This is a genomic window from Sphingomonas sp. GW821-FHT12D09 (assembly GCF_058807215.1).
Genome location: NZ_JBXAQL010000001.1, coordinates 379,005 through 432,868 on the forward strand (window position 1 = coordinate 379,005; position 53,864 = coordinate 432,868).

Sequence of the window (53,864 nt, forward strand, 5' to 3'; positions counted from 1 at the left end):
TCGGTCGACCACCCCGCCAAGCCCTGCGCCTTTGCGCTTGGGGCAGGTGGGCGCTTCGTCGCCCGCGGGATCGACGTCCACAAGAATCTGCCCTCGGTGCTCAAGGCGGCCCATGCCCATCAGGGCGCCGCGTTCGTCGAGATCTTCCAGAACTGCATCGTCTATAACGACGACGTCTTCGAGCCCTTCACCGCCAAGCCCAATGCCGCCCAGGGCCAGCTCTGGGTCGAGCACGGCCAGCCCTTGCTCTTCGCGGGCGGTACCAAGGGGCTGACGCTCGACATCGACACGCTCACCCTCAAGGTCGTCGATGTCACCGAGGGCGACTGGCAGGGGGCAGGGGTGATCGTCCACAACGTCACCAACCGCGCCATCGCCCATATGCTCGTCGAGATGCCCTTCGGACCGTTCCCGATGGCGCTGGGGGTGCTCTACGACGATCCCGCGCCGACCTTCGAAAGCGCAGTGGTCGCGCAGAACCGGGCCGCGAGCGAAGGCAAGGCCGCCGATCTGCAGAAGCTCGTCGCCAAGGGCCAAACCTGGATGGTCGACAAGGAACCGCACAAGATCTGAGGCCCGTCGCTAACGGCTTGCATTGGCGGCGGACTTGCCTATCGCGCCGTTCATGTTGATCCGCGCCAGTAACGGTTTCGATACGCGTGAACTTGCGCCGCCGCGAAGCGTCTATCCGCAATGACCGCGGGCGCTGACCAATCCAACACCTTCCGCGCACCCGAAGCGCGCGCCCGGCGGCACGATCTCGATGCGCTGCGTGCAGTGTTCCTGCTGTTCGGCATCCCGTACCACGCTTCGCTCACCGTCCGGCCGGGGCCGTGGATCTCCAATTTCCGCGATCGGTCGACCGACTTCATCCAGCTCGCCGACTATCTCCATCTCTTCCGCATGCCGGGCTTCTACATGATCGCCGGCTATTTCGCCGCGATGCTGCTCCAGCGCCGCCCGGTGGCGAGCTATCTGCCCTCGCGCCTCCACCGGCTGGTGCCGCCCTTCCTGGCAGGCACCTTGCTGCTCGTGCCGGCGATGCATTTCCTGCTGCTGCTCGAGACCGGTCATCCGGACCCGCTGGGCCGCTGGTGGGAGATCATGACCTGGGCGGAGCGCAACCCGTTCGAGCATCTCTGGTTCGTCCAGGTGTTGCTCTACTACACCGCCGGCCTCGCCGGCCTGGTCTGGCTCTTCCCCGGCCTCGCCCGCGCCGAGCTGGGCGGCGAGCAGCGCACGCTGGTCCGCTGGTTCATCCCACTAACGATCGTCACTGGCCTGGTCCTCGGACTGTGTGGCCTGGGCTCGCTCCAGCTCGAGCGCTATCGCTATCTCGACAATTTCGCGGTCAACTTCCTCTCGGCCCGTTACGCGCTCGATTACCTACCCTGGTTCCTCCTCGGCGCCGTCCTCCAGCGCATCCCTGCGCTCGACAGTCGCTTCGCACGCTTCTCCTGGATCCTGTTCCTGATCGGCCTGGCCGCCAGCATCGCGGTGGTGTTCTACACCCGCTCAGTGCCGTTCCTCTGGCGCCCGGTGCTCACCGGCGTCGCGGCGATCTGCCTCACCCAGGCCTCGCTCGGCGCGCTGGCGCACTTCATCCATGGCGAGCGCCGCTGGGTGAAGGCGCTCGTCTCCGCGTCCTTCGTCATCTATCTGTTCCACGAGCCGTTGATCGTACTGGTGACGCCCTGGCTCGACCTGTTGCCGCTCCCCGTCTGGCCCAAGTTCATCCTGCTCTGCCTCACCGCCTTCTTCGGCTCCTATGGCATCTGGAAGCTCATCAAGCTGAGCCCGGCGCTGCGCTACATCTTCAACGGAGAGCGGAAGAAGAAGCGCCTCAAAACCTAAGCTTGCTTGCGTCATCGGCGCGTGCATTGTGCCCGCGAAATGCACGCACCGCTCAGCCAGTCCCGTCCGACCAAATCGCGCCGCGCCGGCTGGTTCTCGCGCGCGCTCGCCCCACTCTTCCGCCGCCAGCTCGACAGGATCGATGCCGGCATCGCCCAGGGCAGCCTGTCACTCAGCCTGCCCGGCGGTAGTGCCCGCCTGCTCGGCGGCCGCGCGGAAGGGCCCGCTGCGGTCGTCGATCTGCGCAGTTGGCGCGCATTGCTGCGGCTGGCTATCGGCGGCTCTATCGGCTGGTACCAGGCATGGGCGGGCGACGAATGGGCGAGCCCCGATCCGGTCCAGCTCTTCGCGCTGTTCGGCCTCAACCGCGCCGAGCTCGCCCGCCAGGCCCGCGCCAGCGGCCCGTCACGCTATCTCAAGCGCCTGCTCCACTGGCGCAACCGCAACCATCGCGGCGGCTCGCGGCGTAACATCCAGTTCCACTACGACCTGGGCAACGACTTCTACCGGCTCTGGCTCGATCCTGGCATGACCTATTCGAGCGCTCTGTTCACAGCGCCCGGCCAATCGCTCGAGCAGGCCCAGCACGAAAAGCTCGCCGCGATCCTCGCGCGCACCGCCACCAAGCCCGGCGACGAGATCCTCGAGATCGGCTGCGGCTGGGGTAGCTTCGCGCAATTGGCGGTGGAGCAGGGGCGCCGCGTCCACGGCATCACGCTGTCGTCCGAACAGCAAGCCTGGGCCCAGGCACGCGTGCCCGAAGGCGCCCGCTTCACGCTCACCGACTATCGCGACATTACCGGTAGCTATGACGCCGTCGCGAGCATCGAGATGGCCGAGGCGGTGGGCGAAGCCTATTGGCCCGCCTATCTCGACACGATCGCGGCCGCGCTCAAACCGGGCGGTCGCGCGGCGCTGCAGGTCATCACTTTCGACGACGCGTTCTTCGAAGGTTATGCGGCAAACGTCGATTTCATCCAGGGCTATGTCTTCCCCGGCGGATTGCTGCTTTCGGAGGCACGCTTCCGCGCACTGGCGAAGGCACGTCACCTGAGCTGGCAGGACCGCACCGGCTTCGGCCTCGACTATGCCGAGACACTTCGCCTGTGGCGCGAGCGCTTCGACGCGGCAGTGGCAGCGGGCACGCTACCTGCACAATTCGACCGTAAGTTCATCGACTTGTGGCGTTATTATCTGATGTATTGCGAAGGTGGATTCAGAGGCGGCGGTATCGATGTCGTCCAGGTCACCTTGGTCAAGGGGGAGGGGCAATGAGGAATTGGCTCGCGGCAGGCGCGCTCGCGCTCGGAGCATTGTCGGGCCAGGGTGCCCAGGCCCAGGCAGCCCCCTCGCCCGAAGTGAAGATCCAGCCCGGCGACAATTCGGGCCTGCGCAAGGTCGGCGCCGAAGTGCTGTTCTGGAGCCAGGCCCAGCGCGACGCCAATTTCCCGCACATGGAGCGGCTCTTCCCCGGCCATGTCGTCAAGGCCGGCACCAGGGTCCATCCGCTGCCCGCCGGCAAGCCACTGGTCTTTCCCGACGCCGAACTTGACGCCTTCATCGCCGCGCAGAACGTCTCCGGGCTGATCGTGCTGAAGGACGGCAAGATCATCCTCGAGCGTTATGCCCGCGGCTATTCGCAGCAGGGGCGCTGGACCAGCTTCTCGGTCGCCAAGTCCTTCACCTCCTCGCTGGTCGGCGCCGCGATCAAGGACGGCTATATCAAGTCGGTCGATGAGCCGGTGACCAGATACATCCCCGAGCTCGCCGGCAGCGGCTATGACGGGGTGACGATCGCCCAGCTCCTCACCATGACGTCGGGCGTCAAGTGGAACGAGGATTATACCGACGCGAAGTCGGACGTGGCACGCATGTTCCTGGAGGCGGTGCCGGCAGGGGAGGACCCCACCGTCTTCTACATGAAGAAGCTCCCCCGCGAGACCGCGCCGGGAACGAAGTGGGTGTACAAGACTGGTGAGACCAATCTGATCGGCGTGCTGGTGATGCGCGCAACGAACAAGCCGCTCGCCACCTATCTCAGCGAGAAGATCTGGCAGCCCTATGGCATGGAGCAGGACGCCTTCTGGATGGTCGATCCTTCCGAACATGAGGTCAGCGGCTGCTGCCTGTCGGTGTCGCTGCGCGACTATGCCCGGATGGGCCAGTTCGCGCTCGAAGGCGGCAAGGGCGCCGTCTCCCCCGGCTGGTTCCGCGAGTCGACCAGCGCCCATGCCGATATCGGCGTGCCGGGCCGCGGCTATGGCTATCAATGGTGGACCTATCCCGAGGGCCGCTTCGGCGCCCAGGGCATTTTCGGCCAGACGATCCGGGTCGATCCGAAGTCGAAAGTGGTGATCGCGGTGTCGGCGGCCGCGCCCAAGGCCAGCGACGACGCCTATGGCAAGGTGCGCACGGCGTTCCTCAATCGGCTGTTCGAGGCTGCGGCGAAATAGCTCTCAGCCAACCCGCTCGAAATGCCCGGCTTCGAAGCCGGAAACCGCCAGCGCCGCGATCCGCTCCGCCACAACCTCGGGCGCCTTCACCGTCGCCGGATCCTCGCCCGGAAAGGCCCGCGCGCGCATCTTGGTGCGGGTGGCGCCGGGATCGACGATGCCGACGCGCACCTTGCTGATATGCGCGACTTCCTCGCCATAGGTGAGCAGCAGGTTCTCGAACGCCGCCTTGGACGAACCATAGACGCCCCAATAGGCCCGCGCCGTGCGGCCGACGCTGGAGGTCACCCCGATCACCCGCGCGCCATGCGATGCCTTGAGCATCGGGTCGAACGCCGCGAGGATCGCCGCCTGGGCAGTGACGTTGAGCGTCAGCACCTTGGCGTATTCCTTGAAGTCGAACGCCGGCACCGCACTCAGCGTGCCCAGCGTCGCGGCGTTGAGCACCAGCACGTCGAGCGCCGTCCAGCGGCTCGAGATCGCTTCGGCCAGCCTGGCGATGCTGTCATTCTCGGTCAGGTCCATCGGCGCGATCGTCGCGGAACCGCCGGCAGCGAAGATCGCTTCCTCGACTTCCTCGAGCCCGCCCGCCGTGCGTGCGGTGAGGATGACATGTGCGCCCTGTGCGGCCAGCGCCAGCGCCGTCGCCGCGCCGATCCCGCGGCTCGCGCCGGTGACGAGCGCCGTGCGCCCCGAAAGTGCCCCTTCGCTCATGTCGATGTCAGCCTACGCGCTCGTGGAGCAGCGCGAACTGGTCGGTCGGCGGGCCGTTCTCGTCCTGGTCGGTCAGCGTCGTCGGATACTCACCGGTGAAGCAAGCATCGCAATATTTCGGGTGGATATCCGCGCGATGCGCCTCGCCCAACGCCTTGTACAGGCCGTCGATCGAGATGAACGCCAGGCTGTTGGCATGGATGAAGTCGGTCATACCGCCCACGTCGAGCTTGGCAGCAAGCAGCTTGGCGCGTTCGGGCGTATCCACGCCGTAGAAGCAGCTGTGCCGGGTCGGCGGGCTCGCGATGCGCATATGCACCTCGGCCGCGCCCGCCTCGTGCATCATCTGCACGATCTTGAGGCTGGTGGTGCCGCGCACGATCGAATCGTCGATCAGAACCACGCGCTTGCCCTTGATCAGCTCGCGGTTGGCATTGTGCTTCAGCTTAACGCCCAGATGGCGGACCTTGTCGCCCGGCTGGATGAAGGTGCGCCCGACATAGTGCGAGCGGATGATGCCGAGCTCGAACGGAATGCCGCTCTGCTGGGCGTAGCCGATCGCCGCCGGCACGCCCGAATCGGGCACGGGCACGACCAGGTCGGCCTCGACCGGCGACTCGATCGCGAGCTGCGCGCCGATCGCCTTGCGCACCGAATAGACCGAGCGATCGTTGCTGATCGAATCGGGACGCGAGAAATAGACATATTCGAAGATGCAGGGCCGCGGCCCCACCGGTGCAAAAGGCTTGTGCGAACTGATCTCGCTGCCCTTGACGATCACCAGCTCGCCCGGCTCGACGTCGCGGACATAGTCTGCGCCGACCACGTCGAGCGCCACCGTCTCCGAGGCGAAGACGATCGTGTCGTCCAGCTTGCCCATCACCAGCGGGCGGATGCCCAGCGGATCGCGGCAGGCGATCATGCCCTCGGGCGTCATCACGATCAGCGAATAGGCACCTTCGACCTGCTTGAGCGCATCGATGAACCGGTCGATCAGCGTGCGGAACTGCGAGGTCGCGACGAGGTGGATGATCACTTCGGTATCGCTGGTCGACTGGAAGATCGCGCCGCGGCGGATCAAGTCGCGACGCAGGCGCATCGCGTTCGAGATATTGCCGTTATGCGCAATCGCGAAGCCGCCGCTCGCCAGCTCGGCATAGAGCGGCTGCACGTTGCGCAGCGACGTCTCGCCGGTGGTCGAATAGCGGACATGGCCGCAGGCGGTATCGCCCTGCAGCGAACGGATCACTTCGTCGCGGTCGAAATTGCCCGCGACATGGCCCATCGCCCGGTGGATGTGGAACTGGTGGCCGTCGAAGCTGGTGATGCCCGCCGCCTCCTGGCCACGGTGCTGCAGCGCATGCAAGCCGAGCGCGACCGCGGCCGCGGCCCCGTCCATGCCGGATACGCCGAAAATGCCACACTCTTCGCGCAGCTTGTCGTCATCGAACGGGTTCGTGGTAAGCATCAGCCCTCGAGGGGTTGGGAACTGTCGGGCCGGCATATAGGCGGTCCGTCGCGGTTTGTCGCCCGCTTGTCACAAAGAAATGAACTTACAGGGTTTTCCGTTGGTTTTTCAGGGCGAAAGGAGACGATCCATGCCCGGACACGACCACGGACCGCAGATCAAGAACGCCGAACTCTATGAGAAACTCCGCGACCAGGGGAACTCGAAGGAGAAGTCGGCGCGAATCGCCAATGCCGAGGTGGAAGGCAGCATCGACCATCGCGGTGGCACGCTCGAGAGCCGTTCGAAGGACGAACTTTACGACGAGGCCAAGGACATCGGCATCGATAAGCGCTCGGAAATGGACAAGGACGAACTGATCCACGCGATTCGGGATCACTGACCCCGTGACGGTAGCCACGGGCCACGCTAGACAACGCCCGTGGATACCAATCGCGAAACGGGCAGCACGCTCGACCCGAAATACGACGCCGCCGGCCTGATCACTGCCGTCTGCACCGATCCGCAAGGTACGGTGCTGATGGTCGCCCACATGAACGCCGATGCGCTCGCCGCCACGCTGGAGACCGGCGAGGCGACCTTCTGGTCGCGCAGCCGCGGCAAGCTTTGGAAGAAGGGCGAGACTTCAGGCCACGTCCTCAAGCTGGTCGAAGCGCGGATCGACTGCGACCAGGATGCGATTTGGCTGAAGGTCGAGCCCCACGGGGCCGCCTGCCACACCGGCGCGCCCAGCTGCTTCTACCGGATCATCGAGGATGGGAAGCTGGTCAGCGGATGAAGTGCGCCGGGGTCCTCTTCGCGTTGCTCCTCGCCGCCTGCTCCGGCGGCAACGCGCCCGCACAAAAGGCGGAAAAGCCCCAGGACCTCGAGAAAGCCGCCATCGAGCGCGGCCTGGTCCGCAACCCCGCGGACACCGACATCGCCGGCCTCTACGCCCGCGACACCGACCGCATCTGCATCGTCCCCGACGCTGAGCTCGGCTACAAGATCGGCGCGTTCGTCGATTATGGCGACCGCATCACCTGCAGCGGCACCGGCCGCGCGAGCCGGGTAGGGGAGGCGCTCCATATCGAATTCGGCGAGGACGGCAGCTGCTCGTTCGACGCCAAATATGACGGCGACAAGATCGCCTTCCCCGGCGCATTGCCCGATGGCTGCAACAAGTTCTGCGCCAGGCGGGCCTCCTATGCCGGCCTCGAAGTCGCCCGCCTCAGCGAATCGGCCGCCGAAGCCGCGGCGATGCGCGACGCCAACGGAAAGAGACTGTGCGGGGGTAACTAAGGGCACGTCCTCTCGTTCGTCATTCCCGCGAAGGCGGGGATGACGGGAGAAGGAACGGCGCCAGAAAAAGGCCAACCAAACGATTGACGTTCACGTAAAGGGAAAGTATTTTCCATGCCCATGAACGCACACGCCTTTCCGCTCGAAGCCCTGGCGCCGATCGAGCCGCGCCCGGATCGCGACGCCTTCACCATCTCGGACCTGTGCGCCGAATTCTCGGTCACGCCGCGCGCGCTGCGCTTCTACGAGGACGAGGGGCTGATCGCGCCCGAGCGCCGCGGCACATCGCGCGTCTATTCGCACCGCGATCGTGCCAGGCTCGCCTGGATCCTGCGCGGCAAGCGTGTCGGCTTCAGCCTGGGCGAGATCAAGGAAATGATCGATCTCTACGATGTTGGCGACGGCCGCAGCACCCAGAAGCAGGTCACGCTCGAGCGCTGCCTCGATCGCATCGCCCTGCTCGAAAACCAGAAGCGCGACATCGACGCGCACATAGCCGAGCTCCACCAATTCGTCGATCTGCTCAAGAGCAGCGACTAAGTCCCGAGGAACCTGAAATGCCCCAATATACCCCGCCGGTCCGCGACACCCGCTTCATCCTCGAGTCGGTGATCGGCCTCGATCGCTATGCGAACCTGCCCGGCTTCGAGAACGCCACGCCGGACACGGTCGACGCCGTGCTCGAACAGGGCGGCCAGTTCGTCGCCGAAGTGCTGTTCCCGATCAACCATTCGGGCGATCAGGAAGGCTGCACGCGCCACGAGGACGGCAGCGTCACCACGCCCGCCGGCTTCAAGGAAGCGTATCAGGCGTTCGTCGAGAGCGGCTGGGGCACGCTGAGCGCGCCTGTCGAGTTCGGCGGGCAGGGCATGCCGCACGTCGTCTCGACTGCATTCCAGGAGTACATGATCTCCGCCAACATGGCCTTCGCCATGTACCCGGGCCTCACCCACGGCGCGATCGCGTCGTTGCTGGTCAAGGGCTCGCCCGAGCAGCAGGCCAAGTACGTCCCCAAGATGGTGTCGGGCGAGTGGGGCGGCACGATGAACCTCACCGAGCCGCAGTGCGGCACCGATCTCGGCCTGATCCGCACCCGCGCCGAGCCGAACGCCGATGGCAGCTACAGCATCACCGGCACCAAGATCTTCATCTCGTCGGGCGAGCATGACCTGACCAGCAACATCATCCACCTCGTCCTCGCCAAGACCCCCGGCGCGCCGGAGAGCAGCAAGGGCATCTCGTTGTTCGTGGTCCCTAAGTTCCTGGTCAACGACGACGACAGCCTGGGGGAGCGTAACCCGGTCACATGCGGCTCGATCGAGCACAAGATGGGTATCCACGCCAATTCGACCTGCGTGATGAACTATGACGGCGCCAAGGGCTGGCTGGTCGGCGAGGAGATGAAGGGACTCGCCGCGATGTTCATCATGATGAACGCCGCCCGCCTCGGCGTCGGCCTCCAGGGGCTCGGCATCGGCGAAGTCGCGCTGCAGAACGCTGTCCAGTATGCGCATGACCGCCGCCAGGGCCGCGCGCTCACGGGTCCGCAGGAGCCGAACGAAAAGGCAGACACGCTGTTCGTCCACCCGGACGTCCGCCGCATGCTGATGGAAGCCAAGGCGCAGACCGAAGGCATGCGCGCGCTGTGCCTGTGGGGCGCGCTCCAGGTCGATCTCGAGCATGCCGCCGCCAGCGAGGAGGAGCGCCAGCTCGCCGCCGATCTGGTCGGCCTGCTCACGCCGGTCATCAAGGGCGTCGGCACCGATATCGGCTACAAGGTCGCGACCGACAGCCAGCAGGTCTATGGCGGCCATGGCTACATCGCCGAATGGGGCATGGAGCAATATGTCCGCGATGCCCGCATCTCGATGATCTATGAGGGCACCAATGGCGTCCAGGCGATGGACCTGGTCGGCCGCAAGCTCGCGATGAATGGCGGACGCGCGGTCCAGGCCTTCTTCAAGCTGGTCGCCGAGGAAGCCGCCGCCGCCAAGGGCGACGCGAAGCTCGCGGCACTGGCGGAGGGCCTGGAAAAGGCGCTCGGCCATCTCCAGGGCGCGACGATGTGGCTCGCCCAGAACGGCTTCAAGAACCCCAACGACGTCGGCGCCGGCGCCTATCCCTACATGCAGCTCACCGGCACGGTCGCGCTCGGCCTGATGTGGCTGCGCATGGCCAAGGCGGCGGGCGAGGCCCTGGCCACGGGTGGTGGCGACACCAGGTTCTACGAGGCCAAGCTGGTCACCGCGCGCTTCTACGCCGAACGCTTCCTCCCCGACGCCAGCGGCCTGCGCCGCAAGATCGAGGCCGGCAGCGAAGCGGTGATGGCGCTCGATCCGGAGCTGTTCCGGGCGGGTTGAGGCTGGCCGGCCGTTCTAACTTGATACCAGAGCGGTTCCCCGGCGGAAGCCGGGCCCAGTTGCAGACCTGCTGATATAGCGGGTAAGCCTTCCAAGGGCGTCGCGGCGACCCAGCTGCGGCGCCCTTGTAATGTTGCAATCCCAATATGTTCCATGCCCCCAGTTGGGAAGCGGGCACTGGAAAAGCACGGCTTCGTCTACATCATGGCAAGCGGCCGCAACGGCACGCTCTACTTGGGCGCCACTAGCGATCTGCCGAGGCCCGTTTGGGAACACCGCACCGGCGTAGTCGAAAGCTTCACGAAGAAGCACGGCTGCAAACTGCTCGTCTGGTATCAAGCGTTTGAGAGCCTTGATGCGGACCGCCTGCGCGAGTTGCAAATGAAGAAGTGGCAACGCGCCTGGAAGCTGTACGAGATCGAAGGGATGAACCCAGACTGGGAAGATCTCTTCGACTGTCTCGTGCCGTCGTGACACCACTGCAACTGGGGCCCGGCTTTCGCCGGGAAACGGTGAAGAAGCGACATTTTCTTTATTCTTGTTCCCCGGCGAAGCCGAGGCCCAGCCGCAATGAACCGTCCTTGATGCATCATCGCTTGCAATGTTGGATTTCGTCTGATGCCGTCGGCACGGTCGGAGGAAACCTCGGCCGCTCTTTGACTTTGTCGGGCAGCAAGCAATTCAGCGCCGCATCACCACGCAACAAAATTGCGAGATGCGCGGCGTTTCCGGGAAAAGAGGGAAATTAGCCCCGCACGAAACCCGCTCCAGGCGTGCACTTCGTGTACTTTGCCCTCAGCGCGTCGCCTCGGGCGTAGGCCGCGGCGTAGGCGAAGGCTTGGGAGCGGGCAGGGTGAAGCTCACCGTCCCCTTGCCCTGCGCAGGCACATTGGTCGGCGCGGCGACGGGCGGGGCCACCACCGCGTCCCCCTTGCGCCGCACGCCGCTTAGCGGTGTCGGACCGGGAACAGGCGTGGCGCCAGGCAGTGGCGTCGCCGCCACCACCGGCTCAGGCAACTGGGCGCGCATGCATTGCACCGGGCTCGGGCGGCGGAACTGGGCGCAGTTCCATAGCGCCTTGGCAAAACCCTGCGTCTCGTCGCGCAGATAGCTGAACGACAGGGTCGCGACCTGGCTGCTGGCCAGCGGCAGCTTGGCCGGGGTCTGCTTCGGGTCGGCCCAGGCCATGAACTTGCAATAGGGTCGCTCGCCGCAGGTCCGGATCGCCAGCGCCGCGAAGGCGTCAGGGTTCATGCCCTTGGGCAGGGTCAGCATGAAGTTGTTCGATTCGCCGCCTCCCTCGGCCGCCATCGGCGCGGGCACCGCGCTTTGCGGGATCGAGGCGGGGTCGATGAACGCGCCATCGGTGCCGACCGCGCCTGGCAGCAGCGCCTCGAGCGTCGGGTCGCCCTGGAAGTTGGGCGACAGCCGCGACATCAGCGCGATATTGGGCTCCACGCCGGCATAAGCGCGGTTGAAGGCGGGCGGCGTACCCCACCAGCCGGCCCAGCGGAAGAACAGGTGGGTGTGGACCTCGGTGATCTTCTCGAGGCTGGTGCTCCAATAGGGCACCACCCAGTCGGTATGGTAATGCGTCGCATGGCCGACGGCGTCGTACACGCTGCCATTCAGCGCGACGCGAGCGATGTAGCGGGCACGCTCCCAGGCCGCGGCCGTCGGCGTGTAGCGCAGGATCGCGCCGTCGCAGCTGAAGGTGAACTGGCAGCCGGTCGAGCGCTCGGAGCCTTGGAAAACGACACCGCAGATCGTCTTGGGAAAGGCTGGGTGGCGCATGCGGTTGATGATCACCTGCGCCACCGCCTTCTCACCCACCGCATCGTCGCCGGCCTCGTAATAGACGGCGGCGGCCAGGCAATCGACGGCGCGGGCGCGGCTGATTTCCTCGCCGAAGATGCGGAAGGGCCGCGCCGCGGGGTTGGGCAGGGTGGAAAAGGGGATGGTCGCGTTGAAGGCACGCGCATCGTCGGGGTCTACGGTCTGCAGCTCGACCGGCTCGACCGGCGGCAGCTCGGTCGCGGGCACCACGCGGTGCGACACCACCACCGGCCCGCGCTTGTGCACCGTCACGCGCGGCGTGTGGACGACGAGCCAGAGCGGCACGGCGATCGCGACGAGCACGACCAGGCCGAGCAGTGCCGCGAGCAGCGGCGGCACGCCCAGCGATGGGGCAGTGGAGGTGCGAAGGAAGGGAAGGGTCGGCATGGGGTCGCCGCCCATAACGCAGAAGTTGCGATCAGGGAACCATTGCGCCGCCGGAACGCCGCACACAAACTACGCGGCGCCGGAACGCAGTGCGGTTCGTTCAGCCTGGCACCCGACTCAGTCGGGCCAGAAGCCGGTCACTTCGCACATGTCCCAATGGTCCGCCGCGCCAAGCTTGCACGCTGCGGACGTAGCCTCGCCGGTGCACAGCTTCACTTCGCGCTGGTAGCGCTTGTAGCAGCTCTCCGGACGGGCAGGCGCCGACGCGGCAGCAAGCGCTGCCGGCTTGGCATGTTTGGGTGAAACTGGGGCGGCCGAGACGCCATGCGCCTCGGCTGGCGTTTCCAGCCCGCGCTGCTTCCCCCCGGAAACTAGCGGCCACCCCAGATATACGGCGAGCAAAAGGCTCACCAGGATCATTGCATTACGCACGAAGTTCCCCCCGGAAACGACGTTTTCCCCGACTCGGGAAAGCTAGCGTTAATCCAGAGTTAATTCCAGTGCCTCAGCTCTCCGGAAGGAAGTCAGGAACGCTCAAATAGCGCTCACCTGTATCATAATTGAACCCTAGTACCCGAACGCCCTCGGGAAGGTCGGGCAGTTTCTGCAAAATAGCTGCCAGAGTCGCCCCGGAAGAGATGCCCACGAGCATGCCTTCCTCGCGTGCAGCACGGCGGGCCATGTCCTTGGCGACGCCGGCATCGACCCTGATCACGCCGTCGATCGCGTCGGTGTGGAGGTTGCGCGGTACGAAGCCGGCGCCGATGCCCTGGATCGGGTGCGGACCGGGCTGGCCGCCCGAGATCACCGGAGAGAGTTCGGGCTCGACGGCATAGACCTTCACGTTGGGCCAGGCCTTTTTCAGCGTCTCCGCTACGCCGGTGATGTGCCCGCCGGTGCCGACGCCGGTGACGACCACGTCGATCGGCGTGTCGGCGAAGTCGTTGAGGATCTCCTGCGCCGTCGTGCGGTGATGCACGTCGATGTTCGCCGGGTTCTCGAACTGTTGCGGCATCCAGGCGCCGGGCGTCGTCTCGACGATCTCCATGGCCCGCTCGATCGCACCCTTCATGCCCTTTTCACGCGGGGTGAGGTCGAAGGTCGCGCCATAGGCCAGCATCAGCCGGCGCCGCTCGACGCTCATGCTCTCGGGCATCACCAGGACGAGCTTGTAGCCCTTCACCGCGGCCACCATCGCCAGGCCCACGCCGGTATTGCCGCTGGTCGGCTCGACGATCGTGCCGCCGGGCTTCAGGTTGCCGTCCTTTTCCGCCGCCTCGATCATGGCGAGCGCGATGCGGTCCTTGATCGAGCCGCCGGGGTTGGTCCGCTCGGACTTGATCCACACCTCGGCATCCGGGAACAGCTTGCTCACCCGGATGTGCGGCGTGTTGCCGATCGTCTCGAGGATCGTGTTGGCCTTCATGTCGTCATCTCCTTGGGAGGAATCTCGAGATTGGCCGGGGGATCGAAGGTACGAGCCCGCCTGAGCTCCGGAAATAGCTTGGCCCATGCCAGCGTGACAAGCACGGCGCCAATGCCGCCGCCCACCACTGCGGCGACCGGACCGATCAGCGCGGCGAGGAAGCCTGATTCGGCCTCGCCAAGCTCGTTCGAACCCGAAATGAAGAGGGTGGAGACCGCCCCTACGCGGCCGCGCATCTCGTCGGGCGTGTAAAGCTGGATCAGCGACTGCCGGACATAGACCGAAACCATGTCGGCCGCGCCGACGATGAACAGAGCGCCAAGCGCGAGCAGCACCGCGGGGGACAGGTCGCTGCCGATCGCGGAGGGACCAAGCAGTGGCAGCAGCAAGGGGGCGGAAAGGCCAAAGGCGACGGTGGCGAGGCCGAACAGGCCCACCGCCACCAGCATCTTTACGCCGACATCATATTTCAGCGGCCGCCAAGAGAAATAGACCGCGGTAACGACGGCGCCCACGGCCGGCGCCGCACGCAGATGACCCAGGCCCGCGGAGCCCACCTGGAGGATGTCGCGGGCATAGATCGGCAGCATCGCGGTCGCGCCGCCGAGCAGCACCGCGAACAGGTCGAGCGAGATGGCGCCGAGTACCAGCCGGTTGCGGCGGACATAATGGAGTCCGTCGATCATCTGCGCCCAGGGGCTGCCGCTGAACTTGGCCGCGCTGCGCGGCACCTGGCCGATCAACATCAACAGGATGAAGGACAGCACGAACAAGCCGCCCGCCACGGCATAGGGAAGCCAGTCGGCACCCGCATAGAGATAGCCGCCCATTGCCGGGCCGATCACGGTGCCGATCTGCCAGGAGAGCGAGCTGAGCGCGATCGCAGTGGGAAGGATCGCCTTGGGCACGAGGTTCGGCGAAAGCGCGCTCAGCGCCGGGCTGGCAAAGGCACGCGCCACCCCGAGCAGGGCGGCGATGCCGAACAGCCAGGGCAGGCTGATCGCGCCGGTATAAGTGAGCACGCCCAGGCTGATCGCGCAGAATGCTTCGAGCGCCACGGCGGCCCGGGCGAGCCATCGCCGGTCGAGCCGATCGGCCACCCAACCGGCGAAGAGCGAGAGGAACAGCAAGGGCAGGAACTGCGCAACGCCGATCAGGCCGAGCTGGAACGCGGCTTCCTTCACGCTCATCGTTCGGCGGGCGATGTCGTACACCTGCCAACCGATGACGATGACCATCGCCATCTGCCCGAGCGTGGTCGAGAGGCGGGCGAGGAAATAATAGCGGAAATTCGGAACGGCGAACGGGTGATGTGCGGCAGCCATGGCCATGCCTCTAAGCGCTTCCACAACGCGACCGCAACGAGCGATTGCGCCGGGAAGCGCCAAGCAGGCCTATCAGGCCAGGATTTCGGCCTTGGGTTCGGCCCGAGACACCGTCCCACCGAGGAACGTCAGCAGATCCTTGATGAGCCTGTCCGTGGCGGTGGCGAACAGGCCGTGCGGCTCGCCATCATATTCGACATATTGCGCATTGGAGATACCCGACGCCGCGCGCTTGCCGATCTGGTGCGGGACGATCGTGTCGCCATTGCCGTGGATCACCAACGTCGGCACCTGGAACGCCGCCAGGTCCGGGCGGAAATCGGTGAAGCCGAACGACTCGGCACAGGCGAGCGTCGCCTTGAGGCTGGCGGTCATCGCGACGTTGAACGAGGCTTGGCGGGTTTCCTCGCTGACCGGGGTGGCGATCAGCCCGACGCCGTAGAACTGCTTGAAGAAGGTCCCGAAGAATTTGGCCCGATCCTCCTCCACCGACTTGGCGATCGCCTGGAGCTGCTCGACCGGCACGCCGTCCGGATTGTCGTCGCCCTGCGGCATATAGGGCACCACCGAGCTGACCAGCGCCGCGGAGCGCACGCCCCTGCCGCCGTGGCGCGACATGTAGCGGGCGACTTCGCCGCCGCCCATCGAGAAGCCGACCAGCGACACGTCGTCGGTAGCGCCGGTTTCCTGCAGCACATCGGCCAGATCGTCCGCGAGGCCGTCATAGCTGTAGCCATCCCAGGGCTGATCCGAGCGGCCGAAGCCGCGGCGGTCATAGGCGATGGCGCGGTAGCCGGCATCCGCCAGCTTCAGCGCCACCGGATCCCAGCTGTCGGCCGAAAGCGGCCAGCCATGGATCAGCACGACGGGACGGCCGGAGCCCCAATCCTTTACATAGAGTTCGGTGCCGTCACGGGTCTTGATCTTGGGCATGGGATGTTCCTTGCTAGGGGAGCCTCCTGAACCACCCGCGCCAATCACCGTTCCATTTTTCCGCCGGAACCAGCACGGCCGACAGGGGTTCTTTCGCTATCGAAACCAACCACTTGGAGAGGTCAGATGGGTAAGGGCATTTTGTTGTGGCTGCTGGGCATTCCGATTCCGATCATCCTGCTGCTTCTGATCTTCTGGCATTGATCCGAAATCACGCCGCCTGGGGGTTGCCCAGGCCGGCGTCGTTCGCGCCGTCTCCGAGGATCATGGCGCGTATTTCCCATGCATCGGCGACATAGCGGTGATCGGGCTTGCCCAGGCAGGCCCCGTCCACCGCGCTCGGCAGGCGGGCGAGCAGCGGCACGATCTGCGCCGCTTCGCCTTCCAGCCGGTCGCGGATGCGGTTGAGAAGCCAGCGGCACGACCGGGCATAGGTTTCCCAATGCACTTCGCTGGGGATGCCCTGCCAGCGCGCGACATGCTCGCGGAAGTCGGCGACCAGCGCCGCTGTTTCGGCGCTTGCATGGCTCGCGACGCCTGCGGCATCGCCGCTGGCACCGTCCATCAGCGGACCATAGACCTGGCCCTCCATCTTGGCGAAATGGAGCAACAGGTCACGCGTGAACAGCCAGCGCCGGAACGCCAGCCCATCGTCATTGGCCGGCCGCGGACCCGAGATCAGCGTCTCGAGCGTATCGGCATTGGCAAGAATGTGGCCGTGCTGCCTGAGCACGCGTTCCACGGGCATTTCGCGACTCCTCATATGCCCCGATTTGACGCCATTATGCCTGCGTTGCCGTGAAACCGCGGCTCCGGAGCTACCCCCATCGGGAAAGCTACGGAGGTCCCCGCCGCAAATCGCGGCGGGGTGCCCCATATCAGCGGCAGCGAACCGAATCGCGGTCCGCGGCATTGCCGAGCGCGCCGCCGGCGACGGCACCGAGCACCGTGCCTAGCGTCTTCGAACGGCCGCCGGCGATGATGTTGCCGAACAGGCCGCCCGCCGCGGCACCGACAATCAGGCCGGTCGTGCCGTCCGAGCGCTTGCAATAATATTTGCCGTCCTGGCCGCGATAGACGCGGTCGTCCTGGCTCAGCACCCGATCCTGATAGCCCGGGGGCGGCGCGCGATAGTCACGCGACGGATCGTAATAGTCTTCATCTCGCGAATCATACCCCGAATAGCCGCCGCGCGGCGGGGGCGGGGGCGGAGGGCCAACCGGGCGCGACTTGTAAGCGCGGTAGCGCTCGAGCGCCTGCTGGAACTGGTCATATTCGCGCTCGAACCGCTGCTGGGCGACATCGAAGCGCGCCTCTTCGTCGGATGCGCCGCCATAGACCGGCGCGCGCTGCGCCGAGGCCGGGGCAGCCACCGCAATGGTTGCTGCAGCGGCTGCAGCGGCGAGGGTTATCAGATGCTTCATCATGGTCTCTCCTTCCCAAAGGCATACGGCCAGGGACCCCGAAACGTTCCGGAAACGTGCGTGAAGCCGTGCTGAACGGACGGCACCAGCGCGCCGAACCCGCAACGATGCGTGGCGAAGCGAGGCCGGCCAAAGCCAAAAATGTTGAATCCCTTGACTCTCCACACGCGTGCGGGGGACGGAAGCCAAAAGTCTCGACACCTATGCGCGAGGCGCCGCGCAACCTGCCTCGCGCTGGATCGTTGGCCGAGAAATCGACACGAGAACCCGGCAGCTGCGTGGTCGAGAAAGGGAGAGGTCCGGTGCATCGACCATTCTATTTCAGACGGAATCCTACATTGAAAGCCAAAGCCTTGCTGCGGCGCAGCATAATTTGCCATAAGGCGCGATGCTCTTGAATCACGAAACCGATCCGAACCCTGCTCCCGCCGCGACCACGCCGATGGTCCTGGAAGGGATCGTGCGCCAGAAATGCCTGTCGGCCACCTATAACCGGGTGGCGATGATCCTCGCGCCGCACATCCTTTACACCAAGCACGGCGCCCTCCACGTCGATGCGGTGGTCGTCTCCAAGGACGGCCTGCCGCCGCGCGAGGAGAAGGTCGGCACGTTCAAGCTGGACGGGCTCAAGGACCTGGCCGTGCTTGAGCGGACGTTCGAGCCGAGCAAGCTGTTCGATCCGAGCCTCGAAAAATACCAGGGCGAAACGCTGATGGCGGTGGCCTGACCCCATCGGATTGTGCTCAAACCACAGCCATGATCTTCATGCAGTTCCTCAAGTCGCTCGACGACCTGCTCTACGAGATCATCACCTGGCTTGTCTTCTACCCGGTGACCCTGTGGCGCACGATCCGGCGGCCCTTCGCGATGATGGCCTATGCCGATAGCGAATTGCAGGACGCGCCCGAGCAGCAATATCCGGACGTACTCAGCCCGCCGATCTTCCTGCTGCTCACGCTGTTGCTGAGCCACGCGATCGAGCTGGCGGTGGTGGGGCAAAGCGAGATCGTCACGAACAAGCGGGGCCTGGCCGCGCTGGTGAGCGACGATACCAGCCTGCTCCTGATGCGGTTGATCTTCTTCGCGGTCTTCCCGCTGATCATGGCGGTTGCGTTGCTGCACCGACAGAAGCAGCCGCTGACCCGCGACAGCCTGAAGCAGCCCTTCTACTCGCAATGCTATCCCACCGGCGTGTTCGCGCTGGTGCTGGGCGTCGGCTCGCTCGCCACCCAGATGCATGCGGGGCCCGGCGTGACCATCGCTGGACTGGCGATCACGATCGGGGCCTTTCTTTGGTACGGCGGACTGCAGAGCCTGTGGTTCGCGCGCATGCTGGGCGTATCGCGATTGCACGGCTTCGGCATCGCCACGCTGGCGATGATCGCCTGCGTGGTTGCCTTTGTGCTGCTCGCGTCGCTGATCGCCTAGAACCCGCCGCCGCCGCGCCAGTCGCCTGCCTGGCAGCGGCCGGTGAAGTTGGTCGCGGCGCGGATGCGGATCGTGCCGGTGCGGCGATCGATCTCGAACTTCGGCTTGTTCAGCCCGTTCATCCGATACTCGCCGGTAATGCGATCGGGCGTGACCACCAGGTTCTGGATGTCCCACCAGCCATTGTCCCCGCCCGAATGGATTGGCGAGACCAGCTTGCCGTCGGGCCGGATGCGGCCGCGGCCATGCCAGATCTCGATCTGCAGGTCCGAGGCGAAGCCCTCACGGCCCAGCGTGGTGCCATATTGCGGCTCGAAGCGATGGCTGCGCGAATTATAGACATAGCCCGACTGGTATTGCGTAGCGAGCGTGCTGCCGCCGCCGAAGCAGATCAGCGTGATCGAGGAGCCGTAGCGATCGCCGGAGCCCGGCCCGTCGCCATAGCCGGGGCCACCCGGACGCCCTGGGGGCGGGCCGTAATCGGGGCGCGACGGTGCCGGGCCGTAATCCGGACGCGGCGCGCCGCTGCTCTGGTTGCAATTCGCCTCGGGCACGCGCTGGATCGTCGAATAGCGGCCCTCGCTGGTGGCGACCTGGATGCACTGGCGCTGGCGATCGCTCCACCACAACGACCATTTGGTGTCGCGCACGGTGTTGACCGTGACGAAGGCATAACCACGCGCCTGGAGCTGCGTCTCGCCGCCGGCCGCACGGGCGCCGACCAGATCGGCGACGTCGGACGGCACTGACTGGGCGAAGGCGGGGCCGGAAAGGACCGCGGAAGCAAGCAGGGTCATGGACAGCGTCAGGCGCATGTTCGGGTCCTTCGAAATTGTTTAGGATACGTCGCTATCACAGGGGAACGCGCGGTACGACGAGCGTTTCCCCGGCCGTCTCGTCACTGGCTTCACAAAACCTAAAGGGTCCCGGACGTACCAACCGTGTGGGATTGATACGGGCGGGATTGGAATGACCGGCAGGAGCGGGGCGGCAGCCAGGATGGGCGGCGTGAGCGTGCCATTTGTACGCAGGAACGGGGCCGACCCGGCGGCGGCCGAGCATCTGCGCCTCTTCCGCAATTATGAAGCGATGGACCTGGGCTGGTTCTGGGCGACCGATACCGAGGGCCAGATCACCTATATCAGCGAAGGCGCGGCGCGTTCGCTCGGCCAAGAGCCCGACGCGTTAATCGGCCGCGACCTGATCTCGCTGTTCCGCAACGCCAATGACGAGGCCGATGCCGAACGCCGGCGCACCATGCCCTTCCAGATGGCACGCCAGGCGCGGTTCGACGCGGTCCCATTGATGGTGGATATGGTGGGCGAAGAGCGCTGGTGGGCGTTGTCCGGCCAGCCGACGCGCGATGCCCGTGGCAATTTCAGCGGCTTTCTGGGCCACGGCGTCGACGTCACCAGGGAACAGCAGGCCACGCATGAGAGCAACCGGCTCGCCATGTACGATCCGCTCACCGGGCTGCCCAACCGCCGCCGGATGAGCAATCTGCTCGACAGCACGATCGCCGCCTTTCGCAGCCAGGAGCGCGCCTGCGCACTGATGCTGATCGACCTCGACCGCTTCAAGGCGATCAACGACAGCCTGGGCCATCCGGTGGGCGACGCGCTGCTCAAGCAAGTCGCCGAGCGGCTCTCGACCATCGTCGGCAATGTCGAGCAGATCGCCCGGATGGGCGGCGACGAGTTCCAGGTGATCCTGCCCGATGCGCACAACCGCGTCGGCCTCTCCGATCTCGCCAACCGGATCATCGAATCGCTTTCGCATCCCTATACGATCAACGGCAGCCGCTGCCTGATCGGCGCCTCGATCGGCATCGCGGTGAGCCCCTATGACGGCGCGACCAGCGACGAGCTGGTGCGCAACGCCGACCTGGCGCTCTATGCCGCCAAGGGCGCGGGCAGGGGCCGGGCGCGCTTCTTCTCCTCCGACCTGCTCCAGGCCGCCGAGGATCGCCGCGCGCTCGAGCACGACCTGCTCGATGCGCTGGCCAAGGGCGAGATGGCGGTCCACTACCAGCCAATCGTCGGCGCAAAGAGCGAAGAGGTCACCGGTTTCGAGGCGCTTCTGCGCTGGAACCACCCCAAGCGCGGGCGGATCTCGCCATCGATCTTCATTCCGATCGCCGAGGATGCGAACCTGATCCCGCAGCTCGGCGAATGGACGCTGCGCCAGGCCTGTGCCGATGCGGCGAGCTGGCCGGGTGAGCTGCGCATCGCAGTCAACGTCTCGCCGATCCAGTTCGCCAGCGACGCGCTGCCCGCCATCGTGATGAGCGCGCTGGCCACTTCCGGCCTAAAGCCCGAGCGGCTGGAGCTGGAGATCACCGAGAGCGTGTTCCTGGGCGACACGGTGGAGACCGATGCGCGCTTCGCCGCATTGAAGCGGCTGGGCGTGCGGCTGGCGCTGGACGATTTCGGCACCGGCTATTCCTCGCTGGGCTATCTGCGCACTGCGCCGTTCGACAAGATCAAGATCGACCAGAGCTTCGTCCGCGGCACCACCGAAGAGGGCGCCCGCAACCAGGCGATCATCGCCGCGATCGTTGCGCTCGCCAATGCACTGGGCATGGAGACCACGGCCGAGGGCATCGAGAGCTTCGACCAGCTCGAGACGATGCGCCGGCTCAACGTCAGCCATATCCAGGGCTTCCTCTACAGCCGCGCCGTGGCCAATGGCGAGCTGACCGGCAATTTCCAGGGCGGCAAATGGGTGATCCAGCCCCAGGGGCCCGCCCGCCAGCGCCACATCCGCCACACCACCTTCCGCAAGGTCGGGGTGATCCACGACAACCATTATTACTCGGCCGTGCTCAAGAACGTCTCGGCTTCCGGCGCGCTGATCGACGGGATCGTCGATGTGCCGGAGGGCACGCAGTTCGTCGTGGACCTGGGCGAGGGGCAGATGGCCGTCGCCATCGTCCGCCGCGCGATGAACCACCAGCAGGGCATCGAGTTCGAGCAGCCGCTGGTCGAGGACGCGCAAGGCGTGCTCACCACCCGCCACCGCGTCTCGCCGCGGGTGCTGACCGAGGCGGGGCTGCAGCACCAGGGCAACAACCTGGTTGCCAAGACCGCCGAGGGCGCGTTGGCGATGCCGGCTTTCCACACGATCACCGAATGGAACGGGATCGAAGTCTAGCCTCCCTTCTCGAGCTTCGCGAGCGCCTCCGCGCCATTGCTGTTGCCCGGATTGAGTTCGAGCGAGCGCTTGTACTCCCGGATCGCGCCGGCCGTGTCGCCGGTGGCGGCGAGCGCCTCGGCCAGGCTGTCATGCGCATTCCAGCTGTCCGGATTCTGCGCGGCGTTCCAGGCGAACAGGCCGCGGGCGGCCAGCGGCGCGGCCTTTAGCTTGCGATAGCCCCAGGCGTTCACATAATCCTCGTTCAGGTTGAGCTCTGGGAAGCGCGCCCTGGTCGCCGCGATCGTGCCGGGGACATCGGCATAGCCGCTCGCCTCGAGTGCCGCTTCCAGCGCCTTCAGCCCCTTGGGCGGGCCGAACAATGCCTCGTGAATCGCATCGGCGAGCGCCTGGCCGGTATTCTGCGCCCCCGCGCTGTTGGCCAGGACGACGACGCCGTAGCGCTGGGCCGGATAGAAGTCGCAATAGCTGGAGAAGCCGAGCGTGCCGCCCGAATGGCGCAGATAGGCCTGGCTGTCGGCGGTCTTGCCGATCACCCAGTGGAAGCCGATCTCGCTGGTCTGGGGCGAGCCGAACAGCGGCTGGTGGGTGAGGGCGATGGCGGGATCGCTGGCGGCGATCTGGGCCGCGAGGTACCTCGCCATGTCCGTGGCCGAATAATGCAGGCCACCCGCCGCGCGGATCACCGGCATGTCGAGGAGCGGCGCGGGCACGCCGTTCGACGAATGGCCGGTGGCGAACAGCCCGGCCGGCACCGAGCCGCCACCGGCGCGCATGCCGAACGGCTTCTCGATGAAGCGAGCGAGCAGCGCGTCATAGGGCTGGCCATAGAGCCGCTCGACCAGCACGCCCTGAAGCTGCGAGGCGGTATTGGAATGGCGCGGCAGATGGCCGGGGACGTCGACCAGCTGCGCGCGCTTGAGGTCGGCGAGGAAGGTCGGCGTGTCATAGGCGGCGAGCAGCTTCGCCACCGCCGCGGCGAGCTCGCTTATCGGCAGCTTGCCCATGGTCGCCATCCAGTCGGGGATGTTGTCGGGCAGGGCCGAGGTGGTGGTGACCAGGTCGCGCAATGTGATCGCGCGGCCGTCCTTGGCGAGATTGTCATAGCCCGGCGGCAAATGCTTGCGGACATCGTCGGCGAGGCTGGCGCGGCCCTCGCGGATGGCATGGGCGAGGATCAGCGAGGTGAAGGTCTTGGAGATCGAGCCGATCTCGAAGACGCTGTGCTCGGTCGTGGGGGCGTTGCCCGTGCGCGAGAGCATGCCGGCATTGTAGAAGCGCGTCTTGCCGTCCTGGATCACCGCGACCGAGAGGCCCGGCGCCTTGCCGCTCGCCACGAAATCCTCGACCAGCGCCTGGACCGGATCCGCCGCCGCTGCGGCGCGAGCGATGCCGGGCAGGAGCGCGACGCCGGCGGTGGCGGGCATCAGCGCGAGGAGCTGGCGGCGGTTCAGGCTCAAGACGGTCGTGGCAAGCTGCATGGAGAGTTTCCCTTCGCGAACGAGGCTACATTTGTAGCGCTGGGCGCGTCAAGGGTGTTTTGGTTTTGCAATACACATCGTGGTGCGAGGCGGCCTTAGGTTGACACAGTTCCCGCGAACGCATCGCATCTCGCAACATTCTTGCGCAGCTGCGAGGGGACGGGCGGGTCTCCATTGAGCGCCGCCATGGCGAGGCGCCAGTCGATGCGGTGGCGCGTGCCGACCTGCTTGCCCTTGTAGAAGCGCGGCGTGGTGACGCCGCGGGTGGCGCGCTCCAGTGCCCGGTCGAAGGCGTCGCAATAGCCGATGCTGAGCGCGAAATCCCAGGCAGAGGCGAAGCTTTCGGCACCGGGGCGTTCACGCAGCTTGTAGGCGGACTGCCGCGTCTTGCCGACTGCACGGCAGGCGTGGCGCACCGATCCCATCGCAGCGAGCGCGGTGATGAAGTCGCGCTGCCGCCGCTCGGTCCAGCCATTATGGTGGACGCGGGCAAGCGGGACGGGGGTGAAGTCGAGCGAGCTCGGGCCGTCGTCTTCGGGCGGATTGGGGGTGGAAGAGTCGTCCATCTACGAGTGTAGAACAGACGATTTCCTACATTTAAAGCGAAATCAGATCCGCTTCACCGGCACGCCGAGTTCGAGTGCGGCATCGGCCACGCGCTGGTCGAGCGTGACGAGGCTGTGTCCGCCCTTCAAGCGCGATCGCCAGATGCAGCGCGTCGCCGGCGCGAAGGCCAAGGCTTTGCTGGCTCGCGAAACGGGCCGCCGCGTCGAAATGATCCGGAAGCACCGCCAGCGTCGGGAAGTTGCCGCTATGCATCGCTTGCCAGGCACTGGCGGCGGCCGCACGCAACTCAGGCGTCAGCGCGCCGGTGCGAACCTTGAGCGACAACGCACTCGCAACTTCCGTATGGCTCCACTCGCTGACGAAAACCGTTCCCGGCTCCACAGTCTCGAACCAGCCGAGCACCGCTGGCGAATGCGGTTCCGCGACAAGAGCAGCGACCACCGCCGACGTGTCGAGATAACAGCTCAATAGCGCGCGTCGTCGCGCATACGGCGGACGAATTCCCCGGCGGATTCCTGTTGAATGGGCATTTGCGCGTGCAACTTGCGCAGCGCTTCTACGTCAACTGGCTTCCACTCGCGCTCGACCTCGGCGGGCACGAGCCGCGCAGCGGGCTTGCCGTGCCGGACGATCTCGATGCTCTCGCCCGCCTCGACCCGATCGACGATCTCACTGAGGCGCGCCTTGGCGTCGGCCAGGTTGATGCGTTCCATGGCGGTGGAGGGCTCCTGACTAGGTTCGTGACTATATAAGGATATCGCGAGCCATACAGAGATTAGAATACTTTGCGTCGAAACGGAGTTCTGCGCCTCGTAGTTTCAACGGCGCGCTGCGTCGAATTCCTCACGAGACGCCGGCGGCAAGCCAGCCGGTGAATAGATCCACATCGCGACTAGCTTCCACGAGCTGCCGCGTAAGATTTTCTCGCTGTTCACGTAGCTCCGTCTTACTTGCCCCGACTGGGAGCTCAAAACTAATGGGACCCCTTCTATGCCGCATATCGAAAAGGCAAATCAGTTTCCTTCGAACCGGCGATTGCAGTGTTCGAAACGGTAATAACCCTATCGGGTGTCAGGGATTTCTTCGCATAGCCTAGCTCGATTGACACATTCGGGTTCGGCAAATGCTTCCCACCGTCGCTCACGGCTATCGGCGTGACATCCGCAACAAAAACAGCAGCCGCATCGATCTTTGCCAAGATAGTGGCCACGATCTCCGGAGAGCCAGCAACGCCGCGTGTATCGTGATCGATCTCCGGTCGATCGGCTTCCTCAAATTGAGCCGCCAATTCAGCAATGGCCGCTACCATTGCTTCCCGAATAATAGACCGCGTCTCCCTTGCACTCAGATCGCTCTACCATGAATAAAATACCGCCTGAGCCATCGCTCACCCCACCGTAACAAAACTATCCATAACCCGCTTCCGCCCGGCCTGCTCGAAGTCGATCTCGAGCTTGTTGCCTTCGATCTCGGCGATCGTGCCGTAGCCGAACTTCTGGTGGAACACGCGCAGCCCGAGCGACAGGTCGTCGCGGGGCTTGGCGCCGAAGCTTACTGCGCTCGCGCGGCTCTCCACCACGCGGGCGGGTTCGCGGGTGAAGGTCCTGGACGTAAACCCGCCGCCGGGGTTCTTCATGTCGACGCCCGCGGCGCGCTGCCAGCCCGGGCCTCGGCCGGTGCCTCTGCCCACGTCCGCGAAGGGGTCGCTGCGTTCGCTCCAGTTGGCCTGCCACAGGCTCGCGCCGCCGGTCATCGTGCTTTCGCTCTCGATATGCGCCTCGGGCAGCTCGGCGACGAAGCGGCTCGGGATGGACGAGTTCCACTGGCCGTAGATGCGGCGATTGGCGGCGTGGAGGATGATCGCCTTCCGCCGGGCGCGGGTGATCGCGACATAGGCCAGGCGGCGTTCCTCCTCCAATGACGCGAGGCCGCCTTCGTCGAGGGCGCGCTGCGAGGGGAAGATGCCTTCCTCCCAGCCGGCGAGGAACACGGTGTCGAACTCCAGGCCCTTGGCGGCGTGGATCGTCATGATCGTGACCTTGGCCTCGTCGGCGTTGTTCTCATTGTCCATGACGAGCGAAACGTGCTCGAGGAAGGCGCCTAGGTTCTCATATTCCTCCATCGCGCGGACGAGCTCATTGAGGTTCTCGAGGCGGCCGGCGGCCTCGGCAGTGCGATCGGCCTGCCACATCGCGGTGTAGCCGCTCTCGTCGAGGATGATGCGGGCGAGGTCGGGGTGCTGGAGGTCGTTGCCCATGCTGCGCCAGCGCGCCATGTCGCCGACGAGGTTGCCGAGCGCACGGCGGGCCTGGGGCGTCAGCTCGTCGGTGTCGAGGATGCGCGCGGCGGCAGTGGTGAGCGGCACGCCTTGGGCGCGGGCGAGCTGGTGGACCTTGGCGAGGGCCTTGTCGCCCAGGCCGCGCTTGGGGGTGTTGACGATACGCTCGAAGGCGAGGTCGTCCGCCGGCTGGGCGACGACGCGGAGATAGGCGAGGGCGTCCCGGATCTCGGCGCGCTCGTAGAAGCGGAAGCCGCCGACGATGCGGTAGTTGAGGCCGATCGCGATGAAGCGGTCTTCGAACTCGCGGGTCTGGTGCTGGGCGCGGACGAGGATCGCCATGTCGTCGAGGCTCTTGCCGCCGCGCTGGGCACCCTCGATCTCCTCGCCGACGCGGCGGGCTTCCTCGGGGCCGTCCCAGACGCCGAGCACCTTGACCTTCTCGCCCTGGTCCTTGTCGGTCCACAGCGTCTTGCCGAGGCGGCCGCTATTATTGGCGATCACGCCAGAGGCGGCGGCGAGGATGTGCGGCGTCGAACGGTAATTCTGCTCGAGCTTGATCACCTTGGCGCCGGGAAAATCCTTCTCGAACTTGAGGATGTTCTCCACCAGCGCGCCGCGCCACGAATAGATCGACTGGTCGTCGTCGCCGACGCAGCAGATGTTCTTGCGCTCCTGGGCGAGCAGGCGCAGCCAGAGATACTGGACGGCGTTGGTGTCCTGATACTCGTCGACCAGGATGTAGCGGAAGCGCTGCTGGTAGAGCTCGAGCACGTCGCGGTGGGTCTTGAGGATCACCAGCATGTGGAGGAGCAGGTCGCCGAAATCGCAGGCGTTGAGCGTCTTCAGCCGCTCCTGGTAGAGATGGTAGAGCGCGGCGCCGCGGCCGTTCGCATAGCGCTCGGACTCGCCGGCACCGACTTCCGCGGGCGTGAGGCCCTTGTTCTTCCACTCGTCGATCAGCCCGGCGAGCTGGCGGGCGGGCCAGCGCTTTTCGTCGAGGTCCGCGGCTACGATGAGCTGCTTGATCAGGCGCATCTGGTCGTCGGTGTCGAGGATGGTGAAGTTGCTCTGCAGGCCGACCAGCTCGGCGTGGCGGCGCAGCATCTTGGCGCCGATCGCGTGGAAGGTGCCGAGCCAGGGCATGCCCTCCACCGCATCGCCGACGAGGCGGCCGACGCGCTCCTTCATCTCGCGCGCCGCCTTGTTGGTGAAGGTGACGGCGAGGATCTCCGACGGGTAGGCGCGGCGGGTCCAGAGGAGATGGGCGAGGCGGGCGGTGAGCGCGGCGGTCTTGCCCGTGCCGGCGCCGGCCAGGACGAGCACCGGGCCGTCCACGGTGAGCACGGCTTCGCGCTGGGGCGGGTTGAGGCCGCTCAGATAGGGAGCGTTGGCGTCGGTCTCTACGGGCAGGGTCATGCGTGAACAGGTAGGGAACGCGGACGGGCGAGGCAAGCCGCACCGTATCGGATGCTTCAGCCTGCCGATGCGACAGAAGAGTCATGATAGGTTTGACCATGGGGAAGGCGACTCGAAGATATTCGCGAGCGCCGGCATGTCGTGGGGGCGGCTATGAACGGTAAAACCAACGGCATCCTGGATATCCGCAGCTTCATCTTCGAGCGGGAGCTCGCGGAGATCTATCTTCTGCTTGACCATCTCTCGGCAAGCCAGAGCAAGACCATTCCGGACTTCATCGATGACGAGCCGCTGTTCGGCACCGTCGAAGAGCAGAAGAAGTACAGCTGGATCCAGCGGATCTGCGAGGTCGCCTGGCCGCCCAAGCTCGATGGCGCCGCGCCCCTCAAGGCGGATGCGCCGGGGCAGGGGGCGCCCGCCGACCCGGCCGCGCCGCTCACCAATGCGGGCGTGGGCAAGCAGGCCGCGATGCTGATCCGCGCCAAGGACGTGCTCAACAACAAGGCCTATCCGGCGACCGGCAGGACCGTCGCCTTCACCGTTATGGTCGCCGGCGAAGCGGCGGGCGAGCGGGGCGAAGGGAGCGGCGGATTGCTCAGCCTGTTGCGCGGCACGCACAAGGCAAGCGCGGAAGACACGGCGGAGACGGAGGCGCAGGACAGCGGCTATCAGGCGGCGCCATCGCGGGCCACGCTGGCAACGCGCGCCTTTCCCGATCTTGCCCCGCGCGCAGACAGGGCGCGCTTCCATGTGCGGGCGCTGGTCGTCTTCCTGGGCATCTGGATGCTGGTGACGTGCCTGCTCTCCTGGGATGTTGCGACCGGCTCGTCGCTGCTCAATCGCTACAACAGCCTCGAGACGGAGATCGCGCAGCTGAAGAAGCAGACGGACCAGCAATCCACGGTCCTGCCGCCGCCTGCTCCGTTGGCATCGCCGACCGGAACACCGGCACCCGCGACTCCATCGAGGGCGTCGGCTGCCCTGGCATCGCCATCGCCATCGCCATCGGTCTCGCCATCGGCGTCGGCGTCTCCTTCGCCGGTGGCTTCTCCGTCGCCCTCCCCAAGTTCGACCGGGACATCGGCCACGCCGCCGGCACCCATAACGATTCCACACCCCGGCTCGGCGGAAGAGCGGGCGACCAAGTCGCAGCTCGCCAAGGCGATCGACCAGGAAGACGCGGCCGAGATCAACCTGCGCAAATGGCTCGATTCGGGTTCCTGGCTGCGCAAGGGGCTCATCATCCTAATGGGGGGCGGGAACTGGGACCTGCCCAGGCCCAGGATCGATCCCAAGTCCAAGGATCCCGCCGACGCCGCCGCACTTGCCGAGGCAAAGGCGCAGGTGGAAGAGGCACGGCGCACCAACCTCCATGTCGAATGGGCGGCAGTCGCGCTCGGCGTGCTCACTTCGACGATCCTGCCGATCTTCTACGGCGTACTGGGCGCCGGCGCGGCGATCGTGCGCATCCTCTCGGCGAGGATGCGCGACAGCATCCTGTCGCCGCGCGACGTCATGCTTTCCTATATGCGGCTGGTGCTGGGCGCAGTGATCGGCGCCTGTATCGGCCTGTTCGTCACGCCCAATGGCAGCGCGAAGGTCGAGCCCGGACTGGTGGCAAGCGCGCAGCTATCCGCGTCGGCGCTCTGCTTCATCGCCGGATTCGGCGTCGAAGGCGTCTTCCAGGCTTTCGAATCGATCATCCAGCGCGTGTTCAACCTGGAGCCCGGACGAAGCCCCACGCCTGGCTCGTCGCCAACGCATCCGCAGCCCCCGGCGCGTAGTTGATCATAGCCCCTAGTCATGGAAACATTTCAGCAATAACCTGCCTATGCCGGGGGATTCGGCGATAAAAAGATTGCCTGTGGGGGGCTGGGGGCATGGGGATGTTGAAGCGAGCGGTCGCGGCCGGGGTTTCGGTTGGGACGCTGGTTGCCGCGGGTTCGGCGCACGCCCAGATCGTGGCGGCGGCGGAAACCGCCTATCTGGTGGTGCGGCCGGAAGTTCGCGTGAAGACAGACGAACATGTCGAGGGGCTCTGGTTGCGCACCACCGCGACGGTGCGCGGCCGTAGCGAGCAATGGCGCCAGGACGAGACCAGCGCCGGCTATGGCTTCTCGTTGCAGAAGGAAGTGATCGGACACACCTGGCTGGGGCTGAGCGGCTATACCCAGGCGCCGCGCTTCGACGCGGATCGCGGCGTGATCCGCGACACGCGCCACTATGCCGGGGCGCGGCTGAGCTTCGAGGCCTCTAGCCATGTCGAGATGGGCTTCGCCTGGCTGCGGCGGCTGCGCGGACGCGGCTTCATGAGCACGCCGGGCAGCAATCGCGGGATCAAGCCGGGCCCCAAGGCCTATATGCAGGTCCACTTCTAAAAAGGCCCGCTTCCCGTCTCGGCCGCGTTTCCCGGCGCTTCCTCCGCACGGAGGAGGCGTTTCTTTTGCGTACCGATCGGCGGAACTGCGCGCGTTGTAACGCTGCTGTCACACGCCTGTCACACCCTCCGGCCAGAGGCGCGATCATCATGGCATCACTCGCTCTGGACCAAGCCCCGCCGGTTGATCAACCGGAAGCGGGACCCCGATTCGACTACAAGACCCATCCGCTGGCCAAGCTGCTGTTCGCAGCGATCCTGGTAGGCGGACTGGCTTTTGCAGGGTGGAGCGTGCTGACCGACACGCGCGGCGTGGGGGAGGAGCTGGCCACCGGCGTATTCCTCTTCCTCGGGCTGGCGCTGCTGATCGCGCTCGGCTTCGAGTTCGTGAACGGCTTCCACGATACCGCCAACGCCGTCGCCACGGTGATCTACACCAATTCGATGCCGGCACATTTCGCCGTGATCTGGTCGGGCTTCTGGAATTTCCTGGGCGTGATGGTGTCGAGCGGGGCGGTCGCCTATTCGATCATCACGCTGCTGCCGGTGGACCTGATCCTCAATGTCGGCTCCTCGGCCGGCTTCGCGATGATCTTCGCGTTGCTGCTGGCGGCAGTGCTGTGGAACCTCGGCACCTGGTATGTCGGCCTCCCCAACAGCTCGTCGCACACGCTGATCGGTTCGGTGCTGGGCGTCGGCTTTGCAAACCAGCTGATCTCGGCCGGATCGCGCGGCGGCACTGCCGGCGTCGACTGGAGCCAGGCGCAGAAGGTGCTGACGGGCCTGTGGATGGCGCCGCTGATCGGCTTCGTCGCCGCGGTGGCGCTGCTGCTCGTGATGCGCGCCGTGCTGCGCAACCCCAAGCTCTACACGTCGCCGATGCCGCACACCGCGCCGCCGATCGGCATCCGCAGCGCGCTGATCTTCACCTGCACCGCGGTCTCGTTCGGCCATGGCTCGAACGACGGCCAGAAGGGCATGGGGCTGATCATGCTGATTCTGATCGGCTGCGCACCGACCGCCTATGCGCTCAACCGCACGCTGCCGGCGAGCGCCACCCCGGCCTATGTGCAGACCGCCAACATCGCCGAGGCCGCGTTCGGCGCGCGCAGCGGCGGCCTGCCCGACATGGCGCCGGCACAGGCGCGCACCGTGCTGACCACCGCGCTCCAGCAGCGCAAGGGCGACAGCCCGCAAGTGTTCGCCGCGCTCGAGGGCCTGTCGAAGGACCTCACCGCCCGCGTCCAGAGCTTCGGCTCGCTGAGCAAGGTGCCAGCGGAAGCCACGGGCAATGTCCGCAACGACATGTACCTTGTGATGGACAGCACCAAGCTCGTCACCAAGGCGCCCGACGGCTACCAGCCCGCAGAGCTCAAGGCGCTCAAGGATTATCAGGGCAATCTGGAAGCCGGCACCCGCTTCATCCCGCTCTGGGTGAAGATCGTGGTGGCGCTGGCGCTCGGCCTCGGCACGATGATCGGCTGGAAGCGGATCGTCGTCACCGTGGGCGAGAAGATCGGCAAGCAGCATATGACCTATGCGATGGGCGCCTCGGCCGAGCTGGTCGCGGCGGGCACGATCCTGGCGGCCGATCGCTTCGGCCTGCCGGTATCGACCACGCACATCCTCTCCTCCGGCGTGGCCGGCGCTTCGGTGGCGAGCGGCGCGGGGCTGCAGGCGCGCACGGTGCGCAACCTGGCACTGGCCTGGCTGCTGACCCTGCCGGCGGCGATGCTGCTTTCGGGCGGGCTGTACTGGGTGATGCTGAACGCGGTGAAGGTGTTCGGGCTGTAAGGCTCGACGCCCTACCCGTCATCCCCGCGAAGGCGGGGATCCAGAGTTACCAAGGACGTCGCTCTGTTATCCTGGATCCCCGCCTTCGCCGGGATGACGGAATTGGGAGCGGGGCGCCTTACTTCCGCGCGAACTTCTGCACGCGCTGGCCGGCGATATCGACGACATAGAGATTGCCGGCACGGTCCGCGGCAATGTCGTGGGCGATCCAGAACTGGCCGTCCTGGTTGCCCATCCGGCCGAAATGCTCGGTGACGCGGCCATCGAGACCCGCGATCGTCACGCCGTCATGATCGGGCACCTTGTCCGGGTTCGAGCCGCCGTCGAGGATCGCGATATGCCCACCGGGGAGTAGCGCCAGGCCGAAGGGGCGACCGATCGTGGCAGACTTCCATTCGGTGATGTAATGGCCCCTGGTGTCGAAGACCTGGACGCGGTCGTTGGCCCGATCGGCGACATAGACGCGGCCCTTCGCATCGACCGCCAGCGCATGCGGGATGTTGAACTGGCCAGGACCGGTGCCGCGCGTTCCCCATTGGAACAGCAGATGCCCGTCGGCGGCGAACCCGGCGATGCGTGAATTGCCGTATCCGTCTGCGACATAGAAGCTGCCATCGGCGAGCGGGGCGACATCGGTGGGGCGGTCGAAATGGCTGGCATCGGCACCGGCCACGCCACGCTCACCCAAGGTGCGGAGCAGCGTGCCGTCGGGGCTGAACTCGAACACTTGATTCGAGCCGGTATCGGTGATCCAGACATGGTCGCCCGGACCCACGCTGATCCCGTGCGGTACGACGAACAGCCCGGCGCCCCATTCGCGCAGCAGCTTGCCGGTGCGACTGTCAAACACTTCGACCACCGGCTCATTCACCAGGGTAAGCGCCTTTGCGTCGGTGCCGCGATTGCCGCGGTGGAGGACCAGGACTTCGCCCCTGGAGGTCACCGCGACGCCGGAGCAGGGCCCCAGGACGCGGTTGTCGGGGAGAACCGGCCAGCCATGGACGACGGTGTAATGCGGGGTGGTGGCGAGTAGGAGCGGGGCGAGGGCCGTGAGCTTGGTGATGTACATATGCCCTCCTGTTTCGGAGAGCGTACCGAACTCGCCTCTATCCGTCATCCCGGCGAAAGCCGGGACCCAGAGTCAAAAGCGATAGGGTAGAGAAACCCTGGGCCCCGGCTTTCGCCGGGGTGACGGTAATGGACCGGTAACGGCAGGTTTGGCTGCTGTATTGGACGTCAGACCTTCCGAACGCCTTCCTTGAGCAACTGCGTCGCCAGTTCTATGCTGAACTTGAAGCCCTGCTCGTCGGCGCGCAGATCGGCCTTGAAATGGTCGATCGGGTTCCAGAACGCCACGACCAGACCCGCGAGCACCGCGAACAGCACGGCGAAAGCCGTCCGCCTGCCTGCCGATTCGCGCATCGCCCGTCTCCCTGGATGGCCTGTGAAGGCGCCTCGGTACGGAGCCGAAACTGTCGCCGCGATGAACGGGCTTCCCCTTTGCGGCGGATCGATCCAAGGAGAAGCCGAAAAGGGGAGAGGCATGACCAAAGCCGCCGCATCGCACCGTCGCATCCTGTTCGCGAGCCTCGTCGGCACGTCGGTCGAATTCTATGATTTCTACATCTACGCGACCGCGGCGGCGCTGGTCTTCCCCGACCTGTTCTTTCCGGCGAGCGAGCCGTGGATCCGCCAGCTCGCCAGCTATGCTAGCTTCTCCGTCGCCTTTTTCGCGCGGCCGCTGGGCGGCGTGTTGTTCGGCCATTTCGGCGACAAGCTGGGGCGCAAGTCCACGCTCGTCGCCTCGCTGATGCTGATGGGCATCTCGACCGTGCTGATCGGCTTCCTGCCCGGGTACATAATGATCGGCATCACCGCGCCGATCCTGCTGTGCCTGCTGCGCTTCGGCCAGGGGCTGGGGCTGGGTGGCGAATGGGGCGGTGCGAGCCTGCTCGCGGTGGAGAATGCGCCGCCGGGCTGGGCCAACCGCTATGGCAGCTTCCCGCCGATGGGCGCGCCGGTCGGCTTCATCTTCGCCAACGGCTTCTTCCTGGTGCTCGGCGCAGTGATGGACGAGGCGACCTTCCGCGAATGGGGCTGGCGTCTGCCGTTCATCCTCAGCTCGGTGCTGGTGTTCCTCGGCCTTTGGGTGCGCCTGAAGATCAGTGAGACGCCCGAGTTCGTCGAAGCGACCGAGAAGGAAGCGCCCCCCGCGGTGCCGATCGGCGAGCTGTTCCGCACCAGCGCGCTCGCCACCTTCGCCGGCACGGTCGGTACGATCGCCTGCTTCGCCTTGTTCTACATCTCCACCGTGTTCATCATCGGCTACGGCACCAAGACGCTCGGCTATGACCGCGAGACGTTCCTCGGCGTCGAGCTGATCGCGATCCTGTTCATGGCGGCGGGCATCGTCACCGCCGGGATCAGCGCCGACAAGCGCAGCGCCAATAGCGTGCTGATCCTGGGCTGCATCTTCACCGTGCCGATGGGCATGACGATGACGCTGCTGCTCGGGCCGGGATCGCTGGTGAGCGTCGCGGTGTGGCTGGCCTTTGCGCTGTTCGTGATGGGCTTCGTCTACGGGCCGCTGGGCGGCTGGCTGCCCAGCCTGTTCCCCGCGCGGGTGCGCTATACCGGGGTGTCGGTGACCTTCAACCTGGGTGGTATCCTGGGCGGCGGGCTCACCCCGCTGATCGCCGAGGCGCTGGTCAAGCAGGGCGGGCTGATCTGGGTGGGCTATTATCTGGCCGGCGCGGGGCTGCTCAGCCTGGTCGGGCTGATATTGGTGCGGCGCAAATAAGCGTCTTTCTTCGGTCATTTGCAGCAAATAGAGTTCGCCTGAACCAGGAGGACCATTTCAGATGATCGACAGGCGCGGACTGATTGGCGGCGGCGTGGCACTTGCGGCAGCGGCCGGACTTCCATTGCGCGCGCTGGCGGCGGACGGGCCGGTGATCAACCATATCGTCCTGGAAAACGGGCGCGTGTGGATCGCCGCGATGGTCAACGGCAAGGGGCCGTTCTTCTTCATCGTCGATACCGGCGGCGAGCTGAGCTTCATCGAAGACGCCACCGCCAAGCAGATGGGCCTGGAGAAGGTCACGGGCCGGCCGATGGTCGGCGTGGGCGGCAAGGTCGCCTATTACAGCTGGTACAGCGCCAAGGAAGTGCGGCTCGCCAGCGGCACGCGCTTTGCCGACATGCTGTTCACCGGCGTCGGCAAGCGCCTGGACAAGGATGCGGTGGGCAGCTTCGGCGCCGGCATGTTCACCACCTATGACAGCGACCTCGATTTTGTGAAGGGCGAGTGGCGCGCCTATCCGGACGGGCGGCCGAACTTCCAAGGTCTCACCAAGCTGGCCTCGCGCATGCCCGATGCGCGCGGCGCGCTGCGCCCTCGTACCGACGCGACGATCGATGGCTTCGAAGGCGAGTTCCTGGTCGATACCGGGGCGCCGGGTGTGAGCCTGAACGGCCGAGCCGCGGCGAAGAGCGGGCTTTGGGACAGCGACAAGCCCTATGCGCCGATGATGGCCTATGGCATCGGCGATGGCGGCGGCACGCCGTCGCGCATCTACCGCGCCGGCAACATCCAGCTCGGTCCCTTCGCCTTTCCGAACATGCTGGTGACGCTCAACAAGCCCGGCGCGCTGACCGGCGGCAGCGGCGACGAAGGAACGCTAGGCCTCGCGCTGCTCGAGCAGCTGCACCTGAGCACCGATGTTTCGACGCGCACGCTCTACGCCACGCCCAACGGGCGCCCGGCACCGAAGCAGGGCTATCCGCTGTCCGGCCTGTGGCTCGACGACGTGAAGGACCGCGTGACCGTGACCGATGTCGGCAATGGCAGCCCGGCGGCGCTTGCCGGCGTGCGCAAGGGCGACGTGCTGCTCGGCGGCGACAGGAGCGCGATGATCCGCACGATCAACGGCGGGCCGGGCAAGCAAGTGGCGCTCAAGACCGAGCGCAGCGGCGTGCAGCAGGACATCAGCTACACGCTGAAGCCCTGGTTCTAGGCCGGGACCGCCCGTAGCAGCGTGAGCCGCGCCTTGCCATGGACGCGGCTGACATCGACGGTGAAACCGGCGAGCTCGGGCGTCTCGTCCTTCGCGGTCTCGATGCTGATCCAGGTCGCGGGGCTCGCCCAGCCGAGCCGGCCGAGCTTGTCGAGCGCGACGCTGCCGGCACCGGTGCCATAGGGCGGATCCATCAGGATCAAGTCGAGCGGGGCGCGGGCGGGCCCCAGCGCCATCACCGAACCGGGACGCACTTCGGCGCCCTTGGCACCCAGCTTGGCGATATTGGCGCGCAGGGCATCGAGCGCGGCCTTGTCCTGCTCGACGAACAGACAGGAGGCGGCGCCGCGCGACAGCGCCTCGAGCCCCAGCGCGCCGGAGCCTGCGAACAGGTCGGCGACCGCCAGTTCCTCGAAGCTGCCGAGGCGGCTGGTGAGCATCGAGAACAAGGCTTCACGCGAGCGATCGGCGGTAGGGCGGGTTGCATCCCCCTTGGGCGCGACGAGCGGGCGGCCGCGCCATTCTCCGGCGATGATCCTCATTTGCGCGTCCTTGGCGGCCGGGCGGGCTTGCCGCCACCGGGCTTGCTGGGCTTGCCGCGGCCACCGGAGGGGCCGCGGTCCGGGCGGCGCGAAGGCTTTGGCCGATCGATGAAATCGCCCTCACGCGGCGACAGCGTCTCGCGATGGGCTTGTGCACGCGCGGCGCGGGCGGGCTTGTCGGGGCCTTCCTCACGCGGCTTGCGCGGGGCAAGCTTCCCAGGCGCGCGGGGGCGCTCGTCGGGGCGCTCGGCTCGGGCCGGACGCTCGCCGCGCGCGGCGAAGCCGGGCTTTCCAGGACCGCGGGGCCGTTCCTCGGAGCGCTCGGCCCTTGCCGGACGCTCGCCACGCGGGGCGAAGCCGGGCTTGCCGAGGCCACGGGGCCGTTCCTCGGAGCGCCCGTCCCTTGCCGGACGCTCGCCACGCGGGGCGAAGCCGGGCTTGCCGGGGCCACGGGGCCGCTCTTCGCGGGCAGGGCGCTCGCCACGTAGAGAGAAGGTCGCACGCGGCCGCTCTTCGGCCGCTTCGGACTTGGCCTGGGGCGTGATGCGGGCAGTGAAGGTGGGCTTCTTCGGCGCGGGCGCGGGGCGCTCGATCCGGCGGCGGCCCTCGGGCTCCCTGCCGTCCGTCGACACCGGCTTGGGCTTCGGCGCCGGCTCGACCGCGCGCGATCGAGTCGCGAACTGCAGGTTCGAGGCCGCCTTGCCGCCGCCCGACTTGGACAGGACGGTGCGGAAGGTGATCAGGTCGGCCTGGCGGATCTCGTCGACATCGCCCGGCGGCATGTCGCCCAGCCAGAACGGGCCGTAGCGGGTGCGGATCAGACGGTTCACTTCGAGGCCGAGATGCTCGAGCACGCGGCGCACTTCGCGGTTCTTGCCCTCGGTCAGGGTCATCTCGATCCAGACGTTGGCGCCGGTGCGCCGCTCGATATTGGCATTGATCGAGCCGTAGCGGATGCCCTCGATCTCGACGCCGAGCATCAGTTCCTCGAGCTGCGCCTGGGTGACGTTGCCATAGGCGCGGGCACGGTAGCTGCGCTCGACGCCGGTGGCGGGCAGTTCCAGCTCGCGCTTGAGCTCGCCATCGGTGGTGAGGAGCAGCAGCCCCTCGGTGCTGAGGTCGAGTCGGCCGACCGGCATCACGCGCGGCAGGCCCTCGGGCAGGCGATCATAGATGGTCGGGCGCCCCGCGGGGTCGCGTTCGGTGGTGAGCAGCCCGGCGGGCTTGTGATAGCGGAACAGCCGGGCAGGCGCGGCTTCGGCGACCGGCAAGCCGTCGACCGTCACCCCGCGCAGCGACGTGAGCAGCGTCGCGGGCGTGTCGAGCACGACTCCGTCGAGCGCGATTCGCCCCTCTGTGATCATGCGCTCGATATCGCGACGTGACGCGATTCCAGCACGGGCCAGCAGCTTCGCAATGCGCTGCGTTTCTTTGTTATTGGATGGAGACACGTGCGCGATATAGCGATTGTCGCGGCCGCTTCAAAAATTATTGCGCCCTCGAAAGGGATTGGCGCGTTAGCGCGGTGAATATCAGGCGGTTAGCGGGCGTGAGGCGGGATGTTGTTCGGACGAAAGAAGCGACGGATTGAGCGGCTCCTGGTGGTGGAGGACGAACCCCTGGTCGCGTTCGATACCGAGCATTTCCTGACGAGCGAAGGCTTTGCGATCGCCGCGACAGTGGACACGCTGGCCGATGCGCTGCGCGTGATCGGGGCAGATGAAGCGCTTGACCTGGTGCTGGCCGATATCAACTTGGCGGATGGCAGCGGCGTCGATGTCGCCCGTGCGGCACAGGAACGCGGCCTGCCGGTGCTGTTCGTGACGGGAAGCTTTCCGGAGGAAGCGCGCGGGCTGGCGGCAGGATGCCTGGCCAAGCCCTATCCGCAGCGCGACCTGTTGACGGCGATCGGTGCGATCGAGGCGGTGCTGGAAGGTGCCAAGGCGCCCAAGCGCTTGCCGGGCAGCTTCAGCCTGTTCCTCAGCCCGGATCTGAAGCAGGCTTAGTATTTCAGCAGGATCAGCGCCGTGGCGACGACAATCGCCCAGCTGACCGCGCCGATCCCGAATGCGATCAGGAGCCCGGTGCCGCGCGGCAGGCGCGGTTCGTCATCGAGGTTCATCAATTCGCGGGGCGGCAGTGGCAGCGGCATGGGGTACGATCCTTTTGAGGTTCACCCTAGCTAGGCCGTGGCCGGTGCCGACGAAATTGCGATGAATCCCGGTTCGGGTTCTACCGGAGCCGACTATTAACTGCGTCGTGGAAGTGGCGGATGCCCAGTTCGAGCGTGCCGAGCGTCACGCGGTCGAGCGCGCCCGAAGCAAGCCCCTGCTGGCCCAGCTCGCACGCCCGGAAATCTTCCGCAGCGAACACGCCGCCATCGAGCAGCTCCCAGCTCCGCTCCCAGTGCGCGAGCGCCTTCTCCGTCGCCGGGGCTTCCGGGATCAGCATGAAATCCTCGACCAGCACGCGGCCCTCCGACTGGGGCATCAGGACCATGAGGTTGATATAGTCGGGGCTGACCACCAGCACCGTACCGGGAAACATCTGGTAGGTGTAGGTGATCGCGCCGCGCAGCACCGTCCAGTCGCTGGACGAGAGCGCCGCAAGTCCCGCCTCGCGCCCCACCGCCGATCGCTGGTGCGGCCCGATCGCGTCGGCGCTCGACACGCCGTCCTTGAAGAAGTGGGCGATCGTGCCGGCGTGGAGGCGCTGGATGTGATAGCCCTCCAGGAACGCGTCCATGATCAGCTTCCAGTTCGCCTGTACGTCGTGCGTGCGCCTGCGGAACAGGTGCTGGCCGGCTAGGTCGAATGCCTCGAAATCGCGCGCCAGCGTGTCCGCCTCGCTGAAGTCCGCGGCCTCGGCGAAGGAGAACCAGATCAGCCCGCCGGCCTCATGGGTGGGCAGGCGCTTGAGGCGATATTCGCTTTTGTCGAGGCCAGGAAAGGTATCGGGGCGGGGCAGGCCGATCAGCTTGCCGTCCAGGCCGTAGGTCCAGGCGTGATAGGGGCAGACCAGGCGCCCGCCCTTTACGGCCTCGCAGCCTTCGATCAGCCGGGTGCCGCGATGCCGACAGACGTTCAGGAAGACATGCGCTTTGCCCTGCTTGTCGCGGGTGATCAGCAGCGGCTTGCCGAAGCCGTCATGCGGCACCGACATGTTGCGTTCGGGGAGCAGCGCGGAGGGCGCGATCACCAGCGGCACGCACGAGAAGACGCGGTCACGCTCCGCGGCGAAGCGCTCCGGGCTGGTATAGGCGGCAGCCTCCACATACGTGATCGCGCCCCGCCCAGGCGATCCGCCCCGGGCCAGGGCTCCGGCCAGCGCTAATTGCCCCTCGGTCGGCGCGTTCATGCCATTCCTCCCTCTGGCCTTCCCGGTATTTTCGGCTAGTTTCTGCGCGAAAGTCCGGGGGAGCAAGAGTGCATGGCTGACAAGGCGGTTCTGGAAGAAGGCACGCGCGGGGGCTTTGCGGCCACCATGGCGCCCTATCTCCGACCCAGGCCGCTGGCGGCGCTGCTGCTCGGCATCTCGAGCGGCTTCCCGCTGGCGCTGCTGCTCGGCACGATGACCTTCTGGCTCGCCAAGGTCGGCATCGACAAGAAGACGATCGGCTTCGCGATCGGCCTAACCACGCCCTACACGCTCAAATTCCTGTGGGCGCCGCTCGTCGACCGGATCAAGCTGCCGCTGCTCACCCAGTGGTTCGGCCAGCGCCGCGCCTGGCTGTTCCTCATCCAGGCACTGCTGTTCGTCTCGGTGTGGATGCTCGGCGCCAGCCATCCCGAAACGCATCTCGGCCTGTTCGCCTTCTGGGCGATCGTCACTGCCTTCCTGGGCGCGACGCAGGATATCGTGATCGACGCCTACCGGATCGAGATCCTGCCCGAGGACGAGCTGGCGCACGGCACCGCCAACAACCAGTTCGGCTATCGCTTCGGCGCCTTCGCCGCCGGCGTCGGCACGATCGCACTGGCTTCGCCGGAGGGATTCAACCTGGGCTGGGCGATGGCCTATGGCCTTACCGCGCTCTGCATCATCCCCGGCATCATCGCCGCCTTCTGGGCCGGTCCCGGCCTGCACGACCGCGTGCTCGCCAAGGAAGGGCGCCAGGCCGCCGGCGCCTGGCTGATGACCACCGTGGTCGGTCCGTTCCTGGAGTTCCTGCGCCGCCGCGGCGCGATCCTGATCCTGCTGTTCGTGCTGGTCTACAAGCTGGGCGACGCGATGGGGCAGGCGATGCTCAACCCGATGATCGTCGAGCTGGGCTTCAGCGACACCGAATTCATCGCGATCAACAAGCTGATCGGCTTCTGGGGCCTGATCGTCGGCACCGCGCTCTCCGCGCCATTGCTCGCCTGGCTGGGCATGGGGCGTGCGCTGTTCGTCACCGGCATGCTGATGATGCTGAGCAACCTGACCTTCGCGATCCTGGCGACGCAGGGCCATTCGCCACTGTGGCTGACGATCGCGGTGGCGACCGAGCAGGTCACCTCGGGCCTGGGGCTCACCGTGTTCGTCACCTATCTCTCGGGCCTGTCGAGCCTGGCCTATACCGCGACCCAGTTCGCGCTGCTCTCCTCGCTGGCCGGCGTGGGACGCACCTGGCTCGCCACGCCCGCCGGCATCCTCGCCGAGAATCTCGGCTGGCCGGGCTTCTGGGTGATGACCACGGTGGTGGCGCTGCCCGGCATGATCCTGCTCTGGATCCTGTGGAAGAAGGGTTTCGTCGTCGAAAGCGTGCGAAGGGCGCGGGAGGGCGCCGGGGAAGACCCGGCCTGATGCCCTATCTCCTGATCATCGGCCTGCAAGTGGTGTGCATCATCCACCTGATGCGGCGGGGCGGAAACCCGATATGGGTGACTGCGTTAATCTTCCTGCCCGTGGTCAGCGCACTCGCCTATTTCTTCGTCGAGATACTGCCCGGCATGGGCCAGAACCGGCATGTCCGCACCGTGCGGGCCAAGGCAGTGGCGGCGATCGATCCCGAGCGGGAGCTGCGCGCGGCCCGCGATGCGCTCGACCTGGCCGATACCGCCGCGAGCCGGCTGCGTGTCGCCGATGCGCTGGCCGGGCTGGGCCGACACGCCGAGGCGATCCCGTTCTACCGCGAATCGATCCGGATGACCGCTGGCGATCCCGACGTCCGCACCCAGGGCAAGCTCGCCGCCGCGCTCTACGAGACCGGGCAGGGCAGCGAGGCGCTGGCACTACTCGATGCGCTCCCCGCGCCGCTCGGCCAGAGCGAGAAGGACCGCCAGCAGTTGCTGCGCGCCAAGCTGGTCGAGCATCTCGGCCGCACGGACGAGGCGCTGGCGCTCTACGGCGATGTCGTCACGCGCATGCCCGGCGAGGAGGCGCGCTGCCGCTATGCCGCGCTGCTGATCGCGCAGGGCTGGGACCGCAAGGCACTGCTGGTGCTCGAAGAGGTGGAGAGCCGGATGAAGCGGATGGACCGGCAGCAGCGCGCGGCGGAGGCGGACATGTATCGCTGGGCCGGCGAGGCGCTGGCGGCGCTCCGGGCAAAGGGCGTGGCCGCATGAAGCGCTGGCTGATCGCGCTGGTGCTGATCGTGCTGCTCGCCGGCGGCGGCTGGGCCTGGGGTTCGCCCTATTACACGCTATGGCAGATGAAGCGGGCGGCGGAGGCGCGCGATACCGACGCACTGGCCCGCCATATCGATTTCGGCTCGGTGCGCGCAGGCGTGAAGAAGCAGGTTTCGGATCAGTTGCGTGGCACGGGCGGTGGCTTTCTGGGGCAAGGCGGCAACATATTGAGTGCATTGGTCCGCGCCGGTGTCGCCGACAGCGCGATCGATGCCGCCATCTCCCCCGAGGGCATGCGCTTCATCTTCGCCGCGGCGCCGCTTGCCGAGACCGAGCGCCCTGCCACGATCAAGCTCAAGGCGAACGAGATGCGCTATAGCCGCACTGCGTTCGACCGCTTCCACCTGACGCGCGGCGACGGGGCGGCGCTGGAGTTTCGCCTCCAGGGCGCAAGCTGGAAGCTGGTCGACGTCACGCTGCCGCCCGACGCGCTTCACTGATCGAGCGCCAGCCCCATATCAGCGAAGCTGTTGGCGAGCGCATGGGCAGTGATCAGCACGCCTGTCGCGTCGCGCACGCCGAGCATGTCTGCTAACAGCACCGCCGAGGTCTGGGGCTGGATGCGCACCCGGCTCAGCACCTGGAGCAGGGCCGCTTCCGCCCCGGTCATCCGCGCGCAGCACCAGGGCGCGATCTGGATCGGCGCGGCAGAAAGCGCCGACATCTCCTGCATCAGCGCGCGCAGCAGTACTAGCGGGCGCTGGAAGCCCTTGCCGAATGCCGTGACGAAGGCGTGCGCGGTGCACGCGTCATGGATGCCGTGCGCACCCATCTGGCGGATGCCGAAGATCAGCAGGCGCGCGCCGGGATCCTCCGGCTGAAGTTCGGGCAGGGCAGTAAGCGTGGCACTGACGGTCATGGGGACTCCGATCGCTGTGACCGGAAATCTTGCGCAGGTGCAATTAATAGTCAATCGCAATAACGAGCAGTTTGGGAAGCGGTTCGTCGCAGGGCAGGCACAGCTCCTCGGCCACGAAACTATCCGTCATCCCGGCGAAAGCCGGGACCCAGAGTCACAAGCGATACGGTATAGAGACCTTGGGCCCCGGCTTTCGCCGGGGTGACGGCCAAAGATCAGCTCGGCAGCTCGCCGTTCGCCTCGAGCACGGTGCCGGCAAGATATAGCGACCCCAGCACCAGCACGACCGGCGCGCCGCCCTCTCGGGCGATAGCAGTCAGCGCACGCGGCACATCCGGCGCGACAGATGCATGCGGGATGCCGAGCATCTGTGCCACTTCGGCGAGCTGCGACGGCGCGTAATGCTCGTGCCCAGGCACCGGCACCGCGTGCAGCCCAGAGGCGAGCTTCGCGAACGGCGCGAGCAGGCCCTGCGCATCCTTGTTGGCCAGCATGCCGAGGACGAGCCTGACCGGGCGCCCCTGCGCAACCTGTGCCAGCGTGGCGCTCACTGCAGCGGCGGCGGCTTCGTTATGCCCGCCATCGAGCCACAGCTCGCTGCCGGCGGGCAGCAGGTGGAGTAGCGGCCCGTCGCCGAGCTTCTGCATGCGCGCGGGCCAGCGGGCATTGCCCGCCGCAGCAGCGAGCGCCTCGTCGGGCATCGCGAGCGCGTGCTGATGCCGCAGCATCGCGATGGCGAGCGCGAGGTTTGAAGGCTGATGCGGCCCGGCAAGGACGGGGAGGGGCGTCTCCACCTCGCCCCGGGCATCGCGGTAGTGGAGGCGGTCGCCGCGCATCGTAAAGTCCCAGGCCATGCCTTGCGCGAACACCGGCGCGCCGGCGCGGGCGACGATCTCGGCGATGTGCGGCGCATAGCGCATCGTCACCAACGGCACGCCGGGCTTGGCGATGCCGGCCTTTTCGGCGGCGATCTGCTCGAGCGTGTCGCCTAGGAAGAACTGGTGGTCGATGCCGAGCTGGGCGATTCCGGTCACCGCCGGCGCTGCCACGACATTGGTCGCGTCGAGCCGCCCGCCCAGGCCGACCTCCAGGATCAGCGCATCCGCCGGCACGCGCGCAAAGGCGAGCATCGCCGCAGCGGTGGTCACTTCGAAAAAGCTCGCCCCGATATCGCCGCCGGCATCGAGCACTTCCTCGAGCAGCGGCGCCAGGATCGCGTCCTGGATCAGCTCGCCCGACAGGCGGATGCGCTCGTTGAAGCGAACGAGGTGGGGGCTCGAATAGACATGGGTGCGCATGTCGGCGGCTTCGATCGCGGCACGCAGGAACGCGCAGGTCGAACCCTTGCCGTTGGTGCCGGCGACATGGAGTACCGGCGGCAGCGCGAGCTGCGGATCGCCTACCCGGTGGAGCAGCTGGGTGATCCGCTCGAGCCCGAGGATGTCGGCACCCGGCGAGAGCGCGGTCAGCCGGTCCAGCTGGCGCTGGACGTGGGGATCGGAGGAAGTTGCGTGATCGGCCATGTTCTTGCTCTAGCCCCTCCCCTTTAGGGGAGGGGTTGGGGTGGGGGCTATCCGCGAACGAGAAAGTCTCGGTGAGACACATGCCCCACCTCAAACCCCTCCGCCAAGGGGGAGGGGTTTGCGCAGGCTTTACGCCGCCTTCTTCCCCTCGCAGAGCAACCCGATCAGCTGGCCCAGCGTCTCGCGCAGTTCCTTGCGGTGGGTGACCATGTCGACCAGGCCGTGCTGGAGATAATATTCCGAGGTCTGGAAATCGTCAGGCAGCTTTTCGCGGATCGTGTTCTCGATCACGCGGCGGCCGGTAAAGGCCAGGGTGGCGCGCGGCTCGGCGATCTGGACATCGCCCAGCATCGCATAGGCGGCCATCACACCGCCCGAAGTCGGGTCGGTCAGCACGACAATATAGGGCAGGCCTGCATCGTGGAGCATCTCGATCGCCACCGTGGTGCGCGGCATCTGCATCAGGCTCAGAATGCCCTCCTGCATGCGCGCGCCGCCCGAGGCGGTGAACACCACATAAGGTGCGCGCGCGGCAATCGCGGCCTCGACGCCGGCGATGAACGCCTCGCCCACCGCCTGGCCCATCGATCCGCCCATGAAGGCGAAGTCCTGCACGCCGATCACTGCCTTGCGGCCCAGGATCGTCCCGCTCGCGTTGAGGAATGCATCGGGCTCGCCGGTGGCGGCGCGCGCGGCCTTCAGTCGGACCGGATACGGTTTCTGGTCGCGGAACTTGAGCGGATCCTCCGCCACCTTGGGGCTGGCGAGCAGCGTGAAGCTGCCTTCGTCGAACAGGTACTGGAAGCGCTTGGCCGGCCCGATCCGCTCATGATGGTCGCAGTGGGGGCAGACATATTGGTTCGCCTCCAGCTCGGCGACGAACACCATCTGCCCGCATCCCTTGCACTTGTGCCAGAGATTGTCGGGGGTCTCCTTCTTGGGGGTGAAGGAGAGGACGTTGCGGACGCGATCGATCCAGCTCATGCGACTTCCTTGCGGGCGGCTTTGATCGCCGCGGATAGGGAATGGATATAGGCGCGGACGTGTTCCGGCGCATCGGTTCCATGCTTGCCGGCCAGCTCGACGATCGCCGAGCCGACGACGACGCCGTCGGCGACGCGCGCGATCGCCTCGGCCTGTTCGGGGGTGCGGACGCCGAAACCGACCACGACGGGCAGGTCGGTCGCGGCCTTGAGGCGGGCGACGGCATCCTCGATCGAGCCCTGGGCGGCCTGTTGCAGCCCGGTGATGCCGGCGACCGAGACATAATAGAGGAAGCCCGAGGCGCCCTCCAGAACCGCCGGCAGGCGCGCGGCATCGGTGGTCGGGGTGGCGAGGCGGATGACGTCGATGCCGTTCGCGGTGAAGGGCGCGACTTCGCCGGCTTCCTCGGGCGGGATATCGACGATGATCACGCCGTCCGCGCCTGCCTCGGCCGCCCTGGCGGCGAAGGCCGCGGGCGTCGGGCGGGTCATCGTGTTGGCATAGCCCATCAGCACCAGCGGGACGTCGGGATGACGATCGCGAAAGCCCTTGGCGATGGCGAGCACATCGGCGGTGCGCGTGCCCTTGCCGAGCGCACGCAGGTTCGCCGCCTGGATCGCGGGGCCATCGGCCATCGGATCGGTGAAGGGCATGCCGAGCTCGATCACATCGGCGCCGCCCGCGACGAGCGCGTCGAGGTTCGCTGCAGTGTCGCCGTCGCCGGCGGTGATGAAAGTGACCAAAGCGGCGCGGTCGGCCGGGAAGGCGTTGGCAAGGCGGCTCACAGCTCGAACCCCAGCGCGTCGGCCACGGTGAAGATGTCCTTGTCGCCTCGGCCGGAGACATTGACCACGATGATCTGGTCGTCGCGCATTTCCCGGGCCTTGCTCTCCAAGGCCGCCAGCGCATGCGAGCTTTCCAGCGCCGGGATGATCCCCTCTAGCTTGCAGCAGAGCTGGAACGCGTCAAGCGCCTGGCGGTCGGTCACGGGGACATATTCCACCCGGCCGCTTTCGTGCAGCCAGCTATGCTCGGGGCCGATGCCCGGATAGTCGAGGCCCGCCGAGATCGAGTGCGCCTCGGTGATCTGGCCGTCCTCATCCTGGAGGAGGTAGGTGCGGTTGCCGTGGAGGATGCCCGGCGCGCCGCCGGTGAGCGACGCTGCATGCTGGCCGGTCTCGATGCCATGGCCCGCCGCTTCGACGCCGATCATCGCCACATCCGGATCGTCGAGGAACGGATGGAACAGCCCGATCGCATTCGACCCGCCGCCCACCGCCGCGATCAGCAGGTCGGGCAGGCGGCCTTCAGCCTTCTGGATCTGCGCGCGCGTCTCGGTGCCGATCACGCTCTGGAAGTCGCGGACCAGCTCCGGATAGGGATGCGGACCCGCCGCGGTGCCGATGATGTAGAAAGTGTCGTGGACGTTCGCGACCCAGTCGCGCAGCGCCTCGTTCATCGCATCCTTGAGCGTCTCGGCGCCGCTGGTGACCGGAGTCACCTCCGCACCGAGCAGCTTCATCCGGAAGACGTTGGGCTTCTGCCGCTCGACATCCTTGGCGCCCATGAAGATCGTGCAGGGCAGGCCGAAGCGCGCCGCGACCGTCGCGGTGGCGACGCCGTGCTGCCCGGCACCGGTCTCGGCGATGATCCGCGTCTTGCCCATCCGGATCGCGAGCAGGATCTGGCCGATGCAGTTGTTGATCTTGTGCGCGCCGGTGTGGTTGAGCTCTTCGCGCTTGAAATAGATCTTCGCGCCCATGCCCTTGGGCACGCCTTCGCGGTAATGCTCGGTCAGCCGCTCGGCGAAATAGAGCGGGCTCGGGCGGCCGACATAATGCTCCATCAGGTCGTCGAACTGCGCCTGGAAGGCGGGATCCGCCTTGGCCGCGCGATATTCGCGCTCGAGATCGAGGATCAGCGGCATCAGCGTCTCGGCGACGAAGCGGCCGCCGAACTGGCCGAAATGCCCGTGCTCGTCGGGGAGGTTGCGCAGAGAATTAGGCAGGGTGGCAGTGTCGGTCATTGCGTCTCTCACAGGTTCGGTTGGCGTGCTGGCTCAAGCGGCTAGCGATCAACGCCATCGAAATCCGATGCGGACAGGGGCGAACGGCCTCAACATTGCGCCACCGCTTGGAGGAATGCGGCGATCTTGGCAACATCCTTGACGCCCGGCGCGCTCTCCACGCCCGACGAGACATCGACCAGTTGCGCGCCTGTCACGCGCACCGCCTCACGCACATTGCCGGCATCCAGCCCGCCGGACAGCGCCCAAGGGAGCGGCTGGGGAATATTCTCGAGCAGCTTCCAGTCGAAGCGCAGGCCCATGCCGCCGGGCAGCGCGGCGCTGTCAGGAGTCTTGGCGTCATAGAGGATGCGGTCGGCCGCACCGCGATAGGCGGGCGCCTGGCTGACATCCGCCCGCGTCTTCACCGCCACCGCCGCCCAGACCGGCACGCGCATGCGGATCGCAGCGGCGCGGTCGGGCGCGGTCTTGTGGAGCTGCACCGCCTGGATGCCGGTGGCCAGCGCGGCGGTGAGCAAGGCCTCGTCGGGATCGACGAACACCCCGACCGTGCCAACATGTGCCGGCACCCGCTGGATCAGCGCGCGCGCCTGGTCGAAATCCAGGTTGCGCGTGGAGGGCGGGAAGAACACGAAGCCGACATGGCTCGCCCCGCCGGCGATCGCCGCATCGAGCGTCTCAGGGGTGGACAGGCCGCAGATCTTGGCAGTGACGGGCATCACAGGTCCTTGACCAGCACGTCCATGAACAGGGGCGGGTCGAGCAGCACGGGAAAGTCACGCTTCTCGCCCGACACCGCATAGCCGCGGCGCTCGTAAAAGGCGATCAGCTCGGCACGGCGGTCGATCACCGTCATCTCCATCTGCGACGCGCCAAACACGTCCCGCGCGCAATCTTCGGCGGCAGTAACCATCTGCTTGCCGAGCCCTGCCGACTGCAGCGTCGGATCGACGCAGAGCAGGCCGAGATAGGCAAGGCCGTCCCCCCGGTACGTGACTTGCACGCAGCCGAGCAAGCCGTTGCCGGTATCCGCGATCAGCAGGCGCTGGTTGGGATCGTCGATGATAGCGGTAAGTGTAGCGATATCGGTGCGCGGACTGTCGATGATCAGGTCCGCCTCATGCGTCCAGCCCGCCCGGGCGGTCTCGCCGCGATAGGCGCGTTCGATCACGGGGTGGATTGCGGGCAGGTCGCCGCTGGTGGCGGCGCGGATCGTTACACTGTCAGGCATGGGCCCGCTCTGTCGGATGCTACGGCGCCTTTGGCAAGTATCCGCTATCCATCAAAACTGTCCCCCGGCCGCCACCCGGAACAAGAAGCGGGGACAAGAAGGGTGTCAGTCCGCGCCCCGCGCATCAAAGGCAACCCGCGAGCTCTCGATCCGCTCGAGGTTGCGCGCGGCCCACACCCAGACGCCACAGAACGCCTCGGCCAGGCTGCCACCCAGATCGGTGAGGCGATATTCGACGCGCGGCGGGATCACCGGATGGACGGTGCGGATCAGCAGCCCGTCGCGCTCCATCTGGCGCACGGTCTGGGTGAGCATCTTCTGGCTGATCCCGCCGCACTCCGCCCGCAGCTTCGAGAAGCGCAACTCTTCATGCTCGGTGAGCGCCTCCAGCACGATCATCGTCCATTTATCGGCGACGCGGCCGATGATCTCAGTGACGAGCGCTTCCACCCGCGGGTCGAGATCGGGATAATCGTGATCAGCCATGGTTTCCAAAAGGTATGTATGAATATTTTGGGTGCCTACTCCCCAAAAGGTACCACGGTACGATATCCAGCGTCCAGCCACACGAAGGGACCTCGAACATGGACATGACCGGCAACACCATCCTGATCACCGGCGGCGGATCGGGCATCGGCCGCGCGCTCGCCGAAGCGCTGCATGCAAGCGGCAACAAGGTGATCGTCTCGGGCCGCCGCGCCAGCGCGCTGGAAGAAGTCGCCGCGGCGAACCCCGGTATCGCCACCGCGACCCTGGACGTCGCAGATCCCGCCGATATCGCCCGCTTCGCACGCGAGATCCTGGCGACCCATCCGAACCTCAACGCAGTGATCCACAATGCCGGGATCATGCAGCCCGAGGCGCTGACCGCACCGGGATCGGACCTGGACGTTGCCGAGGCGACGATCGCCACCAACCTGCTCGGGCCGCTCCGCCTCAATGCGGCGCTACTGCCGCATCTGCTGACCCGGCCCGAGGCGGTGATCGCCACCGTCTCATCGGGCCTGGCCTTCGTCCCGCTCACCGCCACGCCGACCTATTCGGCGACCAAGGCGGCGATCCACAGCTGGAGCCAGTCGCTGCGCCACCAGCTCAAGGGCACGAGCATCGAAGTGATCGAGATCGCCCCGCCGGCGGTGGCGACCGACCTGATGCCCGGCCATGCCGAGAACCCCAATTCGATGCCCCTGGCCGACTATATCGCGGAGACCATGACGCAGCTCGAGGCGGGCGCAGCCGAGAACCTGACCGAGCGGGTCAAGTTCCTCCGCTTCGCCGAGGCGCGGGGCGACTATGCCAAGGTGTTCGCCGCCCTGAACGGATAAACCCAACCCGTCATCCCCGCGCAGGCGGGGATCCAGGGTTTCTCTGCCGTCCCGCTTGTGACTCTGGATCACCGCCTTCGCGGGGATGACGAGATGGAGGACGAAGTTCCCTACTGATTGCCGGCGACCCAGTTGTTGGCGGGCAGGAAGACGTCGCTCAGGCCGTAATTGCCCTTGCAGTAGCGCTTGCAGCCCGCCGATGCGGTGGTGTCGATCCGAGTGACGTGACCGGTACCGTCGCGGGTCAGGGCGAAGTCGATCCTGCACGCGCCGGCGCTCCAGCTGGCCTTGGCGGGCGAGGCGAGGGTGGCGATCGCGCCGGCTTCGCCGTCATTCGCCGGCAGCTTGCAGAGGTTCTTCTCCTCCAGGTCGCGGGTCAGCCCCAAGTCGAACTGCTTCGCGTCGAGGTGTGTGATGGAAAGCTGGGCGACGTCGGCGGTCTTGTAGCTCGCCTCATATGTCTCCTCGCCAAAGCCGCGCAGCGAGTTGCGCTGGGCGGTGTAGCCGGCCTCGACCGAAGCGGGATCGCACTGTTTCGCGCACCGGGTGCGCAGGACCTGCTGCCAGTTGCGCTGCTGGCCGCGAAAGCCCTGCTTGTCGAACAGGATCGCAAGCTTGGCCTTGTAGAGCGCCGCCACCTCGCCATCGAGCGCGCGCAGCTTCGGATACGCGCAGATCGTCTTCTCGAGCGGATGGCTGGCCTTGGCGCAGTCGAAGCTGGCGGATTGCGGAGGCAGCGTTGCGGCGTGAAGGCCGAACAAGGCGAGGAAAAGGGCGAAGAGTCCGAAGCCTGCCAATCGCAACATTGCTGCCTCCTGCTATAAGGTTGCCTCTATCTCGCGCGCCGCCAGGTCGGGATCGCTCGCCTGCGTGATCGGGCGGCCGACCACCAGGATCGAGGCGCCGGCGTCGAGCGCGGCACGCGGCGTCACCACGCGCTTCTGGTCGCCCGCCGAGCCGTTGGCCGGGCGCACGCCGGGCACGACGAAGAAGCCGTCATGCCAGAGCTTCTTCGCCGCGGCGACTTCGCTGCCCGAGCAGACGATGCCGTCGACGCCCGCCGCCTTGGCGAGTTCGGTCAGGCGCATCACCTGCTCGTGCGGATCGGGCTTGAGGCCGATCGAGACCAGGTCGCTGTCGTCCAGGCTGGTGAGCATCGTCACCGCGACTACCTTCGTACCGGTCGGTGCCGCGGCCTTGGCATCCTCCAGCATCGCGCGGCCGCCGGCGGCGTGCACGGTCAGGATCGCCGGCTCCAAGGGGCGCAACGCCTGGATCGCCTTGGCGACGGTGTTGGGGATGTCGTGGAATTTTAGGTCGAGGAAGATCGGCAGGCCGATATCGTGCATCTCGTGCACGCCGTGGCGGCCATTCGCCATGAAGAATTCGAGGCCGAGCTTGATGCCGCCGACATGCGCCTTCACGCGCGTGGCGATGGCCTTGGCGCGTTCCAGGTCGGGCGTGTCGATCGCGACGTAGATCGGGCTCATTGCACGTCGCCCAGCGGCAGCGCGGCCTGGGGCGTTGCGGGAACCGCTTCGGCGGTCACCACCACCGGCTCGGGCATGGTGTTGATCGCGCGGAGATCGGCGAGCGCGCGTTCTAGCCCGGTGATCCGCTGGCGCATCCGCCAGCGCAGCGCGTGATAGGCGAGCAGGGCCGGGAGCAGCCCGGCGAGGAAGACGAGGATCAGAAGCAGCGGCAGGCTGAAATCGGCGATCAGACCGCTCCACAGGTGCACATTCACGCGCTCGTCGCCATTGTAGATCACGAAGCCCGCGACAAGGCCGCCCAGCAACAGCCAGAACAGCACCTTCAGAAACCGCATCCGTCTCCCTTCCCGATTGAGGTCGGGCGGACTTTAGGGCGGGGAGGCGGTTTTGGCCAGAGCGGGGCGGCATCCCGGTCAGGCGGTTACCACAGCGGTATCCGCCGTGACCGCGCCGGCGCCATTGTCGGTGCTGTTCCAGGTCGAGGTCACGGTCCTGACCAGGGTGTTGCTCGTCGTGCAGGCGGGCAATCTCGCGGTTGGATCGTCCACCGTGGAGCCGAGGATGCCCGCACATTGGGCGGGGTTCGCCAGCCCGGCAATGAACGCGTCGCGGGCCACGGCGCCACAGGCATAATAGGTCGCACTGCCGCTGATCCGGTAGCTGCCCTTGGTGGTGTCCAGATGGGGGGCGATCGTGGCGTCCACGAAGGAGCAGATGGTGAATTCGTCGTCGCCATCATGGCCGATGACGCCGGCCGCGACGGACCAGACCTCCCAATAGGTCGTCTCGCCGGCATGCGCTGCAGAGCCCGGATTGAGTTCGACATAGGTATTGATCGCCGTCGCCGCCATGTTGCCCGCGGCATTGGTGCGCTCGACCTGGAAGGTGCGGGTGATCGCCTGGAGGATGAAGCCGTCATCCTCGACCCCACCCGGGATATGCAGCGTGAAGCGCGCCACGTAGCGCATGCCGCCGACCGGGCCTCTGGTCTGCGTGAAATACCCGTTCGTGCCGAGGCGCGGCTCCTGCGCGCGCCGAGCGCGAACGAAGCGGCGCGGCGCCGGAGCCAGGGCGGGTCCGGCGGCGGGAACCGCGACGGCAGTCATGGCCCCGGCGCGGCGCTTCATGCGCTGCACCACGACCGGCGCCGCCCGCGCGCCCGCGGGATGGCCGATCGCGCGCTGGATCGCCCCGGCGTGGCGGATTGCCTGCCAGCCCATCCGCTCCGCCTCGGCCTCGAGCATCCGGTCCTGCACGACTGTCACGCCCTGCGCCGCGCCGCGCACGCGCCCCTGGCGCTGCTGGATGACATGGGCGAGCTCATGCCCGATCAGCTGCTGCCCGCGCACGGTGTCGGGCTGGAACTGGCCATTGGCGAAATAGATGTCGTTGCCCGTGGTGAACGCCAGCGCGCCGATCCTTGCCGGCTGGGGCCCCACATGCACCCGCACGGCAGAGAAATCGGCGCCGAACGCGGCCTCCATCTTCGCCAGGATCGTCCTCGGCAACGGATTGCCGCCACCGCGCTCCAGACGGATCTCGCCAGGGTCGAGCGTGATGTTGGCATGCGGGCGAAAGGGCTGGATGGGCGCGGCCTGCGTCGCCGCCGGGCCTCGGTCGCCGAGGAGCGGTGGAGGGCCCGGCCGAACGGGGGCGCCCTGCCGCGATGCCCCGCCTGGCGCGCGCATCTCCGGTCGCCGTGGGGCGGCGCCGCGCTGGCGCATGCCACCACCAATGAAGAACCCCTGGATGACGCGTCCCGGCATGTGTGACCTCGGCGGACGATCGGTGCGATACGAAGGAACAGAATACGATATCGGCCGAGAAAACCAAAGAATAGATCGGACCTTCAGCCGATCTCCGCGCGAAGCTCCGCGAACAGGCCGGGAATCTTGGTCAGCCGCTTCTCTTCCTCGTCGAGGATCGCATGGAATGCCCGCCGCTTGATCGCCGCCACCCGCTCCTCGGGCAGGCGCGCTTCCACGAGCAGGGTCGAAAGGACGATGTCGATCAGCCGGTCTGCGCCGTGGAGGCGACCCCAGAGATAGTCGTTCTCGCGGTACGCGCGGCTGAAGAAGGCGCCGAAGCTGTTGAACTGGATGCCCTTCAGCGTCGCCTCGGCCCCGCCTGTGCGGATCGCGGTGGCGTCGTCGGGGGCGATGCGGTCGACGCGGATCGGGTCGAACTCGTCCACGCCCTCGCCCTGGAGCAGCGGCAGCGTCGCGATGTCGAAAAAGGGAAAGCCGAGATGCGCGAGCAGCAGCGGTCGCCGCAGCTCCTTCGATAGCGTGCTCAGCC

General features: G+C 66.6%; 58 protein-coding genes and 1 pseudogene (2 of these 59 cut by a window edge). 23 read left to right on the top strand and 36 right to left on the bottom strand.

Annotated elements, in window-relative coordinates:
- The 4 genes from AC1RPL_RS01825 to AC1RPL_RS01840 form a co-directional block, all read left to right on the top strand.
- Positions 1-573, top strand: partial view of a 2-oxoacid:ferredoxin oxidoreductase subunit beta gene (locus tag AC1RPL_RS01825; RefSeq protein WP_493067546.1) — the 3' portion only. It extends 462 nt beyond the left edge of the window; only the last 573 of its 1,035 coding nucleotides appear in the window; its start codon lies beyond the left edge, outside the window; its stop codon occupies positions 571-573.
- Positions 574-693: 120 nt separating this feature from the next.
- A complete protein-coding gene (locus AC1RPL_RS01830) occupies positions 694-1,854 on the top strand; it encodes an acyltransferase family protein (protein ID WP_493067547.1) in 1,161 nt (386 codons plus the stop codon).
- A gap of 39 nt (positions 1,855-1,893) precedes the next feature.
- Positions 1,894-3,129 carry a class I SAM-dependent methyltransferase gene (locus AC1RPL_RS01835; protein ID WP_493067548.1) on the top strand — a complete coding sequence of 412 codons (1,236 nt, stop codon included), beginning with the start codon at positions 1,894-1,896 and terminating at the stop codon, positions 3,127-3,129.
- Positions 3,126-4,307: a serine hydrolase domain-containing protein gene (locus tag AC1RPL_RS01840; protein WP_493067549.1), complete on the top strand. Its 1,182-nt coding sequence runs from the start codon at positions 3,126-3,128 to the stop codon at positions 4,305-4,307. The genes AC1RPL_RS01835 and AC1RPL_RS01840 overlap by 4 nt, the downstream gene beginning before the upstream one ends.
- A 3-nt stretch (positions 4,308-4,310) precedes the next feature.
- Here the strand turns inward: AC1RPL_RS01840 and AC1RPL_RS01845 are convergent, their stop codons facing one another.
- On the bottom strand, positions 4,311-5,021 hold the full coding sequence (locus tag AC1RPL_RS01845; protein ID WP_493067550.1) for an SDR family NAD(P)-dependent oxidoreductase: 711 nt from the start codon (positions 5,019-5,021) through the stop codon (positions 4,311-4,313).
- A 7-nt stretch (positions 5,022-5,028) separates the two neighbouring features.
- Positions 5,029-6,489 (bottom strand): amidophosphoribosyltransferase, encoded by a 1,461-nt coding sequence (gene purF, locus AC1RPL_RS01850; protein WP_493067551.1) that lies wholly within the window; start codon positions 6,487-6,489, stop codon positions 5,029-5,031.
- A gap of 130 nt (positions 6,490-6,619) precedes the next feature.
- Between purF and AC1RPL_RS01855 the strand changes: the two genes are divergently transcribed.
- From AC1RPL_RS01855 to AC1RPL_RS01880, 6 genes are all read left to right on the top strand, one after another.
- Entirely contained in the window at positions 6,620-6,871 is a 252-nt protein-coding gene (locus AC1RPL_RS01855) for a DUF7218 family protein (protein WP_493067552.1), read from the top strand.
- 39 nt (positions 6,872-6,910) lie between these two features.
- Entirely contained in the window at positions 6,911-7,267 is a 357-nt protein-coding gene (gene hisI / locus AC1RPL_RS01860) for a phosphoribosyl-AMP cyclohydrolase (protein WP_493067553.1), read from the top strand.
- Positions 7,264-7,770: a hypothetical protein gene (locus AC1RPL_RS01865; RefSeq protein WP_493067554.1), complete on the top strand. Its 507-nt coding sequence runs from the start codon at positions 7,264-7,266 to the stop codon at positions 7,768-7,770. Before hisI ends, AC1RPL_RS01865 begins: the two co-directional genes overlap by 4 nt.
- Positions 7,771-7,890: 120 nt before the next feature.
- Positions 7,891-8,310: a MerR family transcriptional regulator gene (locus tag AC1RPL_RS01870; RefSeq protein WP_493067555.1), complete on the top strand. Its 420-nt coding sequence runs from the start codon at positions 7,891-7,893 to the stop codon at positions 8,308-8,310.
- Positions 8,311-8,327: 17 nt separating this feature from the next.
- Positions 8,328-10,130 (top strand): acyl-CoA dehydrogenase C-terminal domain-containing protein, encoded by a 1,803-nt coding sequence (locus AC1RPL_RS01875; protein WP_493067556.1) that lies wholly within the window; start codon positions 8,328-8,330, stop codon positions 10,128-10,130.
- A gap of 153 nt (positions 10,131-10,283) precedes the next feature.
- A complete protein-coding gene (locus AC1RPL_RS01880; RefSeq protein WP_493067557.1) occupies positions 10,284-10,604 on the top strand; it encodes a GIY-YIG nuclease family protein in 321 nt (106 codons plus the stop codon).
- A 321-nt stretch (positions 10,605-10,925) separates the two neighbouring features.
- Here the strand turns inward: AC1RPL_RS01880 and AC1RPL_RS01885 are convergent, their stop codons facing one another.
- From AC1RPL_RS01885 to AC1RPL_RS01915, 7 genes are all read right to left on the bottom strand, one after another.
- A complete protein-coding gene (locus AC1RPL_RS01885) occupies positions 10,926-12,353 on the bottom strand; it encodes a cell wall hydrolase (protein ID WP_493067558.1) in 1,428 nt (475 codons plus the stop codon).
- A 117-nt stretch (positions 12,354-12,470) separates the two neighbouring features.
- On the bottom strand, positions 12,471-12,785 hold the full coding sequence (locus AC1RPL_RS01890) for a hypothetical protein (RefSeq protein WP_493067559.1): 315 nt from the start codon (positions 12,783-12,785) through the stop codon (positions 12,471-12,473).
- Positions 12,786-12,858: 73 nt separating this feature from the next.
- Entirely contained in the window at positions 12,859-13,779 is a 921-nt protein-coding gene (cysK, locus tag AC1RPL_RS01895; protein WP_493067560.1) for a cysteine synthase A, read from the bottom strand.
- Entirely contained in the window at positions 13,776-15,104 is a 1,329-nt protein-coding gene (locus tag AC1RPL_RS01900) for an MFS transporter (RefSeq protein WP_493067561.1), read from the bottom strand. The genes cysK and AC1RPL_RS01900 overlap by 4 nt, the downstream gene beginning before the upstream one ends.
- 72 nt (positions 15,105-15,176) lie before the next feature.
- A complete protein-coding gene (locus AC1RPL_RS01905; RefSeq protein ID WP_493067562.1) occupies positions 15,177-16,037 on the bottom strand; it encodes an alpha/beta fold hydrolase in 861 nt (286 codons plus the stop codon).
- Positions 16,038-16,248: 211 nt separating this feature from the next.
- Positions 16,249-16,785: a hypothetical protein gene (locus AC1RPL_RS01910; RefSeq protein ID WP_493067563.1), complete on the bottom strand. Its 537-nt coding sequence runs from the start codon at positions 16,783-16,785 to the stop codon at positions 16,249-16,251.
- Between the two features lie 130 nt (positions 16,786-16,915).
- Positions 16,916-17,461 (bottom strand): glycine zipper 2TM domain-containing protein, encoded by a 546-nt coding sequence (locus AC1RPL_RS01915; protein ID WP_493067564.1) that lies wholly within the window; start codon positions 17,459-17,461, stop codon positions 16,916-16,918.
- Positions 17,462-17,849: 388 nt separating this feature from the next.
- On the opposite strand from AC1RPL_RS01915, the gene AC1RPL_RS01920 reads away from it, so the two are divergent.
- Complete coding sequence (locus AC1RPL_RS01920; protein WP_493067565.1) at positions 17,850-18,188, top strand: hypothetical protein; 339 nt, start codon at positions 17,850-17,852, stop codon at positions 18,186-18,188.
- 29 nt (positions 18,189-18,217) lie between these two features.
- Positions 18,218-18,889, top strand: coding sequence for a hypothetical protein (locus tag AC1RPL_RS01925; protein ID WP_493067566.1), 672 nt, complete (start codon positions 18,218-18,220; stop codon positions 18,887-18,889).
- On the opposite strand, the gene AC1RPL_RS01930 is transcribed toward AC1RPL_RS01925, so the two are convergent.
- Positions 18,886-19,686 carry a hypothetical protein gene (locus AC1RPL_RS01930; RefSeq protein ID WP_493067567.1) on the bottom strand — a complete coding sequence of 267 codons (801 nt, stop codon included), beginning with the start codon at positions 19,684-19,686 and terminating at the stop codon, positions 18,886-18,888. The two genes, AC1RPL_RS01925 and AC1RPL_RS01930, sit on opposite strands and share 4 nt — an antisense overlap.
- A gap of 202 nt (positions 19,687-19,888) precedes the next feature.
- On the opposite strand from AC1RPL_RS01930, the gene AC1RPL_RS01935 reads away from it, so the two are divergent.
- Positions 19,889-22,042, top strand: a complete 2,154-nt coding sequence (locus tag AC1RPL_RS01935; protein ID WP_493069065.1) for a putative bifunctional diguanylate cyclase/phosphodiesterase — start codon at positions 19,889-19,891, stop codon at positions 22,040-22,042.
- Here the strand turns inward: AC1RPL_RS01935 and AC1RPL_RS01940 are convergent.
- The 7 genes and pseudogenes from AC1RPL_RS01940 to AC1RPL_RS01970 form a co-directional block, all read right to left on the bottom strand.
- The gene (locus AC1RPL_RS01940) at positions 22,039-23,523 is read right to left on the bottom strand and encodes a serine hydrolase domain-containing protein (protein WP_493067568.1); all 1,485 of its coding nucleotides are present in this window, start codon (positions 23,521-23,523) and stop codon (positions 22,039-22,041) included. The genes AC1RPL_RS01935 and AC1RPL_RS01940 overlap by 4 nt on opposite strands.
- Positions 23,524-23,618: 95 nt before the next feature.
- Positions 23,619-24,089, bottom strand: coding sequence for a hypothetical protein (locus tag AC1RPL_RS01945; RefSeq protein WP_493067569.1), 471 nt, complete (start codon positions 24,087-24,089; stop codon positions 23,619-23,621).
- 42 nt (positions 24,090-24,131) lie between these two features.
- The gene (locus AC1RPL_RS01950; protein WP_493069114.1) at positions 24,132-24,260 is read right to left on the bottom strand and encodes a hypothetical protein; all 129 of its coding nucleotides are present in this window, start codon (positions 24,258-24,260) and stop codon (positions 24,132-24,134) included.
- A 13-nt stretch (positions 24,261-24,273) separates the two neighbouring features.
- Positions 24,274-24,531, bottom strand: a pseudogene (locus tag AC1RPL_RS01955) (PIN domain-containing protein); the annotation flags it as partial.
- Between the two features lie 23 nt (positions 24,532-24,554).
- Positions 24,555-24,803, bottom strand: coding sequence for a type II toxin-antitoxin system Phd/YefM family antitoxin (locus tag AC1RPL_RS01960; RefSeq protein ID WP_493067570.1), 249 nt, complete (start codon positions 24,801-24,803; stop codon positions 24,555-24,557).
- Positions 24,804-25,078: 275 nt separating this feature from the next.
- Positions 25,079-25,399, bottom strand: a complete 321-nt coding sequence (locus AC1RPL_RS01965) for a hypothetical protein (protein WP_493067571.1) — start codon at positions 25,397-25,399, stop codon at positions 25,079-25,081.
- Positions 25,400-25,477: 78 nt separating this feature from the next.
- A complete protein-coding gene (locus AC1RPL_RS01970; RefSeq protein ID WP_493067572.1) occupies positions 25,478-27,787 on the bottom strand; it encodes an ATP-dependent helicase in 2,310 nt (769 codons plus the stop codon).
- 153 nt (positions 27,788-27,940) lie between these two features.
- Between AC1RPL_RS01970 and AC1RPL_RS01975 the strand changes: the two genes are divergently transcribed.
- From AC1RPL_RS01975 to AC1RPL_RS01985, 3 genes are all read left to right on the top strand, one after another.
- Complete coding sequence (locus AC1RPL_RS01975; RefSeq protein WP_493067573.1) at positions 27,941-29,575, top strand: hypothetical protein; 1,635 nt, start codon at positions 27,941-27,943, stop codon at positions 29,573-29,575.
- A 98-nt stretch (positions 29,576-29,673) separates the two neighbouring features.
- Positions 29,674-30,165, top strand: coding sequence for a hypothetical protein (locus tag AC1RPL_RS01980; protein WP_493067574.1), 492 nt, complete (start codon positions 29,674-29,676; stop codon positions 30,163-30,165).
- Positions 30,166-30,314: 149 nt separating this feature from the next.
- Positions 30,315-31,958: an inorganic phosphate transporter gene (locus AC1RPL_RS01985; protein WP_493067575.1), complete on the top strand. Its 1,644-nt coding sequence runs from the start codon at positions 30,315-30,317 to the stop codon at positions 31,956-31,958.
- Positions 31,959-32,076: 118 nt separating this feature from the next.
- Here the strand turns inward: AC1RPL_RS01985 and AC1RPL_RS01990 are convergent, their stop codons facing one another.
- Both AC1RPL_RS01990 and AC1RPL_RS01995 read right to left on the bottom strand, forming a co-directional pair.
- A complete protein-coding gene (locus tag AC1RPL_RS01990; protein WP_493067576.1) occupies positions 32,077-33,027 on the bottom strand; it encodes a peptidyl-alpha-hydroxyglycine alpha-amidating lyase family protein in 951 nt (316 codons plus the stop codon).
- A gap of 167 nt (positions 33,028-33,194) precedes the next feature.
- Positions 33,195-33,380, bottom strand: a complete 186-nt coding sequence (locus tag AC1RPL_RS01995; protein WP_493067577.1) for a hypothetical protein — start codon at positions 33,378-33,380, stop codon at positions 33,195-33,197.
- A gap of 121 nt (positions 33,381-33,501) precedes the next feature.
- On the opposite strand from AC1RPL_RS01995, the gene AC1RPL_RS02000 reads away from it, so the two are divergent.
- Positions 33,502-34,758, top strand: a complete 1,257-nt coding sequence (locus AC1RPL_RS02000; RefSeq protein WP_493067578.1) for an MFS transporter — start codon at positions 33,502-33,504, stop codon at positions 34,756-34,758.
- 61 nt (positions 34,759-34,819) lie between these two features.
- Positions 34,820-35,974: an aspartyl protease family protein gene (locus AC1RPL_RS02005; protein ID WP_493067579.1), complete on the top strand. Its 1,155-nt coding sequence runs from the start codon at positions 34,820-34,822 to the stop codon at positions 35,972-35,974.
- Here the strand turns inward: AC1RPL_RS02005 and rsmD are convergent.
- Both rsmD and AC1RPL_RS02015 read right to left on the bottom strand, forming a co-directional pair.
- Positions 35,971-36,516 (bottom strand): 16S rRNA (guanine(966)-N(2))-methyltransferase RsmD, encoded by a 546-nt coding sequence (rsmD, locus tag AC1RPL_RS02010; protein ID WP_493067580.1) that lies wholly within the window; start codon positions 36,514-36,516, stop codon positions 35,971-35,973. The genes AC1RPL_RS02005 and rsmD overlap by 4 nt on opposite strands.
- A complete protein-coding gene (locus AC1RPL_RS02015) occupies positions 36,513-37,880 on the bottom strand; it encodes a pseudouridine synthase (RefSeq protein ID WP_493067581.1) in 1,368 nt (455 codons plus the stop codon). The genes rsmD and AC1RPL_RS02015 overlap by 4 nt, the downstream gene beginning before the upstream one ends.
- Before the next feature lie 195 nt (positions 37,881-38,075).
- On the opposite strand from AC1RPL_RS02015, the gene AC1RPL_RS02020 reads away from it, so the two are divergent.
- Positions 38,076-38,522, top strand: a complete 447-nt coding sequence (locus tag AC1RPL_RS02020) for a response regulator (RefSeq protein ID WP_493067582.1) — start codon at positions 38,076-38,078, stop codon at positions 38,520-38,522.
- On the opposite strand, the gene AC1RPL_RS02025 is transcribed toward AC1RPL_RS02020, so the two are convergent.
- Together AC1RPL_RS02025 and AC1RPL_RS02030 are read right to left on the bottom strand one after the other, a co-directional pair.
- Positions 38,519-38,668 carry a hypothetical protein gene (locus AC1RPL_RS02025; protein ID WP_493067583.1) on the bottom strand — a complete coding sequence of 50 codons (150 nt, stop codon included), beginning with the start codon at positions 38,666-38,668 and terminating at the stop codon, positions 38,519-38,521. The genes AC1RPL_RS02020 and AC1RPL_RS02025 overlap by 4 nt on opposite strands.
- Positions 38,669-38,748: 80 nt before the next feature.
- Complete coding sequence (locus AC1RPL_RS02030) at positions 38,749-39,873, bottom strand: aromatic ring-hydroxylating oxygenase subunit alpha (protein WP_493067584.1); 1,125 nt, start codon at positions 39,871-39,873, stop codon at positions 38,749-38,751.
- 72 nt (positions 39,874-39,945) lie between these two features.
- Here AC1RPL_RS02030 and AC1RPL_RS02035 point away from each other — a divergent pair, with 72 nt between their 5' ends.
- From AC1RPL_RS02035 to AC1RPL_RS02045, 3 genes are read left to right on the top strand one after another with little or no spacing between them, the layout of a single operon-like run.
- Entirely contained in the window at positions 39,946-41,301 is a 1,356-nt protein-coding gene (locus AC1RPL_RS02035; protein ID WP_493067585.1) for an AmpG family muropeptide MFS transporter, read from the top strand.
- Positions 41,301-42,062 carry a tetratricopeptide repeat protein gene (locus AC1RPL_RS02040; RefSeq protein WP_493067586.1) on the top strand — a complete coding sequence of 254 codons (762 nt, stop codon included), beginning with the start codon at positions 41,301-41,303 and terminating at the stop codon, positions 42,060-42,062. Before AC1RPL_RS02035 ends, AC1RPL_RS02040 begins: the two co-directional genes overlap by 1 nt.
- The gene (locus tag AC1RPL_RS02045; protein WP_493067587.1) at positions 42,059-42,565 is read left to right on the top strand and encodes a DUF2939 domain-containing protein; all 507 of its coding nucleotides are present in this window, start codon (positions 42,059-42,061) and stop codon (positions 42,563-42,565) included. The genes AC1RPL_RS02040 and AC1RPL_RS02045 overlap by 4 nt, the downstream gene beginning before the upstream one ends.
- Here AC1RPL_RS02045 and AC1RPL_RS02050 read toward each other — a convergent pair.
- The 8 genes from AC1RPL_RS02050 to AC1RPL_RS02085 all read right to left on the bottom strand — a co-directional run bounded on the left by AC1RPL_RS02050 (position 42,559) and on the right by AC1RPL_RS02085 (position 49,234).
- Complete coding sequence (locus tag AC1RPL_RS02050) at positions 42,559-42,984, bottom strand: DUF6628 family protein (RefSeq protein ID WP_493067588.1); 426 nt, start codon at positions 42,982-42,984, stop codon at positions 42,559-42,561. The two genes, AC1RPL_RS02045 and AC1RPL_RS02050, sit on opposite strands and share 7 nt — an antisense overlap.
- Positions 42,985-43,199: 215 nt before the next feature.
- Positions 43,200-44,507: a bifunctional folylpolyglutamate synthase/dihydrofolate synthase gene (locus AC1RPL_RS02055; protein ID WP_493067589.1), complete on the bottom strand. Its 1,308-nt coding sequence runs from the start codon at positions 44,505-44,507 to the stop codon at positions 43,200-43,202.
- Positions 44,508-44,636: 129 nt separating this feature from the next.
- Entirely contained in the window at positions 44,637-45,491 is an 855-nt protein-coding gene (gene accD / locus AC1RPL_RS02060; RefSeq protein WP_493067590.1) for an acetyl-CoA carboxylase, carboxyltransferase subunit beta, read from the bottom strand.
- Complete coding sequence (gene trpA / locus AC1RPL_RS02065) at positions 45,488-46,276, bottom strand: tryptophan synthase subunit alpha (RefSeq protein ID WP_493067591.1); 789 nt, start codon at positions 46,274-46,276, stop codon at positions 45,488-45,490. Before trpA ends, accD begins: the two co-directional genes overlap by 4 nt.
- The gene (gene trpB / locus AC1RPL_RS02070) at positions 46,273-47,517 is read right to left on the bottom strand and encodes a tryptophan synthase subunit beta (protein WP_493067592.1); all 1,245 of its coding nucleotides are present in this window, start codon (positions 47,515-47,517) and stop codon (positions 46,273-46,275) included. Before trpB ends, trpA begins: the two co-directional genes overlap by 4 nt.
- A gap of 89 nt (positions 47,518-47,606) precedes the next feature.
- Positions 47,607-48,236: a phosphoribosylanthranilate isomerase gene (locus tag AC1RPL_RS02075; RefSeq protein ID WP_493067593.1), complete on the bottom strand. Its 630-nt coding sequence runs from the start codon at positions 48,234-48,236 to the stop codon at positions 47,607-47,609.
- Positions 48,236-48,748, bottom strand: a complete 513-nt coding sequence (locus tag AC1RPL_RS02080) for a GNAT family N-acetyltransferase (protein WP_493067594.1) — start codon at positions 48,746-48,748, stop codon at positions 48,236-48,238. The genes AC1RPL_RS02075 and AC1RPL_RS02080 overlap by 1 nt, the downstream gene beginning before the upstream one ends.
- A 105-nt stretch (positions 48,749-48,853) precedes the next feature.
- Complete coding sequence (locus AC1RPL_RS02085) at positions 48,854-49,234, bottom strand: winged helix-turn-helix transcriptional regulator (protein WP_493067595.1); 381 nt, start codon at positions 49,232-49,234, stop codon at positions 48,854-48,856.
- A gap of 98 nt (positions 49,235-49,332) precedes the next feature.
- Between AC1RPL_RS02085 and AC1RPL_RS02090 the strand changes: the two genes are divergently transcribed.
- Positions 49,333-50,073 carry an SDR family oxidoreductase gene (locus AC1RPL_RS02090; RefSeq protein ID WP_493067596.1) on the top strand — a complete coding sequence of 247 codons (741 nt, stop codon included), beginning with the start codon at positions 49,333-49,335 and terminating at the stop codon, positions 50,071-50,073.
- 110 nt (positions 50,074-50,183) lie between these two features.
- Here AC1RPL_RS02090 and AC1RPL_RS02095 read toward each other — a convergent pair whose 3' ends face one another.
- From AC1RPL_RS02095 to AC1RPL_RS02115, 5 genes are all read right to left on the bottom strand, one after another.
- Entirely contained in the window at positions 50,184-50,879 is a 696-nt protein-coding gene (locus tag AC1RPL_RS02095; protein WP_493067597.1) for a lysozyme inhibitor LprI family protein, read from the bottom strand.
- Between the two features lie 12 nt (positions 50,880-50,891).
- The gene (pyrF, locus tag AC1RPL_RS02100; protein WP_493067598.1) at positions 50,892-51,563 is read right to left on the bottom strand and encodes an orotidine-5'-phosphate decarboxylase; all 672 of its coding nucleotides are present in this window, start codon (positions 51,561-51,563) and stop codon (positions 50,892-50,894) included.
- Entirely contained in the window at positions 51,560-51,901 is a 342-nt protein-coding gene (locus tag AC1RPL_RS02105; RefSeq protein WP_493067599.1) for a lipopolysaccharide assembly protein LapA domain-containing protein, read from the bottom strand. The genes pyrF and AC1RPL_RS02105 overlap by 4 nt, the downstream gene beginning before the upstream one ends.
- A 78-nt stretch (positions 51,902-51,979) precedes the next feature.
- Positions 51,980-53,254 carry an eCIS core domain-containing protein gene (locus tag AC1RPL_RS02110; RefSeq protein WP_493067600.1) on the bottom strand — a complete coding sequence of 425 codons (1,275 nt, stop codon included), beginning with the start codon at positions 53,252-53,254 and terminating at the stop codon, positions 51,980-51,982.
- 161 nt (positions 53,255-53,415) lie between these two features.
- Positions 53,416-53,864, bottom strand: the 3' end of a protein-coding gene (locus AC1RPL_RS02115; protein WP_493067601.1) for a patatin-like protein. The gene runs 1,843 nt beyond the window's last position; only the last 449 of its 2,292 coding nucleotides appear in the window; its start codon lies off the right edge, out of view; its stop codon occupies positions 53,416-53,418.

Bases quoted from the DNA above. Each gene is read 5' to 3' on its own strand.
- AC1RPL_RS01830 (WP_493067547.1), top strand. From the start codon at position 694: ATGACCGCGGGCGCTGACCAATCCAACACCTTCCGCGCACCCGAAGCG.
- AC1RPL_RS01835 (WP_493067548.1), top strand. From the start codon at position 1,894: ATGCACGCACCGCTCAGCCAGTCCCGTCCGACCAAATCGCGCCGCGCC.
- AC1RPL_RS01840 (WP_493067549.1), top strand. From the start codon at position 3,126: ATGAGGAATTGGCTCGCGGCAGGCGCGCTCGCGCTCGGAGCATTGTCG.
- AC1RPL_RS01845 (WP_493067550.1), bottom strand. From the start codon at position 5,021: ATGAGCGAAGGGGCACTTTCGGGGCGCACGGCGCTCGTCACCGGCGCG.
- purF (WP_493067551.1), bottom strand. From the start codon at position 6,489: ATGCTTACCACGAACCCGTTCGATGACGACAAGCTGCGCGAAGAGTGT.
- AC1RPL_RS01855 (WP_493067552.1), top strand. From the start codon at position 6,620: ATGCCCGGACACGACCACGGACCGCAGATCAAGAACGCCGAACTCTAT.
- AC1RPL_RS01865 (WP_493067554.1), top strand. From the start codon at position 7,264: ATGAAGTGCGCCGGGGTCCTCTTCGCGTTGCTCCTCGCCGCCTGCTCC.
- AC1RPL_RS01870 (WP_493067555.1), top strand. From the start codon at position 7,891: ATGAACGCACACGCCTTTCCGCTCGAAGCCCTGGCGCCGATCGAGCCG.
- AC1RPL_RS01875 (WP_493067556.1), top strand. From the start codon at position 8,328: ATGCCCCAATATACCCCGCCGGTCCGCGACACCCGCTTCATCCTCGAG.
- AC1RPL_RS01880 (WP_493067557.1), top strand. From the start codon at position 10,284: ATGCCCCCAGTTGGGAAGCGGGCACTGGAAAAGCACGGCTTCGTCTAC.
- AC1RPL_RS01885 (WP_493067558.1), bottom strand. From the start codon at position 12,353: ATGCCGACCCTTCCCTTCCTTCGCACCTCCACTGCCCCATCGCTGGGC.
- cysK (WP_493067560.1), bottom strand. From the start codon at position 13,779: ATGAAGGCCAACACGATCCTCGAGACGATCGGCAACACGCCGCACATC.
- AC1RPL_RS01900 (WP_493067561.1), bottom strand. From the start codon at position 15,104: ATGGCTGCCGCACATCACCCGTTCGCCGTTCCGAATTTCCGCTATTAT.
- AC1RPL_RS01905 (WP_493067562.1), bottom strand. From the start codon at position 16,037: ATGCCCAAGATCAAGACCCGTGACGGCACCGAACTCTATGTAAAGGAT.
- AC1RPL_RS01910 (WP_493067563.1), bottom strand. From the start codon at position 16,785: ATGCCCGTGGAACGCGTGCTCAGGCAGCACGGCCACATTCTTGCCAAT.
- AC1RPL_RS01915 (WP_493067564.1), bottom strand. From the start codon at position 17,461: ATGAAGCATCTGATAACCCTCGCCGCTGCAGCCGCTGCAGCAACCATT.
- AC1RPL_RS01920 (WP_493067565.1), top strand. From the start codon at position 17,850: ATGCTCTTGAATCACGAAACCGATCCGAACCCTGCTCCCGCCGCGACC.
- AC1RPL_RS01925 (WP_493067566.1), top strand. From the start codon at position 18,218: ATGATCTTCATGCAGTTCCTCAAGTCGCTCGACGACCTGCTCTACGAG.
- AC1RPL_RS01930 (WP_493067567.1), bottom strand. From the start codon at position 19,686: ATGACCCTGCTTGCTTCCGCGGTCCTTTCCGGCCCCGCCTTCGCCCAG.
- AC1RPL_RS01935 (WP_493069065.1), top strand. From the start codon at position 19,889: ATGGGCGGCGTGAGCGTGCCATTTGTACGCAGGAACGGGGCCGACCCG.
- AC1RPL_RS01940 (WP_493067568.1), bottom strand. From the start codon at position 23,523: ATGCAGCTTGCCACGACCGTCTTGAGCCTGAACCGCCGCCAGCTCCTC.
- AC1RPL_RS01945 (WP_493067569.1), bottom strand. From the start codon at position 24,089: ATGGACGACTCTTCCACCCCCAATCCGCCCGAAGACGACGGCCCGAGC.
- AC1RPL_RS01960 (WP_493067570.1), bottom strand. From the start codon at position 24,803: ATGGAACGCATCAACCTGGCCGACGCCAAGGCGCGCCTCAGTGAGATC.
- AC1RPL_RS01965 (WP_493067571.1), bottom strand. From the start codon at position 25,399: ATGGTAGCGGCCATTGCTGAATTGGCGGCTCAATTTGAGGAAGCCGAT.
- AC1RPL_RS01970 (WP_493067572.1), bottom strand. From the start codon at position 27,787: ATGACCCTGCCCGTAGAGACCGACGCCAACGCTCCCTATCTGAGCGGC.
- AC1RPL_RS01975 (WP_493067573.1), top strand. From the start codon at position 27,941: ATGAACGGTAAAACCAACGGCATCCTGGATATCCGCAGCTTCATCTTC.
- AC1RPL_RS01980 (WP_493067574.1), top strand. From the start codon at position 29,674: ATGTTGAAGCGAGCGGTCGCGGCCGGGGTTTCGGTTGGGACGCTGGTT.
- AC1RPL_RS01985 (WP_493067575.1), top strand. From the start codon at position 30,315: ATGGCATCACTCGCTCTGGACCAAGCCCCGCCGGTTGATCAACCGGAA.
- AC1RPL_RS01990 (WP_493067576.1), bottom strand. From the start codon at position 33,027: ATGTACATCACCAAGCTCACGGCCCTCGCCCCGCTCCTACTCGCCACC.
- AC1RPL_RS01995 (WP_493067577.1), bottom strand. From the start codon at position 33,380: ATGCGCGAATCGGCAGGCAGGCGGACGGCTTTCGCCGTGCTGTTCGCG.
- AC1RPL_RS02000 (WP_493067578.1), top strand. From the start codon at position 33,502: ATGACCAAAGCCGCCGCATCGCACCGTCGCATCCTGTTCGCGAGCCTC.
- AC1RPL_RS02005 (WP_493067579.1), top strand. From the start codon at position 34,820: ATGATCGACAGGCGCGGACTGATTGGCGGCGGCGTGGCACTTGCGGCA.
- rsmD (WP_493067580.1), bottom strand. From the start codon at position 36,516: ATGAGGATCATCGCCGGAGAATGGCGCGGCCGCCCGCTCGTCGCGCCC.
- AC1RPL_RS02015 (WP_493067581.1), bottom strand. From the start codon at position 37,880: ATGATCACAGAGGGGCGAATCGCGCTCGACGGAGTCGTGCTCGACACG.
- AC1RPL_RS02020 (WP_493067582.1), top strand. From the start codon at position 38,076: ATGTTGTTCGGACGAAAGAAGCGACGGATTGAGCGGCTCCTGGTGGTG.
- AC1RPL_RS02025 (WP_493067583.1), bottom strand. From the start codon at position 38,668: ATGCCGCTGCCACTGCCGCCCCGCGAATTGATGAACCTCGATGACGAA.
- AC1RPL_RS02030 (WP_493067584.1), bottom strand. From the start codon at position 39,873: ATGAACGCGCCGACCGAGGGGCAATTAGCGCTGGCCGGAGCCCTGGCC.
- AC1RPL_RS02035 (WP_493067585.1), top strand. From the start codon at position 39,946: ATGGCTGACAAGGCGGTTCTGGAAGAAGGCACGCGCGGGGGCTTTGCG.
- AC1RPL_RS02040 (WP_493067586.1), top strand. From the start codon at position 41,301: ATGCCCTATCTCCTGATCATCGGCCTGCAAGTGGTGTGCATCATCCAC.
- AC1RPL_RS02045 (WP_493067587.1), top strand. From the start codon at position 42,059: ATGAAGCGCTGGCTGATCGCGCTGGTGCTGATCGTGCTGCTCGCCGGC.
- AC1RPL_RS02050 (WP_493067588.1), bottom strand. From the start codon at position 42,984: ATGACCGTCAGTGCCACGCTTACTGCCCTGCCCGAACTTCAGCCGGAG.
- AC1RPL_RS02055 (WP_493067589.1), bottom strand. From the start codon at position 44,507: ATGGCCGATCACGCAACTTCCTCCGATCCCCACGTCCAGCGCCAGCTG.
- accD (WP_493067590.1), bottom strand. From the start codon at position 45,491: ATGAGCTGGATCGATCGCGTCCGCAACGTCCTCTCCTTCACCCCCAAG.
- trpB (WP_493067592.1), bottom strand. From the start codon at position 47,517: ATGACCGACACTGCCACCCTGCCTAATTCTCTGCGCAACCTCCCCGAC.
- AC1RPL_RS02075 (WP_493067593.1), bottom strand. From the start codon at position 48,236: ATGCCCGTCACTGCCAAGATCTGCGGCCTGTCCACCCCTGAGACGCTC.
- AC1RPL_RS02080 (WP_493067594.1), bottom strand. From the start codon at position 48,748: ATGCCTGACAGTGTAACGATCCGCGCCGCCACCAGCGGCGACCTGCCC.
- AC1RPL_RS02085 (WP_493067595.1), bottom strand. From the start codon at position 49,234: ATGGCTGATCACGATTATCCCGATCTCGACCCGCGGGTGGAAGCGCTC.
- AC1RPL_RS02090 (WP_493067596.1), top strand. From the start codon at position 49,333: ATGGACATGACCGGCAACACCATCCTGATCACCGGCGGCGGATCGGGC.
- AC1RPL_RS02095 (WP_493067597.1), bottom strand. From the start codon at position 50,879: ATGTTGCGATTGGCAGGCTTCGGACTCTTCGCCCTTTTCCTCGCCTTG.
- pyrF (WP_493067598.1), bottom strand. From the start codon at position 51,563: ATGAGCCCGATCTACGTCGCGATCGACACGCCCGACCTGGAACGCGCC.
- AC1RPL_RS02105 (WP_493067599.1), bottom strand. From the start codon at position 51,901: ATGCGGTTTCTGAAGGTGCTGTTCTGGCTGTTGCTGGGCGGCCTTGTC.
- AC1RPL_RS02110 (WP_493067600.1), bottom strand. From the start codon at position 53,254: ATGCGCGCGCCAGGCGGGGCATCGCGGCAGGGCGCCCCCGTTCGGCCG.